This is a genomic window from Sandarakinorhabdus sp., from assembly GCF_987265915.1.
Genome location: NZ_OZ503948.1, coordinates 2,935,414 through 2,992,075, shown reverse-complemented (window position 1 = coordinate 2,992,075; position 56,662 = coordinate 2,935,414). Strand labels below are relative to the sequence as shown.

The 56,662-nt window shown below is 65.3% G+C and carries 52 protein-coding genes, 1 tRNA gene and 1 pseudogene (1 of these 54 cut by a window edge); 28 read left to right on the top strand and 26 right to left on the bottom strand.

Going from position 1 to position 56,662, the window contains the following annotated elements; genetic code table 11:
• From AC6UUM_RS14290 to AC6UUM_RS14275, 4 genes are all read right to left on the bottom strand, one after another.
• Positions 1-180 carry the 5' end (the start) of a F0F1 ATP synthase subunit gamma gene (locus tag AC6UUM_RS14290; RefSeq protein ID WP_500802932.1) on the bottom strand. It extends 702 nt beyond the left edge of the window, so the window shows 180 of its 882 coding nt (coding positions 1-180); its start codon is at positions 178-180; its stop codon lies beyond the left edge, outside the window.
• Positions 181-190: 10 nt separating this feature from the next.
• Complete coding sequence (gene atpA, locus AC6UUM_RS14285) at positions 191-1,720, bottom strand: F0F1 ATP synthase subunit alpha (protein ID WP_500802931.1); 1,530 nt, start codon at positions 1,718-1,720, stop codon at positions 191-193.
• Positions 1,721-1,732: 12 nt separating this feature from the next.
• Positions 1,733-2,293 carry a F0F1 ATP synthase subunit delta gene (locus AC6UUM_RS14280; protein WP_500802930.1) on the bottom strand — a complete coding sequence of 187 codons (561 nt, stop codon included), beginning with the start codon at positions 2,291-2,293 and terminating at the stop codon, positions 1,733-1,735.
• Between the two features lie 115 nt (positions 2,294-2,408).
• Positions 2,409-2,795 carry a hypothetical protein gene (locus AC6UUM_RS14275; RefSeq protein WP_500802929.1) on the bottom strand — a complete coding sequence of 129 codons (387 nt, stop codon included), beginning with the start codon at positions 2,793-2,795 and terminating at the stop codon, positions 2,409-2,411.
• Between the two features lie 56 nt (positions 2,796-2,851).
• Here AC6UUM_RS14275 and AC6UUM_RS14270 point away from each other — a divergent pair, with 56 nt between their 5' ends.
• Positions 2,852-3,592, top strand: a complete 741-nt coding sequence (locus AC6UUM_RS14270) for a hypothetical protein (protein ID WP_500802928.1) — start codon at positions 2,852-2,854, stop codon at positions 3,590-3,592.
• Here the strand turns inward: AC6UUM_RS14270 and AC6UUM_RS14265 are convergent, their stop codons facing one another.
• The 3 genes from AC6UUM_RS14265 to AC6UUM_RS14255 all read right to left on the bottom strand — a co-directional run bounded on the left by AC6UUM_RS14265 (position 3,593) and on the right by AC6UUM_RS14255 (position 7,813).
• On the bottom strand, positions 3,593-5,884 hold the full coding sequence (locus tag AC6UUM_RS14265) for a patatin-like protein (RefSeq protein ID WP_500802927.1): 2,292 nt from the start codon (positions 5,882-5,884) through the stop codon (positions 3,593-3,595). It abuts the gene before it with no gap.
• 126 nt (positions 5,885-6,010) lie between these two features.
• Positions 6,011-7,258, bottom strand: coding sequence for a M20/M25/M40 family metallo-hydrolase (locus tag AC6UUM_RS14260; RefSeq protein WP_500802926.1), 1,248 nt, complete (start codon positions 7,256-7,258; stop codon positions 6,011-6,013).
• A gap of 42 nt (positions 7,259-7,300) precedes the next feature.
• A complete protein-coding gene (locus AC6UUM_RS14255) occupies positions 7,301-7,813 on the bottom strand; it encodes a GNAT family N-acetyltransferase (protein ID WP_500802925.1) in 513 nt (170 codons plus the stop codon).
• 116 nt (positions 7,814-7,929) lie between these two features.
• Between AC6UUM_RS14255 and radA the strand changes: the two genes are divergently transcribed.
• The 9 genes from radA (at position 7,930) to AC6UUM_RS14210 (ending at position 16,546) form a co-directional block, all read left to right on the top strand.
• Positions 7,930-9,309, top strand: coding sequence for a DNA repair protein RadA (radA, locus tag AC6UUM_RS14250; protein ID WP_353199402.1), 1,380 nt, complete (start codon positions 7,930-7,932; stop codon positions 9,307-9,309).
• A gap of 39 nt (positions 9,310-9,348) precedes the next feature.
• Positions 9,349-10,041, top strand: a complete 693-nt coding sequence (locus AC6UUM_RS14245) for a CvpA family protein (protein WP_500802924.1) — start codon at positions 9,349-9,351, stop codon at positions 10,039-10,041.
• On the top strand, positions 10,038-11,399 hold the full coding sequence (gene cysS / locus AC6UUM_RS14240) for a cysteine--tRNA ligase (protein ID WP_500802923.1): 1,362 nt from the start codon (positions 10,038-10,040) through the stop codon (positions 11,397-11,399). Before AC6UUM_RS14245 ends, cysS begins: the two co-directional genes overlap by 4 nt.
• 39 nt (positions 11,400-11,438) lie before the next feature.
• Complete coding sequence (locus AC6UUM_RS14235) at positions 11,439-11,672, top strand: DUF433 domain-containing protein (RefSeq protein ID WP_500802922.1); 234 nt, start codon at positions 11,439-11,441, stop codon at positions 11,670-11,672.
• An 8-nt stretch (positions 11,673-11,680) separates the two neighbouring features.
• A complete protein-coding gene (locus AC6UUM_RS14230) occupies positions 11,681-12,055 on the top strand; it encodes a DUF5615 family PIN-like protein (RefSeq protein ID WP_500802921.1) in 375 nt (124 codons plus the stop codon).
• Positions 12,056-12,065: 10 nt separating this feature from the next.
• On the top strand, positions 12,066-12,497 hold the full coding sequence (locus AC6UUM_RS14225) for an iron-sulfur cluster assembly scaffold protein (RefSeq protein WP_500802920.1): 432 nt from the start codon (positions 12,066-12,068) through the stop codon (positions 12,495-12,497).
• Complete coding sequence (locus AC6UUM_RS14220; protein WP_500802919.1) at positions 12,494-14,284, top strand: monovalent cation:proton antiporter-2 (CPA2) family protein; 1,791 nt, start codon at positions 12,494-12,496, stop codon at positions 14,282-14,284. Before AC6UUM_RS14225 ends, AC6UUM_RS14220 begins: the two co-directional genes overlap by 4 nt.
• A gap of 137 nt (positions 14,285-14,421) precedes the next feature.
• Positions 14,422-15,471, top strand: a complete 1,050-nt coding sequence (locus tag AC6UUM_RS14215; protein ID WP_500802918.1) for a phosphotransferase family protein — start codon at positions 14,422-14,424, stop codon at positions 15,469-15,471.
• Between the two features lie 4 nt (positions 15,472-15,475).
• On the top strand, positions 15,476-16,546 hold the full coding sequence (locus tag AC6UUM_RS14210; RefSeq protein WP_500802917.1) for an Rv3169 family protein: 1,071 nt from the start codon (positions 15,476-15,478) through the stop codon (positions 16,544-16,546).
• 143 nt (positions 16,547-16,689) lie between these two features.
• Here the strand turns inward: AC6UUM_RS14210 and AC6UUM_RS14205 are convergent, their stop codons facing one another.
• Positions 16,690-17,460, bottom strand: a complete 771-nt coding sequence (locus AC6UUM_RS14205; RefSeq protein ID WP_500802916.1) for a PEPxxWA-CTERM sorting domain-containing protein — start codon at positions 17,458-17,460, stop codon at positions 16,690-16,692.
• A 504-nt stretch (positions 17,461-17,964) separates the two neighbouring features.
• Between AC6UUM_RS14205 and AC6UUM_RS14200 the strand changes: the two genes are divergently transcribed.
• On the top strand, positions 17,965-18,828 hold the full coding sequence (locus AC6UUM_RS14200) for a hypothetical protein (RefSeq protein WP_500802915.1): 864 nt from the start codon (positions 17,965-17,967) through the stop codon (positions 18,826-18,828).
• 60 nt (positions 18,829-18,888) lie between these two features.
• On the opposite strand, the gene AC6UUM_RS14195 is transcribed toward AC6UUM_RS14200, so the two are convergent.
• Positions 18,889-19,662, bottom strand: a complete 774-nt coding sequence (locus AC6UUM_RS14195; protein WP_500802914.1) for a molybdopterin-dependent oxidoreductase — start codon at positions 19,660-19,662, stop codon at positions 18,889-18,891.
• Complete coding sequence (locus AC6UUM_RS14190) at positions 19,659-20,504, bottom strand: cytochrome b/b6 domain-containing protein (protein ID WP_500802913.1); 846 nt, start codon at positions 20,502-20,504, stop codon at positions 19,659-19,661. The genes AC6UUM_RS14195 and AC6UUM_RS14190 overlap by 4 nt, the downstream gene beginning before the upstream one ends.
• Before the next feature lie 55 nt (positions 20,505-20,559).
• Between AC6UUM_RS14190 and AC6UUM_RS14185 the strand changes: the two genes are divergently transcribed.
• Positions 20,560-21,546, top strand: a complete 987-nt coding sequence (locus tag AC6UUM_RS14185) for a magnesium transporter CorA family protein (RefSeq protein ID WP_500802912.1) — start codon at positions 20,560-20,562, stop codon at positions 21,544-21,546.
• A gap of 3 nt (positions 21,547-21,549) precedes the next feature.
• On the opposite strand, the gene AC6UUM_RS14180 is transcribed toward AC6UUM_RS14185, so the two are convergent.
• On the bottom strand, positions 21,550-21,927 hold the full coding sequence (locus AC6UUM_RS14180; protein ID WP_500802911.1) for a hypothetical protein: 378 nt from the start codon (positions 21,925-21,927) through the stop codon (positions 21,550-21,552).
• Positions 21,928-21,953: 26 nt separating this feature from the next.
• Between AC6UUM_RS14180 and AC6UUM_RS14175 the strand changes: the two genes are divergently transcribed.
• From AC6UUM_RS14175 to AC6UUM_RS14140, 8 genes are read left to right on the top strand one after another with little or no spacing between them, the layout of a single operon-like run.
• On the top strand, positions 21,954-23,075 hold the full coding sequence (locus AC6UUM_RS14175; RefSeq protein ID WP_500802910.1) for a serine hydrolase domain-containing protein: 1,122 nt from the start codon (positions 21,954-21,956) through the stop codon (positions 23,073-23,075).
• Complete coding sequence (locus tag AC6UUM_RS14170; protein ID WP_500802909.1) at positions 23,072-23,560, top strand: UPF0262 family protein; 489 nt, start codon at positions 23,072-23,074, stop codon at positions 23,558-23,560. Before AC6UUM_RS14175 ends, AC6UUM_RS14170 begins: the two co-directional genes overlap by 4 nt.
• Entirely contained in the window at positions 23,560-24,114 is a 555-nt protein-coding gene (gene dcd, locus AC6UUM_RS14165) for a dCTP deaminase (protein ID WP_500802908.1), read from the top strand. The genes AC6UUM_RS14170 and dcd overlap by 1 nt, the downstream gene beginning before the upstream one ends.
• Before the next feature lie 34 nt (positions 24,115-24,148).
• Positions 24,149-24,421 carry a type II toxin-antitoxin system Phd/YefM family antitoxin gene (locus AC6UUM_RS14160; protein WP_500802907.1) on the top strand — a complete coding sequence of 91 codons (273 nt, stop codon included), beginning with the start codon at positions 24,149-24,151 and terminating at the stop codon, positions 24,419-24,421.
• The gene (locus tag AC6UUM_RS14155; protein WP_500802906.1) at positions 24,412-24,843 is read left to right on the top strand and encodes a type II toxin-antitoxin system VapC family toxin; all 432 of its coding nucleotides are present in this window, start codon (positions 24,412-24,414) and stop codon (positions 24,841-24,843) included. The genes AC6UUM_RS14160 and AC6UUM_RS14155 overlap by 10 nt, the downstream gene beginning before the upstream one ends.
• Before the next feature lie 42 nt (positions 24,844-24,885).
• Positions 24,886-25,782 (top strand): EamA family transporter RarD, encoded by an 897-nt coding sequence (gene rarD / locus AC6UUM_RS14150; protein ID WP_500802905.1) that lies wholly within the window; start codon positions 24,886-24,888, stop codon positions 25,780-25,782.
• Positions 25,783-25,792: 10 nt separating this feature from the next.
• A complete protein-coding gene (murA, locus tag AC6UUM_RS14145) occupies positions 25,793-27,076 on the top strand; it encodes a UDP-N-acetylglucosamine 1-carboxyvinyltransferase (protein WP_500802904.1) in 1,284 nt (427 codons plus the stop codon).
• Positions 27,069-27,470 carry a DUF2948 family protein gene (locus AC6UUM_RS14140; RefSeq protein ID WP_500802903.1) on the top strand — a complete coding sequence of 134 codons (402 nt, stop codon included), beginning with the start codon at positions 27,069-27,071 and terminating at the stop codon, positions 27,468-27,470. The genes murA and AC6UUM_RS14140 overlap by 8 nt, the downstream gene beginning before the upstream one ends.
• An 86-nt stretch (positions 27,471-27,556) precedes the next feature.
• On the opposite strand, the gene AC6UUM_RS14135 is transcribed toward AC6UUM_RS14140, so the two are convergent.
• The 8 genes from AC6UUM_RS14135 to AC6UUM_RS14100 all read right to left on the bottom strand — a co-directional run bounded on the left by AC6UUM_RS14135 (position 27,557) and on the right by AC6UUM_RS14100 (position 34,884).
• A complete protein-coding gene (locus AC6UUM_RS14135) occupies positions 27,557-28,075 on the bottom strand; it encodes a biotin transporter BioY (RefSeq protein WP_500802902.1) in 519 nt (172 codons plus the stop codon).
• Positions 28,075-28,509 carry a cytochrome c maturation protein CcmE gene (gene ccmE / locus AC6UUM_RS14130; protein ID WP_353199381.1) on the bottom strand — a complete coding sequence of 145 codons (435 nt, stop codon included), beginning with the start codon at positions 28,507-28,509 and terminating at the stop codon, positions 28,075-28,077. The genes AC6UUM_RS14135 and ccmE overlap by 1 nt, the downstream gene beginning before the upstream one ends.
• Positions 28,506-28,658, bottom strand: a complete 153-nt coding sequence (ccmD, locus tag AC6UUM_RS14125; RefSeq protein ID WP_500802901.1) for a heme exporter protein CcmD — start codon at positions 28,656-28,658, stop codon at positions 28,506-28,508. Before ccmD ends, ccmE begins: the two co-directional genes overlap by 4 nt.
• Position 28,659: 1 nt before the next feature.
• A complete protein-coding gene (locus tag AC6UUM_RS14120; RefSeq protein ID WP_500802900.1) occupies positions 28,660-29,388 on the bottom strand; it encodes a heme ABC transporter permease in 729 nt (242 codons plus the stop codon).
• Positions 29,389-29,441: 53 nt separating this feature from the next.
• Positions 29,442-30,881 carry a serine hydrolase domain-containing protein gene (locus tag AC6UUM_RS14115; protein WP_500802899.1) on the bottom strand — a complete coding sequence of 480 codons (1,440 nt, stop codon included), beginning with the start codon at positions 30,879-30,881 and terminating at the stop codon, positions 29,442-29,444.
• A gap of 167 nt (positions 30,882-31,048) precedes the next feature.
• Positions 31,049-33,856, bottom strand: a complete 2,808-nt coding sequence (locus AC6UUM_RS14110) for a valine--tRNA ligase (protein ID WP_500802898.1) — start codon at positions 33,854-33,856, stop codon at positions 31,049-31,051.
• A gap of 48 nt (positions 33,857-33,904) precedes the next feature.
• On the bottom strand, positions 33,905-34,192 hold the full coding sequence (locus tag AC6UUM_RS14105) for a DUF2497 domain-containing protein (protein ID WP_500802897.1): 288 nt from the start codon (positions 34,190-34,192) through the stop codon (positions 33,905-33,907).
• Positions 34,193-34,242: 50 nt separating this feature from the next.
• On the bottom strand, positions 34,243-34,884 hold the full coding sequence (locus tag AC6UUM_RS14100) for a protein-L-isoaspartate O-methyltransferase family protein (protein ID WP_500802896.1): 642 nt from the start codon (positions 34,882-34,884) through the stop codon (positions 34,243-34,245).
• A gap of 130 nt (positions 34,885-35,014) precedes the next feature.
• Between AC6UUM_RS14100 and AC6UUM_RS14095 the strand changes: the two genes are divergently transcribed.
• A tRNA-Cys gene (locus AC6UUM_RS14095) sits at positions 35,015-35,088 on the top strand.
• A 322-nt stretch (positions 35,089-35,410) separates the two neighbouring features.
• Positions 35,411-38,263 (top strand): TonB-dependent receptor plug domain-containing protein, encoded by a 2,853-nt coding sequence (locus AC6UUM_RS14090; RefSeq protein ID WP_500802895.1) that lies wholly within the window; start codon positions 35,411-35,413, stop codon positions 38,261-38,263.
• Positions 38,264-38,346: 83 nt separating this feature from the next.
• Here AC6UUM_RS14090 and AC6UUM_RS14085 read toward each other — a convergent pair whose 3' ends face one another.
• The 5 genes and pseudogenes from AC6UUM_RS14085 to AC6UUM_RS14065 form a co-directional block, all read right to left on the bottom strand.
• Positions 38,347-39,660: a M28 family peptidase gene (locus AC6UUM_RS14085; protein WP_500802894.1), complete on the bottom strand. Its 1,314-nt coding sequence runs from the start codon at positions 39,658-39,660 to the stop codon at positions 38,347-38,349.
• Positions 39,661-39,701: 41 nt separating this feature from the next.
• Positions 39,702-41,480 carry a hypothetical protein gene (locus AC6UUM_RS14080; RefSeq protein ID WP_500802893.1) on the bottom strand — a complete coding sequence of 593 codons (1,779 nt, stop codon included), beginning with the start codon at positions 41,478-41,480 and terminating at the stop codon, positions 39,702-39,704.
• 155 nt (positions 41,481-41,635) lie between these two features.
• Positions 41,636-41,746, bottom strand: a pseudogene (locus AC6UUM_RS14075) (PEPxxWA-CTERM sorting domain-containing protein); the annotation flags it as partial.
• A gap of 1,143 nt (positions 41,747-42,889) precedes the next feature.
• A complete protein-coding gene (locus tag AC6UUM_RS14070) occupies positions 42,890-44,746 on the bottom strand; it encodes a toll/interleukin-1 receptor domain-containing protein (RefSeq protein ID WP_500802892.1) in 1,857 nt (618 codons plus the stop codon).
• 4 nt (positions 44,747-44,750) lie between these two features.
• A complete protein-coding gene (locus AC6UUM_RS14065) occupies positions 44,751-45,059 on the bottom strand; it encodes a hypothetical protein (protein WP_500802891.1) in 309 nt (102 codons plus the stop codon).
• A 72-nt stretch (positions 45,060-45,131) separates the two neighbouring features.
• Between AC6UUM_RS14065 and dgcA the strand changes: the two genes are divergently transcribed.
• Both dgcA and AC6UUM_RS14055 read left to right on the top strand, forming a co-directional pair.
• Positions 45,132-46,121, top strand: coding sequence for an N-acetyl-D-Glu racemase DgcA (dgcA, locus tag AC6UUM_RS14060; RefSeq protein WP_500802890.1), 990 nt, complete (start codon positions 45,132-45,134; stop codon positions 46,119-46,121).
• A 42-nt stretch (positions 46,122-46,163) separates the two neighbouring features.
• Complete coding sequence (locus AC6UUM_RS14055; protein ID WP_500802889.1) at positions 46,164-48,944, top strand: [protein-PII] uridylyltransferase; 2,781 nt, start codon at positions 46,164-46,166, stop codon at positions 48,942-48,944.
• A gap of 6 nt (positions 48,945-48,950) precedes the next feature.
• Here the strand turns inward: AC6UUM_RS14055 and AC6UUM_RS14050 are convergent, their stop codons facing one another.
• Positions 48,951-49,154: a hypothetical protein gene (locus tag AC6UUM_RS14050; protein WP_500802888.1), complete on the bottom strand. Its 204-nt coding sequence runs from the start codon at positions 49,152-49,154 to the stop codon at positions 48,951-48,953.
• A 139-nt stretch (positions 49,155-49,293) separates the two neighbouring features.
• Here AC6UUM_RS14050 and AC6UUM_RS14045 point away from each other — a divergent pair, with 139 nt between their 5' ends.
• The 4 genes from AC6UUM_RS14045 (at position 49,294) to AC6UUM_RS14030 (ending at position 55,671) form a co-directional block, all read left to right on the top strand.
• Positions 49,294-49,920, top strand: coding sequence for a biliverdin-producing heme oxygenase (locus AC6UUM_RS14045; protein ID WP_500802887.1), 627 nt, complete (start codon positions 49,294-49,296; stop codon positions 49,918-49,920).
• On the top strand, positions 49,913-52,540 hold the full coding sequence (locus AC6UUM_RS14040; RefSeq protein WP_500802886.1) for an HWE histidine kinase domain-containing protein: 2,628 nt from the start codon (positions 49,913-49,915) through the stop codon (positions 52,538-52,540). The genes AC6UUM_RS14045 and AC6UUM_RS14040 overlap by 8 nt, the downstream gene beginning before the upstream one ends.
• Before the next feature lie 93 nt (positions 52,541-52,633).
• On the top strand, positions 52,634-54,784 hold the full coding sequence (scpA, locus tag AC6UUM_RS14035) for a methylmalonyl-CoA mutase (protein ID WP_500802885.1): 2,151 nt from the start codon (positions 52,634-52,636) through the stop codon (positions 54,782-54,784).
• A gap of 56 nt (positions 54,785-54,840) precedes the next feature.
• On the top strand, positions 54,841-55,671 hold the full coding sequence (locus AC6UUM_RS14030; RefSeq protein WP_500802884.1) for a TauD/TfdA dioxygenase family protein: 831 nt from the start codon (positions 54,841-54,843) through the stop codon (positions 55,669-55,671).
• A 50-nt stretch (positions 55,672-55,721) separates the two neighbouring features.
• Here AC6UUM_RS14030 and AC6UUM_RS14025 read toward each other — a convergent pair whose 3' ends face one another.
• Positions 55,722-56,582: an SDR family NAD(P)-dependent oxidoreductase gene (locus AC6UUM_RS14025; protein ID WP_500802883.1), complete on the bottom strand. Its 861-nt coding sequence runs from the start codon at positions 56,580-56,582 to the stop codon at positions 55,722-55,724.
• Positions 56,583-56,662: the final 80 nt, after the last annotated feature.

Below are 56,662 nucleotides of genomic sequence, written 5' to 3'. Positions count from 1 at the left end.
GACGCGGCTGGCCAACGAGGCCATCACCGCCGCCATCCGCTCCGAATAGGGGCGCGCGGCTTCGGCGGCTTCCTGGGCACGGCGCAGCTTGGCCGCGGCGACCATCTTCATCGCCTTGGTGATCTTCTGGGTCGACTTCACCGAAGTGATGCGGACCTTCAGGGCTTTCAAGCTGGGCATCGGGCGTCGTTCAGGCGAAGGTCTTGGCGAAGGCGCCGATGACGTCCTTCAGCTTGGCGACGGTGTCCGGGCTCAGATCCTTCTTCGTGCGGATGTCGGTCAGCACATCGGCGTGGGCCGACTTGATGTGGCTCAAGAGCGAGGCTTCGAAGCGCGTCACGGCATTGGCATCCACCGTGTCGAGGAAGCCGTTGACGCCGGCAAAGATGCTGACGACCTGCTCTTCGAACGGCATCGGCTTGAACTGGTCCTGCTTCAGCAGTTCGGTCAGGCGCTTGCCGCGGTTCAGCAGCTTTTGCGTGGAGGCATCGAGATCGGAGCCGAACTGCGCGAAGGCGGCCATTTCGCGATACTGGGCCAGCTCCAGCTTGATGCTGCCTGCCACCTTCTTCATCGCCTTGGTCTGCGCGGCGGAACCGACGCGCGACACCGAAAGGCCGACGTTGATGGCCGGGCGCACGCCCTGATAGAAGAGTTCGGTTTCCAGGAAGATCTGGCCGTCGGTGATCGAAATCACGTTGGTCGGGATGTACGCGGACACGTCACCGGCCTGCGTCTCGATGATCGGCAGCGCGGTCAGTGAGCCGGTACCCAGCGCATCGTTCATCTTGGCAGCGCGCTCCAGCAGGCGGCTGTGCAGGTAGAACACGTCACCCGGATAGGCTTCGCGGCCCGGCGGGCGGCGCAGCAGCAGCGACATCTGGCGATAGGCCACGGCCTGCTTGGACAGATCGTCATACACGATCACGGCGTGCATGCCGTTGTCGCGGAAATATTCGCCCATGGTGCAGCCGGTGTAGGGCGCCAGGAACTGCAGCGGGGCGGGTTCGGACGCGGTCGCGGCGACCACAATCGAATATTCCATTGCGCCATTTTCTTCCAGCGCGCGCACGATCTGCGCCACGGTCGAACGCTTCTGGCCGACGGCGACATAGATGCAATAGAGCTTCTTGGACTCATCGTCGCCGGCGTTCACTGTCTTCTGGTTGATGAACGTGTCGATGGCGACGGCGGTCTTGCCGGTCTGGCGATCGCCGATGATCAGTTCGCGCTGGCCACGGCCGACGGGGACGAGGGCGTCGAGCGCCTTCAGGCCGGTCTGCATCGGTTCGTGCACGCTCTTGCGCGGGATGATGCCCGGCGCCTTGACTTCCACGCGGCGGCGTTCGGCGGCCACGATTGGGCCCTTGCCATCGATCGGATTGCCCAGGCCATCAACGACGCGGCCGAGCAAACCCTTGCCGACCGGCACATCAACGATGGTGCCGGTGCGCTTGACGGTGTCGCCTTCCTTGATCTGGCTGTCCGACCCGAAGATCACGACGCCGACATTGTCGGTTTCCAGATTGAGCGCCATGCCCTGGATGCCGCCGGGAAATTCGACCATTTCACCGGCCTGGACGTTGTCCAGCCCATGCACGCGGGCGATGCCGTCGCCGACGCTCAGCACCTGGCCGACTTCCGAGACTTGCGCCTCGGTGCCGAAATTGGCGATCTGATCCTTGATGATCCGCGAGATTTCGGCGGCGTTGATGTCCATGTCAGGTCCCTTTTAAGCCTTCAGCGCCTGGCCGAGCATGTCGAGCCGGGTGCGAATCGAAGAATCAATCATGCGGCTGCCGACGCGGACGACCAGCCCGCCCAGGATTGCCGGATCGACGGTGATGTTGAGCGCCACGTTGCGGCCGATGCCGGCCTTCAGCTTGGCAGCCAGCGCGTCACGCTGCGTGCCGGTCAGCGTGTGCGCGGCCGTGACATCGGCAGTCACTTCGCCCTTGCGCGCGGCATTCAGCGCGGCAAAATCGCGGATGATCGCCGGCAGCAGGCCCAGCCGGCGATTGGCGGCGAGCACGCCGAGAAAATTCTTGGTCAGCCCATCGATGTTCAGCCCTTCGGCGACACCGGCCACCGCCGCACCGGCCGCGCCGCGCCCGACCACCGGGCTGCCGACCAACGCCGCCAGATCAGCCGATTCGGCCAAGGCCTCGGTGAGCGACGCCAGGCTGGCTTCGACCGCGCCCAGCGCTTTGCCTTCGATGGCAAGTGCAAAAAGCGCGCGCGCATAGCGCCCGGAAAGGCCGGTGGCCACGCTTGAGGAAATCTGTGCGTCCAAGGCTTTGGCCCCGCTTGTATCGGCATGTGACAAAGGGCACGGCAGGTGACCCCGCCGATGATGCGGCGCGGTTAGCATTGGCCTTGGCATGTTGCAAGGCAGCATATGGGCCGCGTCAGGTGGTTTGGCGCCTCACCAGCAACGGCATGGCGGCAAATGCCAGTTGACCGGCCAGCCCGAGCATCCCGGCCGGGGTAGCAAAGCTTGCCAGATACACCGCCGGCGCCCGCCCGAACGCCAGCGCCAGGCCGAACTCCGCCAGCATCAGCCACACAAAGGCGCTGCCCCCCATCACCGCCCGGCCGGCCAGCCCGAGCGGCTGCCGGGCGAGCAGCCGGCCACACCACCACCAACTGACCGCCAAAATGATCGGCGTTTCAATTGCCACCGCCGTGACCGCGCCCACCAACGGCGCCAACCACAAGGTGCGGACCGTGCCAAGCGCAAACGCGATGACAAACACGCCAGCGAAATAGCGCAGGCCGGTGATGAGCGCTGTCATGCCCGGCGTGTAGCACATATTGCCGCTGGGCCGGCACGGCATTACCGTTGTTACCAATGCCCTGGCTGTTCCATATCTTCCTCGCCATTCACGTCGGTGCCGGCGTGGTGGCGCTCACCAGTTTCTGGGGGGCGGTGGTGACGCGCAAGGGTGGCCCGGCGCATCGGCGTTGGGGCTTCGTGTTTTCGGCGGCGATCTATACGGCGGCGGCCCAGGCGCTGGGTATGGGCGCGCTGTCGTTGGTGTGGCCGCTGGCGATGCACCCGCAGCTGACCGACGCGGTGCTGTATCGCGGCATGTTCGGCACGATGATGGTCTATCTGGGGCTGCTGGCCGTCTCGATGACGCGCTATGGCCTGGTGATGGTGGCCAACCGGCGCGATCATGGGGCGAATCGGCATTGGTCCATGCTGATGGTGCAGGGTACCACGATGATCGCGGCCGGCATTTGCCTGGTGCACGGGGCGTACCTGTTGAACCGCAATGGCCCGGTGATGGAACCGATCCTGATGGTGATGGTGTCGCTGCTCGGTTTCGGCACTACCATCACCTATTTCCGCTACATCTTCTCAGCCTCCCCGGCGGCTCGCGCGTATATCCCCGAACATTTCAAGGCGATGGTCGCCACCGGCATCGCGGCCTACACGGCGTTCCTGTCGGTGGGCCTGATCGAGATGTTCCCCACCCACGCCTTCAACCCGGCGATCTGGGCGATCCCCAGCATGGGCGGCATGGCCATCATCATCCATTATCTGCGGGCGTATAAACCGGCCGCGAAGGCCCAGCCGGCGGAATGATCATTCCGGGCCCAGCGCGGCCTCCAGCGCCGCGAAGGTGTCGTCGATGCCGTGCAGGTGCGGGCGTTCGGTGGCGGTGATGGCGCGAAACGCGGCGCGGCGGATGCCGGCCAGCGTTTCGGGGGTGGGCCGCGCGGCTTCGGGCAGGCTGGAGACCACCAGATCGATCATGCGCTCGGCGCCGTGCAGGCGGCCCCAAAGATAATCATGTTCGCGGTAGGCGCGGCAGAAAAACGCCCCGAACGCCTTGAACTGCGCGCCTTTCAGCTGGCGGCCGCCGACGCTGGCCAGCGCCATGCAATCATCGGGAGACACGCGATCGACCTTGATTTCGTCGAGCTCATCGCCGCCGCCTTCGGCGATCAGCGGCAGGATGGCAATATCGAAGAAGGCAAAGCCCAGATAGGCCGCCAGCGCCTCGCGCCGCAGCTTGCGGGGCAGCCCGGTGCTGAGCAAGGCGACCAGCGCGGCATCGCTGCTGTCGTCCAGCGCCTTCAGATCGAGCGCCACCGCCATCGCCGCCAAGGCCGCTGCCGGATCATCGATCGCACCGGCACAGGCGGCGCGGGTGGCGGCATCGAGCCGGCTGACGCCGCCGCGGGTCACATGCGGGCCCAATATGGCGTAGATTCCGGCCTTCACCGTGCCCAGCGCGTCGGCGGTGCGCTCATCAGCGCCGGCCATCGCCATGTTGACCCGGCGGATCAGGAACCGCAGGCGGCGGATACGAAAATCCAGATCAAACTGGCGCAGGAACAGCACATGTGCCGATGCCGGCCCGGCCTTGCCCAACGTCTGTTCGGGTTCGACGATACCGGCGGCCCGCACATGGCGCCACAGCGCCCTGCGCACCCGCGCCTCGTCGATGTCGCCAGCCTTGGCGATCTGGTCGGCCAGCCGTTCCATCACGGTGGCGAATTTCAGCCGGCCATAGGCGCCATAGGCAAAGCCGGCAGCCCGTGCCGCTTCGCCGTTCATGCGGCTGCGCCAATCGGCCAGCCGGTTGATGGTGGGTGAAAACAGCAACAGGCGCATGCCGATGGCGGCATCGATGGCCAGATCGACCTGCGGGATCATGCCGATCACGATGTGGCGCAGGCGGCGGGCGCGCACCGATATGGCTTCGATGGCGCTCAGGCTGTCGCGAATGGGTTGCTGGCGCGGGATATCGGCCAGGCTGCGCAATATGGTGGCGAAAAATCCCGGCGGCTGATCACCGTCTGGACCGGGATCATGCATGCCCGGCTTGGGATCGAGATAGACAAAGCGGCGATCGACCTCGCGGTGTGCCGGGCGGCCGGGCAGCGCCGCCAGCGCCGGGCCGAACGGCCGATTGTCGAGCACGGCGCCATCGATGAGATCGACCAGCGCCGGATCGCGGCGGCCGGGGAAATTGCGGGCCAGAAATTCCGCGCGCCCCGGCCATTCCAGGCCGCGCGCCGCCAGCACCGCATCGATTTCGGCAACGCGCGCCGGCGGGAAGGCGCCGGGGAAGCTGGCGGTGGCGCGGGCGGCCAACACCAGCTCGCCGGTTTCGCCCAGATGCCGCTCCGCGCCGTCGCCGGGGCAGGACAAGCCGATCACCAGGCGATGTTCGGGCTCGATGACTTCCAGCGGGCTGTTCAGTCGCAGCCGCTGCGGCGCGCCATGATAATCGGTGACGGTGACGAACAGATCGAACGGATGCAGCCGTGGCAGCAACGGCGGCGTGCGGGTGCCGGCGGCCATGGCGGCGAAGGCATCGGCCAGCATCCCCGAAAATACCGCGCCCGAAAACGGCGGCTTGAACCAACGGCTGCGCATCAGGCGGGAGAGTTTGCGCTTCACCTCGGCATGGGCCTTTACTTCGGCCATGTCGTCGGCTGCCAGCCCGCGCCGGCGCACCCACCACACCAACGGGATCGCCCACAGCTTGGAAAAGCTGCGTGACGCCGCCGCCGGATCGAGCAGCACATCGGAGTCGGCACCGTCCAGCCACAGCGCGCGGATGGCATCCAGATCATGCCCCTCCACCAGCGCGCGCGCCAGCAGCACGCCATTGATGCCGCCGGCCGATGCGCCCGCGACGATGTCGCAGATTACCCTGAGATCAAGGCCGGGGATGGCATCCAGCAGCGCCTGATAGACAATTTCGCTGTCGCACGCGGGCGGCATGTCGGCATCATCCGGCGCGTGCCGGCGCATGGAGGCACGGGTGAGCTTCCACACCTCCTTGGTGAGGCCGTGCATATACACCGCCAGGCTGACCCCGCCGTAACAGACCAGTGCGAGGCGCAGTTCCTTGGTTTGCACGCATGCTCCTTTGCCTTGGCCAGCTTAGCGGGCAGGGAACAGCCGGCAAGTGCAGGCTTTTCGGGCAAGGCAAAGGGATGGTTACGCCCCGATCAGCGCTCCCCTTGGAGGAGAGGTGAAGCAGGCTCAGCGCTTGATGCTGGTTGCCGCTACCACGATGTCGAACGCGGTGGTGATGCCCTTCACGAAGGCGCCGCGTTCGACATTCACATATTCATCGAGCGCATGGGCGCGAAAGCCGCCGCCACCGGCCGAAAGCGTGATGGCCGGGATGCCCAGGCTGATCGGGATGTTGCTGTCGGTGGAACTGGCGCCCAGCTCGCTGCTGTAGCCGCCGGCGGTCAGGATGCGGGCGGCGGTGGTGATCAGGGGGTCATTGGCGGGCGTGGTGCCGGCGGGGCGGTCGCCGATCAGTTCGGGCACCGCGCTGATCTTGCCATAGCGCGTGTCGCGCGCGGCGTTTTCGGCGGCGACATTGTCGGCGATCAGTTTCAGGAACTGTGTTTCCACCGCCTTCAGATTGGCCGGCGAGGCGGAGCGCATGTCGAACTCCATGGTGATCTCGTTCGGAATCGAGTTGACTGACGTGCCGCCAGTGACGGTGGAGGCTGAATAGGTGGTCTTCACATCGGTGGGCGGCACGATCTTGTAGAGGCCGCTGACCGTGCCAGCCATCGCCACCATCGGGTTGACGATGCCGAATGCGCCATAGCTGTGTCCGCCCGGCCCCTTGAAGGCGACGCGATAGCGCCGCGAGCCGACGCCGGCATTGGTGATGCGGCCCACCGTGCTACCATCGAAGCTGATGAAATCGCCGATGCGCGGTTTCAGCGGGCTGGCGGAAAACAGGTGGCGCACACCGCGCAGATCGCCCTGGCCTTCCTCCCCCACATTGGCCACGAAGATGATGTCGCGCGGTGTCTGCAGCTTGGCCGTGTCCATGGCGCGCACGAACGCCAGCAGCGCGGCCAGCGTGACGGTGGTGTCGCCAATGCCCGGCGCATGCAGCGTGTCGCCTTCGCGGCGCACCTTGGTGTTGGTGCCTTCCGGGAACACCGTATCCAGATGCGCAGCGACCATCAGCGCCTTGGCGGTGCGATCCCTGCCGGGGCGGATGCCGATTACATTGCCGACCGCATCGACATGCACGTCGGACAGGCCCAGCGTCTTGAATTTCTCCGCCATGCGCGCGCCGCGCACAGTCTCCTTGAACGGCGGCGCCGGGATTTCGGTGAGCTCGATCAGTTCGGCGATCATGGTGTCATAATCGGCCGCCAGCTTGGCATGGGCGGCGGCCATAGCGGCGGGCTGGGCGATGGCCGGCGCGGCAAGGGTGGCGGCCAGCAGGAGCGACAGGGCGATGCGGTTTTTCATGATCACATCTGGCATGGCGAAGCGCCGCAATGCAACAGCCGGTCAGAGCCTCTGATACATCACATAGGCATCGACATCGCCGGCCTGCGGATGGGCAAAGGCGCCGGGCAGGCGGCCGACAATGGCAAAGCCCATCGCTTGCCACAGATGCACAGCCGGTTCGTTGGTGCTCACCACGAAGTTGAACTGCATGGCGCGATAGCCCTGGGCCCGGCCCTGATCCAGCGAATGGGCACACATGCGCCGCGCCACGCCTCGCCCGGCCGCGGCCGCAGCGGTAACATAGCCGCAATTGCAGACATGGCGGCCGCCGCCGGTCTGGTTGGGGCGGATATAATAGGTCCCCAGGATTTCGCCCCCGCCCCCGCCCCCGCCCTCGCCCCCGCCCCCGTCCTCGGCCACGAAGGTCGTCTTGTCCGGCGCCAGCCAATAGGCGAGCGCGTCGGCCTCCGACATGGCCGGGTCCTGCGTCAGGGTGGTGCCGGCGCGGATGGCCGGCAGGATGATGGCAGCGATGGCGGCGCGATCGGCCGGCGTGGCGGGGCGGATGTGCATGGCGGCGCTTTAGCTTGCCCTGCCTGGCATGCAAACATGGCACCGGCCGGCCAAACCTCTTGCGGTGGCGCTGGCCTGTGCTTATTGTTCCGTCTATGTTCTATATTTGAGGTGTCATGGCCAAAGGCAAATCCCGTTATGTCTGCCAGGCGTGCGGCGCGGTGTCATCGCGCTGGGCGGGGCAGTGCGGCGATTGCAAGGAATGGAACACGCTGGCCGAAGAAGCCGCACCGGTGTTCACGCCCTTTGCCGCCAAACAATCCTTGCAGGCCGGTGGCCGGCGCATCGCGCTGGAAAGCCTGGCCGACGATGTGGCGCTGCCGGCGCGGCTGTCCACCGGCATCACCGAACTTGATCGCGCGCTGGGCGGCGGGCTGGTGGCGGGCAGCGTCACGTTGATCGGCGGTGATCCCGGCATCGGCAAATCGACGTTGCTGTTGCAGGCGGCCGGGCGGATGGCGCGGGGCGGTACCGCCGTGGCCTATGTGTCGGGCGAGGAAGCCGCCGATCAGGTGCGGCTGCGCGCGCGCCGGCTGGGGCTGGCCAAGGCCGATGTGGCGCTGGCGGCCGAAACCAATGTGCGCGATATCCTGACCACGCTCACCGCGCTGCCGCAGCCGCCGGGCATGCTGGTGATTGATTCCATCCAGACCATGCACAGCGACACGCTGGAAGGCGCGCCGGGTACGGTGAGCCAGGTGCGGGCATCGGCGCAGGAACTGATCCGCTATGCCAAATTGTCGGGCACGGCGCTGATCCTGGTCGGCCATGTGACGAAGGACGGGCAGTTGGCCGGCCCGCGCGTGCTCGAACATATGGTCGATACCGTGCTCTATTTCGAAGGCGAGCGCAGCCACCAGTATCGCATCCTGCGCGCCGTCAAGAATCGCTTTGGCGGCACCGACGAGATCGGCGTGTTCGCCATGGGCGCCGATGGCCTGGAGGAAGTCGCCAACCCATCGAGCCTGTTCCTGACCGCGCGCGAAGGCCAGGACAGCGTGACCGGCGCCGTGGTGTTTGCCGGGCTGGAAGGCACGCGGCCGGTGCTGTGCGAAATCCAGGCGCTGGTGGTGCGGGTGCCAACGGGCGCCACGCCGCGCCGGGCGGTGGTCGGTTGGGATTCGGGCCGACTGGCGATGCTGCTGGCGGTGCTGGAGGCGCGCTGCGGCCTGGCGTTCGGCGGCCACGAAGTCTATCTCAATGTCGCCGGCGGCCTGCGCATTGCCGATCCCGCCGCCGATCTGGCGGTGGCATGCGCGCTGGTGTCGGCGCTCACCGATCGGCCGCTGCCGGTGGATGCGGTGGCGTTCGGCGAAGTGGCGCTGTCCGGCGAATTGCGTCCCGCAGGGCTGGCGTCGTTGCGGTTGAAGGAAGCGGCCAAGCTGGGCTTTGGCCGGGCGTTCGTGCCGGCCGGCACCGGCGGCGCCGGCACCATGCAGGTGGGCGGATTCGCCACGCTGAATGCGCTGGTCGATCACCTCGGTCGCCCGCAATGACATTTGCGTGGCCGTGTCATTCGGGTAAGGCACTTGGGCATGGAGACATTGTCCGCCCTCACTGGATTTGATTGGCTCGTGGTGCTGATTGTCGGCACCACCGCGGCCTTTGGCCTGATGCGCGGCTTCATTGCCGAAGTCGCCAGCCTGGCGGCATGGGTGGCGGGTTTCGTGGCGGTGCGCTTGGTCTATGCGCCGGCGCGCGCGGTGTTCGTGGAGGCCAGCGGCAGCGAGATCCTCGGCACGCTGACGGCCGTGCTGGGGCCGTTCCTGCTGGCGCTGCTGCTAGTGAAATTGCTCGGCAGCTTCCTGTCGAGCAGCGCAAAGGGCAGCCTGATCGGCCCGTTCGATCGCCTGCTGGGGCTGGGCTTTGGCCTGGTGAAGGGGTTTCTGGTGGCCAGCCTGGCCTTCCTGCTGCTCACCCTGGCGCTGACGATCCTGCCCGGCGAAGCGGATCGCCCGGTGTGGCTGGCCAAGGCGCGCACGGCGCCGACACTGGCGCTGGTGGCCAATGCCATGGTCGGTTATGTCGGCGATGCGTGGCGGCAGCAGCAAGAGCCGATCGACCCTGAAGGCAGCGACAATTTGCAATCCGGGCCGCACGCCGGCCTGCCGGGGTTCGGCCCTGATGGCAAACCCGATGCGGAACCCGGCTATGCCCCCGCTGATCGCCGTTCGCTCGACAGCCTGCTTGACCGGCAAGAGAAAACCACGCCATCCACCGCCATATGAGCCCCCGATTGACCCTGCGCCTCTACAACACCGCCATCCGCGCCAAGCAGGATTTCGTGCCGATCGATCCGGATCGGGTCACGCTCTATGTCTGCGGCCCGACCGTCTATGGCCGCGCGCATATCGGCAATTTCCGCCCGGCCGTGGTGTTCGACGTGCTGCAACGGCTGCTGCGCCACCGCTATGGCCCCGACAAATTGGTCTATGCCCGCAACATCACCGACATCGACGACAAGATCATGGACAAGGCACGCGCCGAAGGCGTCAGCATCGATGTGATCACCCAGCGTTATGAGGCGCTGTATCTGGAAGATGCCGCCACGCTGGGGGTGGAACGCCCCGATCTGCATCCGCACGCCACCAGCAGCATCCCGGCGATGGTGGCGATGATCGAGGTGCTGGTGGCCAAGGGCCATGCCTATGCTGCTGAAGGCCATGTGCTGTTCGATGTGGCGAGCCATGCCGATTATGGCCGCCTGTCGCGCCGCCCGCTGGAGGAGATGATCGCCGGCGCCCGCGTCGAAGTGGCGCCCTACAAGCGCAATGCGGCCGATTTCGTGCTGTGGAAGCCGTCAAACAAGGACCAAGCCGGCTGGCCCAGCCCCTGGGGCCGCGGGCGCCCCGGCTGGCACATCGAATGCTCGGCGATGATCGCCGAAAGCCTGGGGACGACCATCGACATCCATGGTGGCGGCATCGATCTGACCTTCCCGCACCACGAGAATGAATGCGCGCAAAGCGCCTGCGCCCATGATGGCGCTCCGCTGGCCAATATCTGGATGCACAATGGCTTCCTGAATTTCGGCGGCGGTGAGAAGATGTCGAAATCGCTCGGCAATGTGCAGAGCGTGGGCGAGCTGACGGCGGCCGGCTGGTCGGGTGACGAGCTGCGCCTGGCGCTGCTCAGCGCGCATTATCGCCAGCCTTTGCTGTGGGATGAGGCGCTGCTTGGCCAGATGCGCGGCCGGCTCGACAAATGGCTGCGCCGCCTGGGGGATGTGCCGCGCGGGGTGCGCCCGCCGCCGCCGCCGGCGCTGATCGAGGCGCTGTCCGATGATCTCAACACGCCCGCGGCGCTGGCAGCGATTGCAAGCGTGGAACAGGATCGTGAGGCGCTGTTGGGGGCGTTGGCCTTTTTGGGCCTGCCCGGCCTGGCCCCTGAACGCAGCCGCAGCGCGGCCGAGGCGAAAGGCCATGCCGATCCCGACGCGGCAAGGATCGATGCACTGGTGGCGCAGCGCACGGCGGCGCGCCAGGCCCGCGACTGGGCCGAATCGGATCGGTTGCGTGACGCCCTGGCAGCCGAAGGCGTCGCCCTGGAAGACAGCGCCGGCGGGACGACCTGGCGGCGGGGCTGACGGGTGCAAATGCCGGCCATTTCTGCTAAAGGCACGGCCATGGCCACCAAGCTCTCTGCCCCGCCTCCGCCGCGCTTTGTCGAGGTCGTATCCGATCCCGAAATCCTGGGCGGTTGGCCGGTGATCCACGGCACGCGCATTCCGGCTGAAACGATCCTGATCTACCTGAGAGAGGGCGCTGAGGACCGCGAGATCTACACCGATTACCCGAGTCTGCCGCTTGGCGGGATCGATGCCGTCCGCCGTTGGGCGGTGGGCCAGGGCCTCATCTGATCCGCTTTTTGATCGACGAATGCTTGTCGCCCGAACTGGCGACCGAAGCGCGCCTGCGCGGTTTCGAAGCCATGCCGGTCATTCACCTCGGCCTGGCCGGCACCTCCGATCGGATGCTCTCCGCCCAGATCATTGGCGGCGATTTCACCTTCGTCACCAACAACGGCCGCGATTTCCTGCGGCTGTACCGCGGGGTGGATGTGCACGCCGGCCTGCTGGTGATCCTGCCATCGGCGCGCAAGCCCGACCAGCTCCGTCTGTTCGCCGCCGCGCTGGATGCCATCATCGCCGCCGGCAGCGACATCACCGGCGAACTGGTTGAAGTCGACCGCGATGGCACGGTGCGATTTCGCCGCTATCCCGATCCGCTCGGCAACGATTAGAGTGGGGTCCATGGCCGACACGCTCTATTCCGCTGCGATCCTGCGCCTGAAGCTGGCGGGCGAAGCCGCGTGCCGGTTGCCGGTGGCCGATGGCAGCGCCACCCGCGTGTCGCCGGTGTGCGGCAGCAAGATCGTGGCCGATGTCACGCTGGATCGGCAGGGGCATGTCGGCACCCTGGGCCTGGATGCCAGCCGGGCCTGCACGCTGGGCCAGGCCTCCGCCGCGGTGGTGGCGGCAGTGGCGCCGGGGGCGGACGCTGCGCACCTGGCGGCGATTCGCGCTGGCCTTGCCGATTTCTTGGCCCAGCGCGCCGATGCAGCCCCCGATGGCTGGCAGATGTTCGCCCCGGCGCGGGCCCACCGCGCCCGCCACCCCTCCATCCTGTTGCCGCTGGATGCCGTGCTGGCGGCGCTGGCCGCAGCGGGCAAGGCGGCGGCATGACCGAGGCCGGGCCCAATCTGCTGCGCGATGTCGTCGTCTATCTGGCGGCGTCGGTGCTGCTGGTGCCGCTGTTCATCCGCTTCCGGCTTGGCGCCGTGCTGGGCTATCTGGCGGCCGGCATCCTGATCGGGCCGTCGCTGCTCGGCCTGGTGGGCAATGCCGAACAGACATTGCATTTTGCCGAATTTGGCATCGTGCTGCTGCTGTTCGTGATCGGGCTGGAACTGCAACTCGCCCGGCTGTGGGCGCTGCGCAGTGATATTTTCGGGCTGGGCCTGGCCCAGGTGCTGCTCTGTGGCGTTGGCCTCACCGCGCTGCTGCTGGCGACCACCAGCCTGACGTGGGAAGCCGCGCTGGTTGTCGGCCTGCCGCTGGGCCTGTCGTCCACCGCACTGGTCATGCAGCTGCTCAACGAACGCCAGTTGGCGGCCACGCCCTTCGGGGAGCGCAGCTTTGCCATGCTGCTGTTCCAGGATCTGGCCATCGTCCCGCTGCTCACCATCGTCGCCGCCCTGTCGCGGGCGCCGCGCATCGATCCCGAACCGGGCTGGCTGGTTGCGGCCAAAACCCTGGGCGCGCTGGCGTTTCTGGTGGCGGTGGGGCGCTGGGTGTTGCCGCGGCTGTTCCGCATCATTGGCACGCTCGGCGCGCGCGAGGCCTTCGTCGCCGCCGCCCTGCTCAGCGTATTGGGCAGCGCGCTGCTGATGGCCAGTTTTGGCCTGTCGATGGCGCTGGGGGCCTTCGTCGCCGGCGTCATGCTGGCTGAATTGCCGTATCGCCATGCGCTGGAGGCCGATATCGAGCCCTTCCGCGGCCTTATGCTCGGTCTGTTCTTCATCGCCATCGGCATGAGCCTCGATCTGGCGGTGGTGGCGGCCAACTGGGGCATGATCCTGGCGCTGGTGGTGGGCGTGCTGGCGGTGAAGACGGCGGTGATCGCCGGGCTGGCGCGCAGTTTCGGCACCGGATGGCGCCAGGCCATCAAGATGGGGCTGTTGCTGGCGCAGGGCGGTGAATTCGGCTTCGTGCTGTTTGCCGAAGCCGAACGCGGCCTGCTGATCAGCCATTCGGCAGCGCAATTGTTCGGCGCCGTGGTCACGCTGTCGATGGCGTTCACGCCGCTGCTGTTCCGGCTGGCTGGCAAATATCTTGAAGCCAGTGCCGATCCGGGCAGCCGCGACGGCCCCGAATCGGCCAGCGGCGACCAGCATGCCGGCCATGTCGTGCTGGTCGGCAGCGGCCGGGTCGGGCAGGTGATCGCCCAGATGCTGCGCGCGCGCGGCGTGGAGATCACCGCCATCGATCTGGATGCCGAACTGATCGATGTGTCGAGCCGCTTTGGCAACAAGGTGTTTTGGGGCGATGGCACGCGGCTGGATATCTTGCGCACCGCCGGCATCGAACGGGCCAGTGCGCTGGTGTTCGCCATGGATGGCGCTTGGGACCCGAAACAAGTGCTGGAACCGATCCGCGCCGAATGGCCGGAGCTGCCGATCATCGCGCGCGCCTTTGATCGCATGCACACCATCGCCCTGCGCCAGGCCGGCGTGGAGCATGTGACCCGCGAGACGCTGGAAAGCGCCGTCATCATGGGCCGCGACGTGCTGGAGGTGCTCGGCACGCCGGCCACGCAGATCGACACCATCGAAGCCGAATATCGCCGCCGCGATGCCGAACGGCTCGATCTGCAGGTGATCAGCGGCGACATGATGTCGGGCGCAGACAGCATCATCCGCGAACAGATTGATCTCGATCCGGCCGCCTTGGGCGAAATCCCGCCGGCCTGAACGGCGCTGCTCCTCCCGATGGTTGCCATGCCGCTGCCATTGCCCCTGATGCTTGTGGCAGTGATCGGCGCCGGCGCCCGCAAAGGCCATTGCCGCCATCCGCGGCGCTGCCTATCGCTGGCCGGGGAGACGGCAAGATGATCGGGTTTCCGGCGCATCCAGACGAGATCACACCGGATTGGTGGGCCGCGATCCTGGGCCGGGCGCCGGAACGCTGGCGGTGGGAGAAAATCGGCACCGGCCAGGTCGGTGACAGCGTGCGCTTCACCCTCGATTTTGCCGATGGCTGCGGGCCGACCACGCTGGCCGGCAAATTTGCTGCTGCCGATCCAACCAGCCGCGGCACGGCCGCCATGCTCGGCCTTTATGCCCGCGAAGTGCGCTTCTACCAGGAACTGGCGGCACAGCTGCCGATCCGCACGCCCAAACCCCTGTTCAGCCAAATCGCTGCGGACGAGACACGCTTTTTCCTGCTGTTCCAAGATCTGGGGCCGGCGCGCGGCGGCAACCAGATTGCCGGCTGTTCGTTGGCCGATGCCCGGGCGGTGGTGGAACAGGCGGCCTGCCTGCACGCGCCGAGTTGGCACAATCCGGCCATCCTCGATCTCGCCTGGCTGCAGCCCGATCCCGACGCGGCTGCGCAGGTCAGGGCGCTTTACCCCAAGGCGCAGGCGGTGTTTCGCGAACGCTATCGCGACCTGCTCGAACCCGAATATATGATTTTGTGCGAGGAACTGGCCGAGATCATGGCCACGAGCGAGCGGGTGCCGCCCAGAACCAGTCTGGTCCATGGCGATTTCCGGCTCGACAACATGATGTTCGATATCCAGGGCGGCGCCGAAGCGGTCGCCGTGCTCGATTGGCAGACGCTGGCGATCGGCACCGGCTTGACGGATGTTGCCTATTTTCTGGGCTGCGGGATCGGCGACCGCTTGCGCCGGGCCCATGAACGCGATCTGTTGGCGCTTTATTGTGCGCATATGACCGCGCGCGGCGTGCCGCTGGGCATCGACGCGATCTGGGACGATTATGTGCTGGGCGCCCTGCATGGGGTGTCCACTGCCGTGTTCAGCAGCGCCTTCGTCGTGCGCACCGATCGCGGCGATGCCAATTTCCTGTCCATGGCGCGCGGCGCCTGCGCACTGTGCCTGGAACATGGCAGCATCGCGCTGATGAAGAAGGGTTGATGTGATGGCACTGAGCCGCGGTGACGATTATCCGATCCACCAGACCCCCGATCCGGTCGCCTTCTCGGGCACGGACCGCAACTTCTATGACCGCTATTTTTTCAACGGCTATGCGCCCGACGGCAGCGGTTTCTTTGCGGTCGCCTTCGGCATCTATCCCCATCTGGATGTGGCAGACGCGCATTTCTGCGTGGTCAAGGATGGGGTGCAGCATTGCCTGCACGCCAGCCGCAAGCTGGGGATGGAGCGGATGGACCTGAGCTGTGGGCCGATCCGGATCGAAGTGGTCGAACCGCTGAAACGCCTGCGCGTGATCGTCGATGGCGAAGGCATGGCGGCCGACATCGTCTTTACCGGTCGGTCCTTTCCGATCGCCGAGCCGCGCTTCACCTGGCGCGTGGGCCCGCGCACGATCATGGATTACACCCGCCTCACCCAGAATGGCCATTACGAAGGCTGGATCGCGATCGATGGTGCGCGGGCGCCGCTGGCGGCCGGCAGCATGGGCACCCGCGATCGCAGCTGGGGCGTGCGCCCGATCGGCGCGCCCGACGCGCAGTTCGCCGGGGGCGTGCCGCAATTCTTCTGGCAGTGGACGCCGATCAACATGCCGCGGCGCAGCCTGTTCTTTCACCTGAACGCCCATGCCGATGGCCGGGCGTGGAATAGCCGTGCTGTCGTCGCGCCCGATGGCTGCGGCGCGGATGGCTTCATCGAGCATCACGAACCGCGCATGGAAACCGGGCTCGCACCCGGCACGCGCTGGCCGGCGCCCAGTGTGCTCACCATCGGCGGGGACGTTTTCCGGCTGGAACCGATCAGACGCTTCCAGATGCGGGGCCTTGGCTATACCTCGCCGCGCTGGGGCCACGGCCTCGATCATGGCGCGCTGGCGGTGGAGCGCGAGGCGATCGACCTGGCCGGCACCGATCCGGCACGGCCCGACAATCTGCATGTGCAGATGCTGTGCCGCGTGCACGGGCCGGATGGCGAGAGCGGCCTGGGCGTGTTCGAGCAACTGGCCATCGGCGATTATGCGCCGCTGGGCCTGTCAGGGCTGGCCGGCGCAAGCTGAGACGTCAGATCCCGGCGAACCGCTGATGAGCGCGATCGGGCCGGTAACCGCCACCCGCGACTTTGCCGCGACCGGTCACATCGGCGCGCGAAGCGACGATCACCTCATCGCCCGCGCCGCGCAGGCGGCCGGCGTCTTTGCGTTCAGGCCATGTGCTGCAAGGATCGGCGGCGGCGCGCCGCTGCGCCCACCAGGCCAAAGCCGGCAATCATCATGGCCCAGCTTGCCGGTTCGGGGACTGAATTGACGGGCGGTGGCGTAAAGCCGCCGGTTACGGAATAGGTTCCCTGACTGCTCGATGGGTCCTCGGCAAAAGAATTTGCCGCCAAAACTCCCCCCAGAACGATCCTTGCACCCTCAACGACATCATTCAGGCCGGTATCGAAATTGAATTGTGTCACCAAATTGTACGAGAACTCGCCAGAGAGGTTTGGAATTGGCGCCTCACCATTCTGATCAAGCAACGCTGATATGGCCCCGCCAGCCCCAACAAGGGTGATGGCACCGTTCATATCCCTTGTACCGTCGTTGAAGTTGAAACTTGCAAAATGGCTCACATATGGCGCATCCCAGTAACTTCCAATGTCCGTCACAAAACTGGCAGTACTGCCAAGATGTGACAGGGTTTTCGGCACTCCACCGATCGTTATTGTCAGGCCAAGCAGCGGAGAAGGCCCGCCAAGTACATTATACGCGATTTCCGCCCGTGCATCGGTAGTCAGCTGTGCAGCAAGATTTTTGTCAAATGCAAAATCAACAACAAAAGCCTTGCCGGTCAAATCTGCGTTCACAGCTCCGAAAAGCCCGTCAGTATCGAAGCCACTGATGACTGTTCCAGAATAACTTGCAACAACAACGGCCGCCGCTGGCGCAGCACCCAACAACCCACCTGCCAAGAAAATCATTCTCCACATGACTCAATCCCTTCTTGTCGAGGCGCCAACGTCCCCGGTGGGTCATTTAGTTAGCGTCATGTTGTCCATTGTCTCCGTCCATTTTTGACAAACGACCCGCTTGCTGATCGCGCGAACGCGGGCCGCAAGGATGGATTGCGGACATTCGACCAGCCAAGTTGCGTTTGAGCGCCGTCGCCCGACAGTTCGATCGTCGGATACCACCAACGCCAATTCCCAGCTTCACCACCTGCCGGAGACGCCTTCTGTCGATCCCAGATCGCCAGTTGGCAAGTAACCAGCCGCAGGCTGCCGCGATAGAAAAACCAGAGTGGTAGTTTGGGAGGGGCGATGTGAACACGTGTCCGATGTTGAAACGTGAGGAGACTTGCCTGAACGTCGGGTTTGTGAGTCCTGGCCATTTGCGTGGACGTTCGGTTTCTTTGCTGGTAATCCAGTGCCAACCACGACCTCGATTCACGTCGGCAGTGTTCGCTGCTTGCGTTGGCATTTTTGGGAAACGCCATGGATTCCAGTGCGGTCATCAACTTGAGCCGTTCGAAGGACTTCCCGTCGGCGGTCAAATTCCTGGCACGCGGCTTCATAGACATGCACGCTGCTTCGCCTCGGGATGCGGCATATTTTGCCACACAACAACGCTGGTTGTTATGCAATCTTGCCCTCGCCTTTTACTATCGCGCGGTCGGCGCTGGAAAGGGCGGTGCAAGTCGCCAGGGACTGCTCCAACTGGCGTTGGCGAACCGGATCTGCAGCAGAAATACCTTCAACGCGATATACAGCGAGACGTTGAAATATGATTTGATCCGTGTGGTCGATGCGCCGGTGAATGATTGGTTCGAACCATCGCCGAGTTCGGTTGCACTTGTCATCACCTATTACAATATTCATTTGCAGGCGATCGACAGCCTTGACCAGGGCGTTCGAGCAGCAACATTCATGGCGAATCCAGAACGCGCGCTCGCTCATCTCCACCCGCTGTACGTCGATAGGCTGTTGGCAGATTCGGTCGTCCGCGCACCCGAACCGCACTATGCCACCTTTGCCTCGATTGACGCAGGTGGACATCTGATGGACAGGCTGATTGGTGCCGTGGTCGACGACGTTCGGATCACCCCAGATCGGCTCCTCACCACGATCACCAGTATCGCAGGCCTTGCGAACGAGGTCGGCCTGTCGCGAGCGCACACAAGCCGGACGCTCGCCTTGGCGGAAAAGCAAGGCGGGCTCGGCTGGACCGGACGACGCGGATGGTCGCCAATCTGGATATCGCAGGCCTTTTTCGATGCGTATGCGCGCGCACAAGCGCGCAAGCTCGTCATCTTCGACCAGCTCAGCACATCGTTGCCCATTGGCCCGGCTTCGCGCTGAAATGACCAGGCCGTGAACTCATATTCCCGTCACGAAGGGTGGATTTGATGCGTTCACGGCTTAAATCCCCGCGTACCATTCATAGCCACGATCCGGCCAATAACCGCCCTTGCCGCCGCCGAACGGGGTGAGGCTGTCCACGGCCAGGATCTGCATCAGATATTTGGCCTGTTTATACCCCAATTGGCGTTCGACCCGCAGGCGGATGGGGGCGCCGTGGCCGGCGTCGAGGGGCTGGTTGTTGAGGTGGTGGGCCAATATTGTTTGCGGGTGGAAGGCGTCGACGAGATCCACGCTTTCATAATAGCGGCTCGATGATTGCAGGCCGCCCTTGCTGGCTTCGCCGCCATAATCATCGGCGCACAGGAACACGATGTAGCGGGCGCCGTCGCGCAGGCCGGCGGATTTCAGGATGGTGCCGAGCGGCACGCCGGTCCATTGGCCGACGGCGCTCCAGCCTTCCACGCAGTCGTGGCGGGTGATCTGGGTGCGTTGCGGAAGGCGGGCGAGGTCGGCAAGGCTGAGCGACAATTCCTTGTTCACCAGCCCGCCTACTTTCAGCCGCCAATCGGCAAAGCCGCCGGCTTCCAGCGCCTGCCATTCGGGATTGGTCGGCCGCTTCGTGCCGTTCATCTTGAAGACCGGGGAGATATCGGACGCGGCGAATTCGCGGGCCAGTCCATCGCGGCCGACGAGACGCTGCCAGCGATAGGTGGCTTGCTCGCCGGCGCCGACGATGGATTTCAGCGTGGGGTTGCTGGCCAGGGAATCACAGCCGGAGAGCAGGAGCCCGGCAGGCAGGGCGGCGAGCAGGTTGCGGCGACGCAGGATCATTTCGTACCCCCGATGGTCATGCGGCCGGTGATCATCGCACTGATGCCGCGGATCGGCCCGGCCAACACCACCAGCACCAGATGCAGGATCAAAAATCCGGCGATGCCGCTGGCCGCGATGAAATGCACCGATCGCGCCGATTGCCGGCCGCCCCACAGCGCATCCAGGAACGGGAAGGCGGCATTCAGCCCCGGCGACATCGCCATGCCGGTAAGGATCACCACCGGGATCAGCACGAGCGCCACCCCGGCATAGGCGAGTTTTTGCAGCACTTCGTAATGCAGTGCGGCTTCGCCCTTGGGAAAGTTGAGTTTCACATGCTGCACGATGTCGTGCCACAGATGCGCCGGCGCCAGTTCGCGCGCCTTTGGCAGGATTTCGCGCCACAGCCGGCCTGATACGATGCCATAGCCCAGCCAGAACAGGCCGTTGACGATCAGCAACCACGCGGCAGCAAAGTGCCAGCTGCGCGCCGTGGCCAGATTGCGCGTTGAGGGGAAGGTCGCCCAGTGCGGAAACGCCACCACGGTCCATTGATTGTCGTTTTTTGAAACGCCCAGCACGCCGGTGGTGTCGAAACGGCGATCACCGATCTCCACCCAGCCCTTGGGCGCATTCATCATGCCGCCCTGGCCGACTTCCAGCCATTGCCGCTCCACCTGATCCAGCGATCCGCCGCTGCCCCAATAGAGGCGCGGGTGGGCGCCGAAGATGTTCATCCCCGTCATCAACAGGAAGAAGATTGCCAGCGCATTGCCCCAATGGGTCAGCCGCACCAGCCAATGGTGGCGCAGCACGCGGCGTTCGGTGGCGGCAGGGGGGGAGGACGGGATGCTGGCCATGGAATGTCTTTCGTTGGAAATCGCCAAGGGGTTACATCCGATCGCGGCCTGCGCCATGAAGAACGCCATGTTGCGCATTTATTCGCCCACCGGCAACCGGACACTGGCCGATGGCGAGGCCTTGCCCGCCGATGCCGTGTGGATCGATCTGCACAATCCCACGCCGGCCGAAGAGGCGTTGCTGGAAACCGCACTGGGCATCGATATCCCCACGGTTGATGACATGGCGGAGATTGAAACCTCCAGCCGGCTCTATATCGACAATGGTGCCATCGTGCTGACGGTGACGCTGGCCACCGGCATCCTCGCCGAAAATCCGGAAACCTGCCAGGTCAGCTTCGTGCTGGGCCGCCATCATCTGGTGACGGTGCGGTATCACGCGGTGCGCAGCTTTGATAATTTTGCCGCCCAGGCGACGCGCAGCCCGGAATTATGCGCCGGGCCGGCGATGGCGCTGATGGCCTTGATCGATACCATCGTCGATCGGTTGGCCGATGGTTTTGAACATATCGGCCGCGCGGTGGATGCCATTTCCAGCGCGGCGTTTCGCCGGTCTGATCCGCGCGCCCGCGGACGCCAGGTGCGGCGATCGAATCTGGTGCTGCAATCCCTGCTCACCCGGCTGGGCGCCGCGCAGGACAGTTTGAACAAGGCACGCGAATCAGCGGTGTCGCTCAGCCGGGCGCTGTCGTTCCTGTTGTTTGCCGCGCCCAAGGATGCCAGCCTGGCGCCCCATATCAAGACACAGCTGCGCGATCTGGCCTCGCTGACCGATCAGGCCAATTTCATCGGCAACAATCTCACCTTCCTGCTCGATGCCACGCTGGGGCTGATCTCGATCGAGCAGAATGTCGTGTTGAAGATATTTTCGGTGGCGGCTGTGGTGTTCATGCCGCCGACGCTGGTGGCGGGTATTTACGGCATGAACTTTGCCTTCATGCCCGAATTGCAGTGGCATTTGGGCTATCCGCTGGCGTTGCTGATCATGCTCGCCTCGGCGGTGTTGCCTTATCTGATCTTCCGTTGGCGCGGCTGGATGTGACGGTTATGGCGCGTCCAGCGAGCAGCCATATTCGGGATCGAAGCGCGCCGTGCGGCTCGACAGCAGTGGTACCTTGGCGGTGATGGTGCGCGCCGCGCTGTCTTCGCTCACCTGCACGATGTCGGTGCCGGGTTCCCGGTCGGTCTCGCAACTGGCCATGTCGCGGCCGCCGACATAACGGCAGGCACAGACAACATGGGCGATATAGCCGGTGGCGAGCTGCGCCTGCTTGCCAGTGGTGGAATATCGCAGGCCCAGCCAGCCACCCGCAGCCGCGCACAACAGCAGCAGCGGCGCCCAGATCAGCCAGCGCCGGCGGGTTGGGGCAGGCGGTTGTGAAGGCGGGGGGGCAGATGGATCGAGCGTGTCACTTGCCAGCATGGGGGCAGGGCCTCTAGCGTGTAGGGATGACACGGTGCAGCATCCAGATCGCCCTCGCAAGCCTGTTGCTGGCTGGGCCGGCGGCTGCTCAGATGTCGGGGCAGGCGCCGGCCGCTGCGCCCGCGGCCATTCCCGCAGCACAGCCGGTGTCGGCGCTGCCGGCGGCAGATGCCTTTTTCACCGATCCGTCGCTGGGCGAAACCCGCGCGCTGATCGTGCTGCGCGATGGCAAGCGCATCTATGAACGCTATGGCACCGGCATCGGCCCCGGCACGCGGCTGATCAGCTGGTCGATGGCCAAATCCATCACCTCGACGCTGATCGGTTTTCTGGTGGCTGATGGCCGGTTGCAGCTCGATACCCCGGCGCCGGTGCCGGAATGGCGCGGTGATGCGCGGGCGAAGATCACCCTGCGGCAGTTGTTGCACATGGCGTCGGGCGTGAAGCATTTGGAATCCGGGCCAGCGCCGGAGCTGGCGGACACCAATCGGGCGCTGTTCGCCGATCTTTCGGGCGATATCTACAAGGCGGCCGTGGCCGAACCAGCCGAAGTGCCGCCGGGCACACGCTTTCAATACAACACGCTGACCACGCATATCCTGGCGCGGATCGTGGCCGATGCGGTGGCACCGGCGGCAAAGACGCCCGCCGAACGCCGCCGCGCGGTGCGGGATTTCATCAGCCAGCGATTGTCGGCTCCGGCCGGCATGAACAGCCTGCTGTGCGAATTTGATCCCCAGGGCAATCTTTATGGCGGATCACTCTGCCATGCCACGGCGCGCGATTGGGCGGCGTTCGGGCAGCTTTATCTCGATGGTGGCGTCGTGGCCGGCACCCAGGTGGTGCGGCCCGATTGGGTACGGTTCGTGACCACCCCATCGCCCAGCAACGGCGGCTATGGCGGGCAATTCTGGCTGAATCGCAAGCAATCCAGCGGCAAGGACAATGCACTGTTCTGGCAGAAGGGCCCGGCGGATGCCTTTGCCGCCATCGGCCATCTCGGCCAATATGTGATCATGGTGCCATCCAGGCGGCTGGTGATCGTGCGGCTGGGCAAGACGCAGGATGATGGGCTGCAACCGGTGCGCGATGGTCTGGCGCGGCTGGTGAACGGCTTTTCGCCAAACACTGGGCCGACGACGCCATGACGGCCGATTATCGCTGCATCGATATCAAGCTGGATGAACGCACGATCCTGTGGCGCAATGCCGATATCGAACAGGAACGCCGCGTCGCCATCTTCGATCTGCTGGAAGGCAATGAGTTCAAGCCGGTGGCCGCTGCCGAAGCCGGCCACCACGGCCCCTATAAATTGCTGCTCGGCGTGGAGGATGGCCGGCTGGACGTGACGGTGAACGACACGCTCGACCGGCCGGTCGATGCCTTCCAGGTGGCGCTCAGTCCGTTCCGGCGCACCATCCGCGAATATTTCGCCATCTGCGACAGCTATTACCAGGCCATCCGCCAATCCAGCCCCGGCCAGATCGAAACCATCGACATGGCGCGGCGTGGCATCCACAACGATGCTGCCGAACTGCTGAAGGAACGGCTGGAGGCCCGCGCCATCGTCGATTTCGATACAGCGCGGCGGCTGTTCACCCTGATCTGCGTGCTGCACATAAAGGGTCACTGATGTCCGTTCTGTCCGACCGCTGGATTCGCGAAGCCGCCCTGGCCACCGGCATGATCGAACCGTTCGTGGAACGGCAGACGCGCGGCGGCTGCATCTCCTATGGCCTGTCGAGCTATGGCTATGACGCGCGGGTGGCGGATGAATTCAAGATTTTCACCAATGTCGATTCCGCCGTGGTGGACCCCAAGGATTTCAACCCGAACAGCTTTGTCGATCGCAAAACCGATGTGTGCGTGATCCCGCCCAACAGTTTCGCCCTGGCCCGCACGGTGGAATATTTCCGCATCCCGCGCGACGTGCTGGTGATCTGCCTGGGCAAGAGCACCTATGCCCGCTGCGGCATTATCGTGAACGTCACCCCGCTGGAACCCGGCTGGGAAGGCCATGTCACGCTGGAATTCAGCAACACCACGCCGCTGCCGGCGCGCATCTATGCCAATGAAGGCGCCTGCCAGTTCCTGTTCCTGAAGGGCAATGAACCCTGCGAGGTCAGCTATGCCGACCGTGCCGGCAAATATATGGGGCAGAAGGGCGTGACATTGCCGAAGCTGTGAAATCTGGCTATATTGGGCATGAAGGGACGGCGAAATGGCCAGATATTCTGTAGTGCAAGCCAAAAACCAGTTCTCACGTCTCCTCAACGCTGCGCGAACTGGCGAAGCGGTGGAGATTACCAGCCATGGACAGGTCGTGGCCCGTATCGTCGGGCCCGAAACTGCGTCAACTGTGCTTGCTGATGACTGGCCTGCCCGGCGGGATGCGGCGCTCGAAAAATTGCGGCAACTGCGGGAGTCGATGCCGCCGTCCGACATTTCTTCCGTCGACCTGATCCGTCAGATGCGGGACGAAGATTGGCGCTGAGCCTTTATCTCGACGCCAGTGTCATCGTGCCCACGCTTTGGCCTGAGCCTACGTCCGAACTGATTATGGCGTGGCTGGGGACCCTGGATTCGATACCAGTCATCAGCAGCCTGGCAGCAGGAGAGGTCAGTTCTGCGATTGCGCGGCGGGTAAGGATGCGACAAATTACAGAGTCAGCCGCCCACCATATTCTCGCTGACTTCGACGCGTTTTGTGACGTTGCCGCCATCCGCTGTGATGTTGTGGACGACGATATTCGGTCGGGCAACCGACTTGTGCGCCAGTTTGGGCTGGGCCTGCGGTTGCCGGATGCAATTCATGTCGCACTTTGCCAGCGTCAGGGGTTTGTTCTTGCGACCCAAAACCGGGCACTGGCGCGGGCGGGAGAGGGCGTCGGCCTGTCTGTCTTCATGCCGGGTTGAATTTCGGTGGGCTTTTCCCCAACGCCCCGCTAACCGGCGACGGTGAGCTCCACTCCCGCCCCTTCGCAGGCCCGCATCGGCTTTTTCGCCGGCATGGGTGCCTATCTGATCTGGGGCGTGCTGCCCTTCTATCTGCGGTTGTTGCAGGGCGTGCCGGCCCAGGATGTGCTGGCGCATCGCATCATCTGGTCGGTGCTGGTGGTGGTGCTGCTGATCTCCGGGCTGCGGGGCTGGGGCAAGGTGGCTGCTGCGCTGCGCCAGCCGCGCCTGCTGCTGATGCTGTTCGCTTCGGCGGTGTGCATCACCATCAACTGGTTCGTCTACACCTGGGCGGTGCTGGCCGGGCACGTCATCGATACGTCGCTCGGCTATTTCATCAATCCGCTGGTTTCGGTGCTGTTCGGGGTTGCGCTGCTGGGGGAGCGATTGTCCCGCCTGCAATGGGTGGCGGTGGCGCTGGCAGCGCTGGGGGTGGCAGTGCTCGCCATCGAGCGCGGCGCGCTGCCGATGGTCAGCCTGGGGCTGGCGCTGTCGTTCGGCATCTATGGCCTGATCCGCAAGCAGGCGGCGGTGGATGCTGCCACCGGGCTGTTCGTGGAAACCCTGATGCTGGCGCCGTTTGCGGCCCTGTGGATCGCCGGCACGCCGCAGGGCTTCACCGGTTGGCCGGCCCCCACCTTGCTCATCCTGGCGCTGGGCGGGTTGGCGACGGCGGTGCCGCTGCTGCTGTTCGGCATCGCGGCGCGGCGGCTGCCGCTGTCCACCCTCGGCCTCATGCAATATGTGGCCCCCACCATGGTGTTGGTCGAGGCAGTGCTGATCTTCGGCGAAGTGCTCGATCCGGCGCGGCTGGCGGCCTTCTGCTGCATCTGGGCGGGGCTGGCGGTGTACACAGTTTCGCTCAGACGCCCAGTGGCGCCTGCGACAACAGCGCGCTAAGACAGCGTATATGGACCAGATCGTCATCCGCGGTGGCCGCCGCCTCCAAGGCCGCATCCAGATTTCCGGCGCCAAGAATGCCGCGCTCACGTTGATGCCGTGTGCGCTGCTCACCGACGAGCCGCTGACCTTGCGCAACCTGCCGCGGCTGGCCGATATCGACAGCTTTGGCCACCTGCTCAACAATCACGGGCTTTCGACCACCATCGAAGGCACCAGCCCGGATGAATTCGGCCGGGTGATGACCGTGCGTGCCAACCGCATCACCTCCACGGTCGCGCCCTATGATATCGTCCGCAAGATGCGCGCCTCGATCCTGGTACTGGGGCCGTTGCTGGCGCGCGCCGGCACTGCCACCGTGTCACTGCCGGGCGGCTGCGCCATCGGCAACCGCCCGATCGATCTGCACCTGAAGGCGCTCGAACATCTCGGCGCCGAGATCGAGCTCGCCGCCGGCTATGTGAAGGCCACCGCGCCCAAGGGCGGCCTGCCCGGTGGGCGTTATGTGTTTCCCGTGGTGTCGGTGGGGGCGACCGAAAACGCCGTGATGGCCGCCGTGTTGTGCAAGGGCGTTTCCATCCTGGAAAATGTCGCGCGCGAACCGGAAATTGTCGATCTGTGCAACTGCCTGGTGGCGATGGGCGCCAAGATCGCCGGCATCGGCACCGAAAAGCTCACCATCACCGGCGTGAAGGAACTGCACGGCGCCACCTATGCGGTGATGCCCGATCGCATCGAGGCCGGCAGCTATGCCTGCGCCGCCGCCATCACCGGCGGCGAGATTGAACTGGTCGGCGCATCGGCGCATGATCTGGGCGTGACCATCGACATGCTGCACGAAGCCGGCGTGACCACCCAGGCCACCGAGGACGGCATCATCGTGCGCCGCGATGGCCCTATGCACGGCATCAATGTTTCGACCGCGCCTTATCCCGGCTTTGCCACCGATATGCAGGCGCAGTTCATGGCGATGCTCGCGGTGGCCGATGGCGCGTCGCTGCTCACCGAAACCATTTTCGAAAACCGCTTCATGCACGTGCCCGAACTGGCGCGCATGGGGGCGGACATCACGGTGCGCGGCCGCAGCGCCGTGGTGCGCGGCGTGCCGCGGCTGACCGGTGCGCCGGTAATGGCCACCGATCTGCGCGCCTCGATGAGCCTGGTGCTGGCCGGGCTGGCGGCGGACGGCGAAACCACCGTGGCGCGCGTCTATCACCTCGATCGCGGTTACGAGCGCCTGGAAGAGAAGTTGCAGGCGGTGGGCGCGGATATCGAGCGCATCGGTGATGGCTGAGACGCGCCTCGCGTTGCTGGGTCAGGAACCCGGCGATATCGAGACATTTTCGGCACTGTTGCAGGATGCGACGCTGCGGTTGGCCGATGTCGGCCTTGATCGCAAGGCGCGGCGGCTGGTGTGCCTGGTCAACCGCTATCGCCGCGAATCGCCTGCGCCCAGCCGCATCCGCTGCGCCTTGCGCGTCGAAACCGTTGGCGCGGTGCAGCGCGCTGGCTGGTCCGACGATCCGGAGGCGGTGACGGTGATCCTCTCCCTCGCGCAGGATGGCGACTGGCTGGTGATCACCTGCGCCGCCGGCATTGCGCTCCGCGCCCGGGTGGAAGTGATCGATCTGGTGCTGGAGGATATTGGCGAGCCGTGGGCGACCACGCGGGTGCCCGATCACGGGTAAAGGACCCACCCCCGGCCCCTCCCGCAAGCGGGAGGGGAGCAGAAAGAGCAAAGACAAAACACTGGGGGTGGGGCTCGCCACCGGATTCAATCGGCCAGCTTGACCCGCCGCCCCGTCACCAGCAACACCGCCATCGCCACAATCGACTTCACCCCCGCCCCCGGCAACAATACCGCCAGCGCGGCCAGATCGCCACCACGCATGGCAATCACCGCCCCGCCCAGCAGCAGCAACAGGCCATGCCCGGCCAGCATCAGCAGCAAGGTCGGCCGCCAGCCCCAGCCCGGTGCCCAGCGCATCGCCAGCCGACTGGCCAGCGGCAGCGCAATCAGGAAGCCGGCGCTGAAGCCGCTCATCGCGCCGATGCCGCCCTTCAGGCCGGCCAGCACCGGCAGGCCCAGCGCTGCCAGCGCCAGCCAGGCGATCACCCCGGCCACACCCGCGCCGCCGGCCAGCGCACCAGCCAGCACGACGATCAGGGATTGCAGGGTGATCGGCACCGATCCCAATGGCAACGCCAGCGGCGCGACGGCGCACAGCGCGATGCACGTGCCGACCGCGCCGGGCAGGGCCGGGATCGGGCGGTCAACCTTCGCGCCGGTCATCAAGTGCCGGCGGATACCGCGCCGGTTTTCTTCATGGCGCCGGCGACTTCCGGCGGCATATATTTCTCGTCATGCTTGGCCAGGATGGTGTCGGCGGTGAATTGCCCGGTGGCCGCATCGATCTTGCCTTCGGCGATCACGCCCTGGCCTTCGCGGAACAGGTCGGGCAGGATACCAGTGTAGGTGACCGGCACGGTCTTCGCCATGTCCGTCACCACGAAATGCACGGTGGCGCCGTCGCGTTGCAGGCTGCCCTTTTCGACCATGCCGCCCAGCCGGATCGCCGCAGTGGGCGCAGGCCCCTTGGCGAGATCGGACGGCGCGTAGAAATAGGTCGCCTTTTCGCCCAGCGTCGAGAAGGCCAGCGCGCCAGCCCCGCCCAGCGCGGTGAGCGCGCCGACGACCAGCCACAGGCGTTGGTGCTTTGCCTTCATCGGCGTTTGCTTTCCTCGGCCTTTTTTTCGGCGCTGCGCATGGAAACAAAGGCCCACACAAGCAGGCCGATCAGGCCGACCAGCGTCAAGCCATAGGCCGGCCAGATGAAATTGGCCCACAGATCGGGGCGGGTGACGACGCCATCCATATCAGGCAACCGCCTCCGCCAGCCGCCGGCTGCGCGCATCGATGCGCTGCTGCGCCAGCATGGCCCGCATCCGCATCAACACGATGGCGGCAAACAGGAAGCTGAAGCCGCCCACCGACAGCAATAAGGGCGTCAGCAATTCCGGCGCGATCGAGGATTTGGCGTTGATCACCGAAATGCTGCTGCCCTGGTGCAGCGTGTTCCACCATTCCACCGAATATTTGATGATCGGCAGGTTGATCACGCCCACCAGCGCCAAAATGGCCGCGGCGCGGCTTTCGCCGCCCTTTTCGGCCTCGCTGGCCGACAGCGCCAGATAGCCGAGATAAAGGAACAGCAGCACCAGCATCGACGTCAGCCGCGCATCCCACACCCAATAGGTGCCCCAGGTCGGCTTGCCCCACAAAGCGCCCGAAACCAGGCAGATGGCCGTGAACGCCGCGCCGGCCGGCGCAATGGCGCGCGCCGCGATGGTGGCCAGCGGGTGACGCCAGATCAGCGCGGTGGCCGATGCAATGGCCAGGCTCAGGTAACCGCCGGCCCCCAACCAGGCGGCGGGCACATGCACATACATGATGCGCACGCTTTCGCCCTGCTGGTAATCCGGCGGGCTGGCGAATAGGCCGATCCAAAGGCCAGCCGCGGTCAACGCCAAGCCAAGCAATGCGACGATCGGGGTCGCAACACGGGCGATCTTCAGGAATCGCGCGGGGTTCGCAAAACGGTGCACGCCGGCCTTCTAGCAGAAGGCGTGCGGCAGGGAAGGGGGCGTGGTAGCGCGCCTCACCTACCGTCGATGCGCGTGCTCCAGCCATCGCCCAGGAACATGCGGGTGATGCGGCCGCCCTGTTCCTCGAATCGCACCACTTCGCCGATGGAACTGCCGCCGGTGGGCGCCATCAACTTGAACTGGCCGCCCCCCAGGGGTTCCAGCACACTGCGGGTTTCGGCGGCGGCGGCGGTCGCGCCCAGCAGCACCAGTTGCTGATTGAGCAGCACCACCTGCGTCACACCATCATCGCCGCCGCGATAACGCCCGGCAAAGCGCGCCCAGGCCGGGTCCCACGCGGTCGCAGCTTTGGGCTTGGCGGCCTTGGCGACGGCCTCGCCCACGGTGATCATCAACTGGCGGGCGATGTCGGACGGATTCGAATCATTGGTGTTGGTCAGAACGATCACGCCAACCTTGTCGTCGATCTGCGCCAGCGTCTGGGTGGTGTTGCCGGGATAGCCGCCGCCGTGGCCCACATATGTCCGATCCTTGAAGCGGCTGTGATCGAAACCCAGGCCTGACCCCGATTGCCAGTTTTCATCGACCGACCGCACGCGCAGCGCCTCGCGCCACGATCCAGCCGACAGGATATTGTTGCCGCCGGCCTTCGGCGCACGGCGGAACTGGGCGGCGATGAACTTGGCGAGATCGTTGACGTTGGACGACAGGCCGGTCGCCGCCGCCATGCCGCGCGCATCGACAAACCCCATCACGCGCCGCGTGCCGTCCGGCGTGCGCACCGCATAGGGCGTGGCGAGGCCGGGATCGGGCTTGTCGATGCTGGTGGCGCTCATCTCCAGCGGTTTCAATATGTTGGCGGTCACATAATCCGCCCAGCGCTGGCCGGTGACTTTCTCCACCAGCAGGCCGGCGACGGCAAAGGCCAGATTGGAATATTTCCAGCGCGTCTGCGGCGGGAAGGCGGCCTGGCGGGCGGGCATCAGCTTGATCAGCTCCGCCTCGGTCGGGAAGTTGTAGCTCGACCAGTGATCGCTGGCCTCACGCTGCAGGCCGCTGCTGTGCGACAAGAGCTGTTCGATGGTGATCGGGCCATCGTCCGGCCCGGCCGGCTTGGGCGTGAACCACGGCAGATACTTCACCACCGGATCATCGAGCCGCAATTTGCCGGCCTCGCGCAGTTGCAGCACGGCGATGGCGGCAAACAGCTTGGAGTTGGACGCGATGCGAAAGCGCGTGTCGGCGGTCATCGGCTTCTTCGCGGCGACATCGGCGTAGCCGAAGCCCTGGCTCCACACGAGTTGCTGATCCTGCACGACGCCCACCGCCACGCCGGGCAGGCCGCGATAGGCGATCTGGCCTTCCAGCCAGGCGCTGAACAGCCGCTCTGCGGCCTGGACGTCGGGATTGGCAGCGATTTCGGTGGCGGGCGGCGGGGCTTGCGCGAGGGCAGGTGTGGTGGCGAGCAGAAGGGCGATGGCGATGTGTTTCATGTTTGGTCCCCCGGTTGTGGGGACAGGCTAGCAGGTTGGTGCGGGCCGCCAAGCCCCACCCCCAACCCCTCTTGGCTGCGGGAGGGGAGCCGTTTCGGTTTGTGGTGCGCGCTTCTTTCACGCCCAATCTGCTCCCCTCCTGCTTGCGGGAGGGGCTGGGGGTGGGCTTACCCCAACCGCGCCAACGCCGCCGCCAGCCGCTCGGCTTCGGCGCTGCGCGCCTCATGATCTTCACGCGCCTTCTCCACCGCTTCCGGCTTGGCCTTTTCGGTGAAGCCGGGGTTGCTTAAGCGCCCGGCCAGCGCGTCGCGTTCCTTGATCGCGGCGGCCAGCGCCTTTTCCAGCCGGGCCTTTTCCGCGGCGAGATCGATCACGTCGCCGATGGGGATCAGGAAGGTGGCTTCGCCATGCACCAGTTGCAGCCGGCCGCCCTCTGGTGCCGAACCGGCGGTCACGCGCGCCAGCCGCTCGATGGCCGGTGCATTGGCGGCCAGGCGCGCTTGCGTTTCCGGCGACGCGCCTTCCACGGCAAAGGGCAGCTTGGCCGATGGCGGCACATTCACTTCGGTACGCGCCGAGCGGATTTCGCTGATCAACCCGATCAACCAGTCGATATCGGCACTCGCCGCCGCGTCTTCCGGCAGCGCATCCGTGGCGACCCACTGCGCCAAAATCAGATCGTCGCGCGAGCCGAGCTGGTGCCACAATTCCTCGGTGAGGAACGGCATCACCGGATGCAGCATCACCAGGATCTGATCGAGCGCCCAGCCGGCCACGGCGCGGGTTTCGGCCGCCACCGCTTCATCGGCGCCGTCCGCCAGCAACGGCTTGATCAGTTCCAGATACCAGTCGCAGAAGCGGCTCCAGACAAGCTTGTAGATGGCGTCGGCATAGGCATCGAAACGGAAATCGGCGATGGCCTGTTCCAACGCGCCAGCGCAAGCCTTCACTTCGCCGATGATCCAGCGGTTGACCGGCTGGGTGGCGGCCGGCGGCAGGATATCCGGGTGGCCGGCGATGCCGTTCATCTGGGCGAAGCGCGCGGCGTTCCACAGCTTGGTGGCGAAGTTGCGATAGCCTTCGATACGGCTCTCGTTCAGCTTGATGTCGCGCCCCTGCGTTTCCATCGCGGTCAGCGTGAAGCGCAGCGCATCGGCACCGAACTTGTCGATCAGCACCAGCGGATCGACAGTGTTGCCTTTGGATTTGCTCATCTTCTGGCCCTTGGCGTCGCGCACCAGGCCATGGCAATAAACCGTGCGGAACGGGACATCGTGCATGAAATGCAAGCCCTGCATCATCATGCGGGCCACCCAGAAGAAGATGATGTCGAAGCCGGTGACGAGCACGTCGCCGGGGTAATGGCGCGCGAGGTCGGCCGTTTGTTTCGGCCAGCCCAGCGTGCCGAACGGCCACAGCGCGGAGGAGAACCAGGTGTCGAGGACGTCCTCGTCGCGCCATAGAGCGACTGTGCTGCCGTTGTTGAGACTGTTCGCTTCGTCACGGCTTGACGCAAAAACGATAGTAGGCGCGGGCAATTTGTCCGATTTGTAAAATTCGTATGCCTTAGTGGCGGCATCCTCTTCCGTTTCCGCAACAAAGAACTGGCTATCCTGAGGTCTATTTTGCTTCTGTTCGAACATGTGTTCGTTGAGGGAGACGTGGAAGCGAGTTCCCTCAACTTCCCAAATAGGAGGCCCATACCACGCCGGAATCCGGTGCCCCCACCACAGTTGGCGGGACACGCACCACGGCTGGATATTCTCCATCCAGTTGAAATAGGTCTTTTCCCAGGTCGCCGGCACAAAGCGCGTGCGGCCATCATGCACGGCGGCCAGTGCGTCCTTGGCGAGTTCGGCGGCGTTCACATACCATTGGTCGGTCAGCCACGGTTCGATCACTACGCCGGACCGGTCACCATAGGGCATCTGGATGGTCTTGTTTTCGATGCGCTCGATCCGGTCGAGGGCTTCGAGATCGGCCACCACCTGCTTGCGCGCCGCCTCGCGGGTCAGGCCCACATATTCCGCCGGCACGCCGTCGCCCAAGCAGATATTGGCCTCGGCATCGAGGATGTTGATCCAGCCGATGGCCTTATTGCGTTCATACACCGCCCAATCGTTGAAATCATGCGCGGGCGTGATCTTCACCGCGCCGGAGCCGAGTTCGGGATCGGCATGTTCATCGGCGATGATCGGGATACGCCGGCCGGTGATTGGCAGTTCCACATACTTGCCGATGACGGAGGCATAGCGCGCATCGTCCGGATGCACCGCCACTGCGGTATCGCCCAGCATGGTTTCCGGGCGCGTCGTCGCCACAATGATATGGTCGGCGCCGCTGTCAAGCACCGCGCCATCGGCGAGCGGATAGCGGATGTGGGTGAAGGTGCCGGCGACTTCGCGCGTCTCCACCTCCAGGTCGGAAATCGCGGTCTTCAGCTTCGGGTCCCAGTTCACCAGGCGCTTGTCGCGATAGAGCAAGCCCTGATTATGGAGTTCCACGAACACTTTGATCACGGCCGCATTGAAGCCGTCGTCCATGGTGAAGCGTTCATTGGCCCAATCGCAGGACGCACCCAGCCGGCGCAATTGCCCGGTGATGGTGCCGCCGGATTCGGCCTTCCATTCCCACACCTTGGCTTCGAACGCGGCGCGGCCCATGGCGGTGCGGCCCGGCTGCTGGGCTTCGGCCAGGCGGCGTTCCACCACCATCTGGGTGGCGATGCCGGCATGATCGGTGCCGACGATCCAGCGCGCATCGCGGCCATTCAGCCGGTGCCAGCGGATGAGGATATCCTGCAGCGTGTTGTCGAGCGCATGGCCGATGTGCAGACTGCCGGTCACGTTCGGCGGCGGGATGACGATGGTGAAGGGCTGCGCATCGGGCCGCGCCGGGCGGAAGCGGCCTTCGCCTTCCCAATGCGCATACCAGCGCTGTTCAAAACTGGCGGGGTCAAAAATGCGGTCAATCATGCGACGGCGATAGCCGCTGGCTGGCGGCGGGGAAAGCCCGAAGGCGGCTTACATCTTGCCCGTCAGCCGCCGGATTTCCGCACGGGCGACCTTCTCGACGATTTCCGGCATGTTGGCATCCAGCCACGCCTTGATGTGCGGCGCCAGCATGTCGCGGATCAGCGCATCCAGGGTGATGGTGGCCGTGTCCGGCGGCAGGGTGACGCTGGCCAGCGGCACGATGTCGGGTTCGGGCTCTGCGGGCGGTGGCGGCGGTTCTGGCTCAGCCTCCGGCCCGGTGACGCGGGCGCGGATGGAGGCCAGAATGGCATCGATGGAGGCCGGCGGTTCAGACATGAGCAATCGTTACGCCAACGCGGCAGAAACTGCCAGAGCGGCCCGGCCGGTCAGAAGGCAAACACCGCTGCGCGGGCAAAACCGGGCAGCAGCGGCGCGGCCATTTCGATGAAGGCGAGGCCAGCGGGCTCGCCGCCCGGCGTCAACGGCCCGACATAGGCGCGGCCGACGCCCGCCTGCCGCAACACGGCCGCGATGCGGCCACCGGGCGCCAATTGCGCCGCGATGGCTGGCGGCACGGTTTCGATGCTGCCTTCGAACAGGATCAGATCATAGGGCGCCGCCGCCGCCCAGCCTTCGGGGAGCGGGCCGGTCACGCTGGCCACGCCGGCCGCGGCCGCCATGGCGACCAGGCCGGCATCGCTTTCCAGCGCGGTCACTGCCGCGCCGATCCGCGCCAGGATTGCGGCGGAATAACCACTGGCACTGCCCACCACCAGCACGCGCTGCCCCGGTTGCACCGCGGCGTGCTGCAACAGCAGTGCCAGCGCCAGCGGCGCGAGCAGGTGGCGGCCACGCGCCACTTCCTGGGCGGCGTCGGCATAGGCGAGGTCAGCCAGCCCGGCCGGCAGGAAGGGTTCGCGCGGGATCTCGGCGAAGGCGGCGAGTACCGCGGCGTCGGTGACCGCCACGGTCTTCAACTGCGTGTCCACCATGGTCTGGCGCTGAGCAGCGGAGCCGATTGTTGTCATGGCGCTGTCTTTGCCTCGCGGCGACGCGGTGCGCAATGCTGATGTTGCGGGCAGGTGGCATCGCAGCGTGCGCCAGCGAATCCTGATTGCCCATCAGGGCCCGGCTTGCTAGGGACGGCGTCCACTTAGAGGCCCGATGGCGGAGTGGTGACGTAACGGACTGCAAATCCGTGCACCCGGGTTCGATTCCCGGTCGGGCCTCCAAATCATGCCGGCTGGCGCAGACCGCCGGGCACTGTGCGATCAAGCTTCAACCGCGACAGGGCGTTGCGACACGCAGGCGAAAGGCCGGCCGATGCGGGCCTGCGACGCCATGTCCAGCCGGAATAGGCCGGCAAAACGCCATTTTTTGGCCTTTTATCGCAATCGCTTGGATCAATACGTCATTTCCCCCGCAGCGTTGCGGCGCATCTTCGTCTTTCCGGGCCCGTCTGATCGCGCTGGCATTGGCGCCAGCACAATGGGGGTTGCAGATATGCGTGATGTTCGTCGCTTTGCCCGGCGTGGGGCAAGTTCATTCGCCGTGATGGCTGCGGCGTTGGCGGCAACGCCGGCGCTTGCCCAGGCGGCGCCTGCCCGTCCGGCCACGCTGGCCGCTGCATCGGCCACCAACGCCGCGGAAACGGAGATGCCGGCGGAAATGGTCGTCACCGGATCGCGCATCGTGCGCGACGGCTCCAGCGCCGCGGTGCCGACCACGGTGGTGACCGCCGAAGACATTGCCCAGCGCAATCCCATCAACATTGCCGATTATGTCAACCAGCTGCCGGCCATCGGCCAAGGCCAGTCGCCGCGCGCAACCACCTTGTTTGTCAATGCCAACGGTGGTGCCAACCAGATCAACGCGCGCGGCCTGGGCATCAACCGCACGCTGGTGCTGCTCGATGGCCGCCGCGTGGTCGGTTCGGGCCTGCTGCCAGCGGTGGACATCAACATGCTGCCGCAGAACCTCGTCAAGCGCGTCGATGTGGTGACTGGCGGTGCATCGGCCGCCTATGGTTCGGATGCGGTGGCCGGCGTGGTCAACTTCATCCTCGATACTGGTTTCACAGGGGTGAAAGGCCAGATCAACTATGGCATCACCGATCGCAGCGATGGCGCTGTCATCAGCGGTGATCTGGCCTTTGGCAGCGCCTTTGCCGGCGGCCGCGGCCATATCCTGATCAGCGGCAACTATGCCAAGAGCGACAGCATCCAGATGTCGGACAAGCCGCGCAGCTGGTTCCAGCCGGGCCTGGGCATCCTGCAGAATCCGGACTGGACGGCGACCAATGGCCAACCCGGCCGCATCGTGCGCAACGATATCGGCTTTACCAGCACGCCGGGTGGCGTGATTGTCGGCGGCCCGTTGGCCGGCACCACATTCCTGCCCGGCGGCACCACGGGTCAGTTCCTGTTCGGCCCGACGGCGTTGACCCAGGGTTCGATTCAGGCGGGCGGCACGGTCCAGGGGCAGAATATCCGCGGCGCCTTGCTGCCTGATCTGGAATATTGGAGCCTTTATGGCCGCGTCAGCTATGAGGTGACGGACAATGTCACCGCCATCGTGGAGGCCAGCTATGGCGGCAACGACACGGTGAACTGGTCGGCCATCTACAACCGCCAGGGCACCGGCGCCACCGGTGCGCTGACCATTCAGCGCGACAACCCGTTCCTGCCGACGGCCGTGCGCAATTCGATGACGATGCAGGGCATCACCTCGTTCCGCATGAATCGCCTGTTCTATGACATGGTGAATCGCCCGGACGAAGAAATCGGTCTGGCCGGCTACAACCGCCGTCAGGGCCGGCTGCTGGTGGCGCTGGAAGGCAAGTTTGCCGACAGTGGCAAATGGCGCGCCTATTATCAGGGTGGCCGCAGCCAGGTGTGGTACACGCGCGACAACAATGTGATCATCGATCGCTTCAACCAGGCGGTGGATGTGATCGGCAACCCTGCGGTTGGCGGCGTGCCCGGGGTTGCCACTGGCGCGCCGGTGTGCCGCTCCACGGTCACGGCCAACAGCAATGGCTGTCTGCCGATGAACGTGTTCGGCGAGGGTTCGCTCGGCTCGGCGTCGATCGCCTGGCTGACCGGCGAATCCGATGGCTTCCGCACGCGGCAGGATCTGGACATCGCCCTCGATGTCTATGCGATCGACGCGCAATACAGCCCGTTTTCAACCTGGGCCGGCCCGGTGTCGTTCGCGGCCGGCTTTGAATATCGGGATGAATCCTTCAATGCCACGTCTGACGCGGTTTCGCAGGCGCGGCGCTGGAACGTCGGCAACTTCCAGCCCGGCGGTGCCGGTTACAATGTGAAGGAATTTTTTGGCGAAGTGCTGTTGCCGCTGCTGAAGGATTCGGCCGTTGGCGACCTGGAACTGAACGGCGCCGTGCGCCGCACCGATTATTCGACCAGCGGCGCCGTGACGACCTGGAAGGTGGGCGGTGCCTATCGCTTTGGCGATCTGCGGCTGCGCGCCACCCGTTCGCGTGACATCCGGGCGCCCAACCTGAATGATCTGTTTGCGCCGCAAAGCCAGTTCGTGAACCAGTTCCTCGATCGCAGCCTGCCGAACAGCCCGCAGGTGCAGTTCATCACGCTTTCGGGCGGCAACCCGCAGCTGACGCCGGAAATCGCCGACACCTGGACGGTGGGCGGCGCCTATCAGCCGGGCTGGCTGCCTGGCCTGACCGCCACGATCGATTGGTACAAGATCGACATCAAGGATGCGATCTTCGGGGTCGGCGGCCAGCTGCTGCTCGATCTCTGCTATGGCTTCAACCGCCCGGCCAGCCCGGCGGCCTGCCAGTCGATCGTGCCCGTGGCGGGCAGCACCGGCCTGACCGGCGCCACCCTGCTCACCGGCGGCATCAACGCCCAGAATGTGGCGGTGGAAGGCATTGATTACGAGATCAGCTATCGCGCCCAGCTCAGCAACATCTCGGAAAAGCTGCCCGGCTCGATCAGCCTGCGGATGCTGGCATCGCAGCGCTTGAAGGATCAGACCCGTTTGCCGGGTGATAACACCCCGCCTGATCTGGGCACGCCGGGCAGCCTGAAGTGGCGCGGCTTTGGTTCGGCCACCTATTCGGTTGGCGCCAGCCGCACGACGGTGACCGCGCGTTATCTCGCCCCGGCCGTGGTTACCAACGTGCCGGCGCTGGAACGCAACGGCCTGGCCGCAGACGTCAACCGCATCCCGGCGGTGTGGTATTGGGAATTGTCGCAGAATTTCGACGTGAAGATCGCCGGCAAGCCGGTGACATTCTTTGCCGTCGTGGAAAATCTGTTCGACAAGGATCCGCCACCGGTGCCGGGTGTCGGCTTCGGCTCGTCGCCGGTCTATGATCTGCTGGGCCGCAGCTATCGTCTGGGTCTGCGCTTCAAGATGTAAGTGCTTGGCGAGCTGTGCCAAATAAAAGCCCCGCGTCGGAACGTCCGGCGCGGGGCTTTTTGCGGGTTCAGGCCGGCTGGTGGCTATTGCGCAGGGCGCACCGCGCGGCCGCCGAAGCTGACGATGCTTTCGGCGCCGCCGGCCGACAGCGAAGACACGCCGACGAAATGATCATCGACATTGATGTCCTTCAGCACGGTTTGTGTGGTCCCGGCCGGCACATCGCGCTGTTCGGTCCAATCCTGCGTGTCGTTCCGGCGCCAATGCACGCGATAGCCGGCGGCGCCGGGCACCGCCGCCCACAGCACCTTGGTGTCGCTGCCCACCGCGCCCTGCAAGGCCACATCGGCCGGGGCTGCCGGGGCGGATGCCAGCCGCGCGATGGCGGCCACGTTGATCGCGGTTACCGCGGCCAGATAGGGGAAATCCATCTTGTCCACGGTATCGCCATATTCGATGCCATTGGCGGTGCGCAGATCCTGGTGCTGCTGGTTGTAATTCTCGATCCCCACCGTGAAGCGCACCGCCGGGAAGCCCAGCCGCAGGAAGGGTTCATGATCGCCGCCGCGCCCGAAACGATCCGGCCGGCGATCGACAAACACATCGATGCCGCCCTTGATGCCGGTTGCCACATGGTCGATCGCCTTGGCCAGCGCGCGGCTGGGGCCGTCATCCTCGCCGCCATTGCCGCGGCGCAGCGCCTGTTCCGCCTGGGTTTCCGAAATGCGGATGCCTTCGGAAAATACCCGCACGCGATCGGCGACGCGGCTGCCATTCTGGCCGACCGTGTTGCCGACGATATCGTTGTTGAGCACGGCGCTCACCACCCAGCCGCGCGCCTTGGCGGTTTCGGCCAGCAACGTGCCGCCGAGCAGGCCCTGTTCCTCGCCCGACAGCGCGGCATAGATGATGGTGGCGTCGAATGTCTGTTTCGAAAGCAGCCGCGCTGCTTCGATCACCAGCGCCACACCGGACGCATCGTCGTTGGCGCCCGGCGCATCGCTGGTGGCGTTCATCGGATCGGAAACCCGGCTGTCGATATGGCCCTGCACAATCACCACGCGGTTCGGATCGCGGCCCGGCTGAATGCCCAGCACATCGACCACCCTGGCGCCATTTGGCGACCGATCATTGGTGAACAGGCGTTCCAGCGTCGAAACCGTGATGCAGCCGCCGCAGCCGGCGCCGATCTTCGTTATCTCGGCGGCATACCAGCGCCGCGCGGCGCCAATGCCGCGAGTCGGGTGGTCCGCGTCTGAAAGGGTGTGGCGGGTGCCGAAACTCACCAGTTTTTCGACATCGGCCTTCAAACGGGTCGCGTCGGGGGCGGTTTGCGCCAGAGCAGCGGCAGGCAACAGGCTGGCCAGCAGGCCAATTCGGATCAGGCGGGCAATCATTCGGTATCTTTCGTGTTGGTGTGGTGGGGATTGGTGTTTGTTCATGACGGCACCGCCAGCTTGCGATCGGCATAGCTGGAGCGCCATTCGGCCAGATCGGCCAGCATGATGGCTGCGGCTTCTTCAAGTGCGCGGGCGGCAAGACTGGGGGCAAGGCCGTCGCGGCGCAGCAGTTCGGCCACGCGCGCCAGCCGTTCGGCCGTGGCCTGTGACCGCCGCGCCACGCCGGCAAAATCGCCGGCACCGCGCAGGCCGAACAGGGCACTGCCCAACGTGGGCAGGGCGGCGCCGAGCAGGCTGAGTTCCAAGCTGAACGGTTTGACCGCCGCATAAGCGAACAACAGTCCGGCCAGCGTGCCAACACCCACCAGTCCGGTGAGGATCAGCAGGGTCTCACCGCTGGTGTGCAGCCGGTGATCCAGTCGGTGCATGCGGTGATGCACGATATGGTGATAGGCGATCTGGCCATCCAGTTCATGTGCGACGATATGGCGGGTCAGGGCGGTGAAGGCAGCACTGTCGGCCGGCGCGGGCGGCCGCGGCAGGCCCTGCCAGATCGCCAGCGCATACCAGTCGGTCCAACGGCGTGGGCCGACAAGATCATGCCCCGGCGGGCTGGCGGCGCCCAACAGGCGCAGGCTGCGCTGCAGCCGCAGGGTTTCCGCGAGATAACGGTAATCCAGCCAGCGCCGGTGCCATTCCTGCCGGTTGCCGATGCTGGTGTTCAGCACCACCAAGCCCACCACCAGCAATTCGAGGATCAGCAGCGGAATCTTGTACCCCGGCAGCAACCCGGCGAGCAGAGCCAGGATCACCGCCACGGCAGCCCCCATGAAGTTGAAGACCATGCCGCTGCGGAAAATATGGGCATAATGGGTCGCAAGGCCATCGGCCCAGGCAAAGGCGGCCTCCAACCGATCATGCCCGGTGGCTGGCACCCCGGCATCGACACAGCCTTGCGCGTGGCCGGCCCAATCTTCGCGGTTGGCATGCAGATACGGCGCCGCCTTCAGGAAGCCGCGCTTCAACGCCTGCACGCCGGTTGCCGCCAGCAGCAGCGGCCATTCCGCCCGCCAGCGCCGCACATGTTCGGTTTCGGCCAGATAGGCATCCAGTTCACTGGCCGGCAGCGGCGGGGTGAGCAGCACCGCCAGCACCCGTGCCAGCGCCCGATCATCCAGCATCGCCGCCGGCACAGTATCCAACCGCAGCCGTTCGGGCGGCACGGCATCCAGCCCGGCCCACAACAGTTCCGGCACGCCGCCATCGCTGGGCACATGCACCACCGGCACGCCGCGCCGCACCGCTTCGGCCACCACCGCCGCCGTGCCGCCGGGCCCGCGTTCCGGTTCGCCATCCCACACGGCGATCAGCAGATCGCAGCCGGCAACCGTGACGTCGCTGGCCAGCACATAGGCCTTATCGCCCTGTGCCGTGTCGGCTGGAACCTGCCAGACATGATCGGCCCGATCCAGCAGGGCCGACAGGCTGGCCTGATCAGCAGGCGCCATGGTCTGGGCATAGACGCCGCGCGGGAATGGCAACACCACTTGCAGGGCATAGCCTTGGGCCAGCGCGGCCCGCGCGGCGATCTGGTCAGCCCCGGCGGCCAGGCCGGAGATCAGCGACAGGCGCGGTGGATCATCGGCAAAATGATTCCGATGCAGGGCGGCAATCGCGGTCACATCGGCCCGCACGCGCGCCAGTAGCGCCCCGATGGCCGCCGCCAATGCCGGTTCCACCACCGGATCCAGCACGCGGTGCCCGGTGATGGCCACGGTGAGCGCCAATTGCGGGCGCGGCGGGTGCGCGTCGGTCATGCCCTGCCCCTGCGGCGCTGCTGCCGGCCGTTACCGGTCAGCCTCTGGCTGTAACATCGCATGCCGCCCACCCCGATTGCCGCAGCCGGATTGCGCCGGCATACGGCAATTTGGGTAAAGACCGGGCCAGCAAGTTGCAACCAGGCAGCAGCGAATCAGGCCGCGGGCACGCCGGTGCGGGGCCGCTGCCGGCGCTGCATGGCGCCAATCAGGCCAAAGCCGGTGATCAGCATCAGCCAGCTTGCCGGTTCGGGAACGGCAGCCACCAAATCCACCGGTGGCAGCCAATCAAAGGTGGCGGGCGGGGCCGGATCGGGCAGGGCCGGCGCCGGATCTGCGTCAATGTCCACCACGTCCGCCATGGAATAGGTCGTGGCGTCGAAGCGGCGGCCGATCAGCAACTGGTCGTTCGTGGCCGGCACATTGAAGGCCCCGCCATCGAAAAAGGCCGCCGCGTTGAACGGTGAGGAACTGCCATCGTTGCGCGGATCGCCAAAGGCCACCTGCACGCCTTCGCAACCCAGAAGGGTAGCGCAGAAGCCATTGACGATGTTGATCCGGGTGAAGTTGTAATAATGGACATAATGGGTGTCGCCCGCGGCGATCGGCGCCAGCTCAAGGCTGAGCGGCGTGGCACCCCATTCAAAGGCGACGCGATCCCCCAGGGACGAGACGTAGGAGGAGAAGCCGGTGAACGGCCGGCTGTCCGATGTCACGATGCTGTTGGGTTGCGGACCGGTGTGATCCAGGGTGCCGCTGGCCTGATAAAGATCGGTGCGGGTGCCAAGGGTGGGATGGTTGGCGAACTGCCGCACGTGAAACAGAAACTTCACTTCGGAATCGGTGTTCTGGCCCTGGAACCCGATGAAGCCGGGCGTGATCAGCGAATCAAGCCGCAACAAGGCGGTGGAAGCGCTGTTGTTGGTGATCGCGATCGTCAGGTCGGTCGCCATTTCGACAAAGCCTTGGCCCTGCGTGTAGATATTGTGCAGGAAGAAGAAGCTGCCGCCCGCGCCGAGCCTTGTATCAAGCTGTGCGCCCAGCCGCCGATTGCCGCCTTCGAAGCTCAGTTCCTTGGTGTTCACATTGTCGAAGGTTTCGCCTTCCACCGGGGAATCATAGGTGAAGTAACTGACAGTGCTCGACATTGTCAGCACTTCGCTGATGTCTGGCGCCGCCGCCGCAGGCAGGGCAGCCAGCCCTGAAACCATGGCAAAGCCGATGATCGTCCGTGTCATGCGCATTCATCATTCCCCCGAATTTGCTCACATGCCTGCATTGGCCCGGCTGCCCTGCCACTTGGTTACGCAAGAAAACCATCACTGGCCATATGGTTAATTGGCGTATCGAACGAAATTTCTGCCGCCGGCGCCCGGGTGCCGCCCCTGGCAGCGCCACTGCGGGCTGGATCAGCCTGTCGGCAGGGCGTCGCACTGGCGCTGCGCATCCGTCACCACGGCCGGTGCGGCCTTGATGCGGCGATCGAGGGCGATTGCGGCCTGGCAATTGGCCTTTGCCTCGGCGCCGCGCCCGCCGCGCGCCAGCACGCGGGCCTTCAGCAACAGCAGTTCCGCCTGATCGGGATCATCCGGGCCATATTCGGCGTCATAGATGCGCTTGGCCTCGGCCACACGGGCAAGTGCGTCCGCCATGCGGCCGCGCTGGTTTTCGGCTTCGGCCATGTAGAACAAGGCATCGCCAACCGCAGCATTGCCTGGCCCGTACAGGCGGGAATAGATCCCCTTTGCCCGGTCAAGAGCAGCAAGCGCCGCTTCGCCGGCGCCGGCAGCGGTTTCGATCCGCCCCTGAAGGATCAACGTGTCGGCCAGGAACGGATGATCCCCCTCAAGCACGCGGGCATAGATGCGGTTTGCCACAGCGATGCGCTGCTGCGCTTCGGGCAGGTCACCGGCTTCGAAGGCAGCATAGGCGCGGTTCTTGGTGGCAGTGGCGGTCTTCTGGTGATTGCGGCCATAAAGGCTGATGTTGAGCGCTTCGGCAGCGGCAAAATCCCTGGCCGCGCCGGCGGAATCGCGCATTTTCATGCGGGCGCGAGCGGTGTCGGTGAAGGCATCGGCACGATCAGCGCGGTGGTCGCCGGGCAGCGCCTGGTAGGCCGCCGCCGCCGAACCCAGTTCGCGCACGGCCAGGGCATAATCGCCGGCCTGATGCGCCAGCAGGCCGCGGTGCTCCAACAGCATGGCATCGAGCAGCGGGCCATCGGCACTGTCCCGATCAAACGCGGCCGATGCTGCTGCAATCAGGCGCGCCGCCTTGTCAGTGTCTGCCGCGCGTATGGCGGCACTTGCCAGTTTCAGCAGCACCTTGGCGCGTTCCGGGCTCCTTGCCGGCAGGCGGGTGAGCGCCCGTTCCAGATCGGCGACCGCCTCCTTGGGCAGGCCGAGATTGTAGTAAATCGCCCCGGTGGTGGCCAGCAGGCGCGCGCTGACCAGCGGTTCTTCGGGCAGTTCCACCGCCGCGCGTTTGCTGGCACGTTCGAGGATGGTCAGCGCGGTGATGGAGCGCGGATTTTCGGTGGCCGGGTTGGCGATTTCGAAGGTGCCGATCAGGAAATCCAGGCTGCGCGTGGCGACCAGTTGCTGGCGCACGGCTTCGGCGCGCTGGAGATTGGCATAGATAGCCAGCCCAATGGTGACCAACGCGATGCCGAGCGAACCGGCGGTGATGGCCAGCAACTGGCGCTGGCGGCGGGCAGCGTCGCGCTGCGCCAACTGGTCCAGTTTCAACCCGGTAATGCCGGCAATCAACTTGAGCAGCGCCAGCCGCTTGCCATCCTTGCCGTCGCGCAGATCGGCGGCGATCGGTTCGGCCGGCACATCCGACAGGCTGCCGTCGACGGCCAGCTTGAAGCGGAGCGCAGGCGGGAAACATTCGCGCTCGTCGCCGGCATAGGGCTCGCCGCCGATGATCAGCGGCAGCACCCGGGCTTCGCCATGGGCGCGCTTGAAGGCGAGGATTTCCTCGTTCACCCAGACCGACCTGGCCGAACGCGGGCTGCACAGCACGATCTGGAAACGCGCGGCGGCCAGCGCAGCGCGCAATTCGCCGCCCAGATCGGCGCTGGCCGGCAACTCGTCGCGGTCGCGGAATACCGGCGGCAACCGCGCCGGCACCGGCCCGAACGGCGAAGCCTGGCCGATCAGCCCGCGCGGCAGGCGATAGGATTCCAGCGCCTTGTGCAACCAGCGCGCCACTGGCGTATCGGCGTGGCTGTAACTGATGAAGGCGCTGTAGCGTTCGGCCATGATCTCAGTTCGGATTGTCCCGCACGTGCCGCTCCAGGTCGTCGAAAAACCGCTCCAGATTGTGCAGCACCATCATCTTGAATTCGTAGTTCACGTCCGGCGAGGTGCTTTCGATGATCGGGCTTTCATCGACCTTTTCGGTGTAGGCCTTGGCGATGGTCTGCACATAGTCGCCGGTCAGGCTGATCTCGCCCATCTTGTCGAGGATGCGCAGCTGCACGATCATGATCTGACGCACCAGCATTTCCAGCGCCGTGATGCGCGACACGGTGGCGACCGCATCCAGCTCGACCGAGTCGTCCTCTTCCATCATCGCAACATGCCCGGCTTTTGCGGCAGCGCAAAGTCTGTTGCCGACCCGCTCGCCTTGCGGCAGTGCAGCAACATGGCTCGCACGCTTCACGCCGCAATCGAAACCTTCCCCGTGCGCGGCAGCTTCACCATCGCGCGCGGCGCCAAGACGCACGTTGATGTCGTGGTGGCCACGGTGCGCGACGGCGCCCATGTCGGCCGCGGCGAGGGCACCGCCATCTATTACACCGGCGACAGTGCCGAAGCCGCGCTGGCGGCGCTGAACGGCATCGGCGCTGCCATTGGCGATCTCGCCCGCGCCGATCTGCTGGCGCTGCTGCCGGCCGGCGCGGCGCGCAATGCGCTCGATTGCGCGCTGTGGGATCTGGAAGCCAAGCAGGCCGGCCAGCGGGTCTGGCAGATGCTGGGCTTGCCCAGCCCGCGGCCGATGCTGACGGCCTATACGATCAGCCTGGCCGATGCCGCCACCATGGCAGCGGCGGCCACGACGGCGCGCGGGCGTGAATTGCTCAAGGTCAAGCTGGGCGGCAGCGACGGCCCCGATGGCGATATCGAACGCCTGACCGCCGTGCGCCGCGCCGCGCCCGATGCCCGGTTGATCGTGGATGCCAACGAAGCCTGGGGCGGCACCGATATCGAACGCACCTGCGCGCGACTGGCCAAGCTGGATGTGGAGCTGGTCGAACAACCAGTGCCGGCCGGGCGCGATGCCGATCTGGATGGCGTGCGCGCTGCCGTGCCGCTGGCCGCCGACGAAAGCTGCCACACCCGCGCCAGCCTGGATGCCATCGTCGGCCGTTACCGCTTCATCAACATCAAGCTCGACAAAGCCGGCGGCCTGACCGAGGCGCTGGCGCTGCGCCATGCCGCAGCCACGCGCGGGCTGGGCGTGATGACCGGCTGCATGCTGTGCACGTCGCTGGCCATTGCGCCGGCTTTCCATGTCGCCATGCAGGGCGCCTATGCCGATCTTGATGGGCCGCTGCTGATTCACGACCGCCCGCATGGCCTGCGCTTTGAAGGCAGCGATGTGTGGCCACCCGACGCAGCACTGTGGGGCTGAACCGATGGTCATTTCCCCCATCCGCGCCTATTGTCAGCGCGCATGATCCGTCCTGATGCCATTGCCAACCGCCGCGCGGTGATCGATCGCCGCGCGCTGGCCGATAGCCTGAACCAGGGGCTGGCGCGGTGTGCGGATTTTGCGGCGCGGCGGCAGTTGCTGGCCGATACGCTGCGCGGCGCGTTGCTGGCTGGCCGCGCCGAAATCGCCGAGCGGCTGGAGGCCCATCCGGGGCGCGGCCTCGAACTGGCGGCGGCGCAAAGTTTCCTTACCGATCAGCTGTTGCGCCTGGCGTGCGACACGGTGGTCGGCAGCCTGTATCCGCTGGCCAATCCCACCCAATCCGAACGGCTGGCGATCGCTGCGGTGGGCGGCTATGGCCGCGGCCAGATGGCGCCGTTTTCCGATGTGGACATCGTGCTCATCACCCCCTGGAAACAGACGCCGTGGGGGGAACAGGTCATCGAAACCCTGCTCTATCTGTTGTGGGATCTGGGCCTGAAAGTCGGCAACGCCACGCGCAGCCTGGATGATGTGGTGCGCATGGCACGCGCCGACATGACCATCCGCACCGCCTTTCTGGAAGCGCGCTTCGTGTGGGGCGATCAGGCGCTGTTCACCGAGGCGACCACGCGCTTCCGCCGCGAGGTCGTCGCCGGCACGGCGCGGGCGTTCGTGGCCGAAAAGCTCGCCGAGCGCGAAGCCCGCCACAAGCGCATGGGTGACAGCCGCTATGTCGTCGAACCCAATCTGAAGGAAGGCAAGGGCGGCCTGCGCGATCTGCACGCGCTGTTCTGGATTGGCCGTTACCTGCACGAGGTGGATGGCGTCATCGAACTGGTGGACAAAGGGCTGCTGACGGCGGCCGAATTCCGCCAGTTCCGCCGCGCCGAAAGCTTCCTGTGGTCGGTGCGCTTCATGCTGCACCATGTGACCGGCCGCGCCGAAGAACGCCTCGCCTTTGATGTGCAGCGCGAACTGGCCGGGCGGCTGCGCTATGCCTCGCGCGAACGCATGAGCGCGGTCGAACGCTTCATGCGCCATTATTTCCTGATGGCCAAAACCGTCGGCGATCTGACCGGCCTGTTCCTTGCCCACCTTGATGAATCGACGGCGCGCCTGGCCTGGCTGCCGTCGCTGACCCGCCGGCCGGGCCGTTTGAAGGGCTTCACCCTGCGGCGCGGCCAGATCGGGCTGCCGGCCGATGATTTCTTCCGCGCCGATCCGGTGCGCCTGCTGGAGATGTTCGCGCTGGCCGACAGTGAGGGCCTGCCCATCCACCCGGTGGCCATGCGCACCGCGGCGCGCGATGCCGGGCTGATCGATGATCGCGTGCGCCGCGACAAGACCGCCAATGCGCTGTTCCTTGGGGTGCTCACCAGTCCGCGCGATCCCGAAACCGTGCTGCGGTGGATGAACGAAGCCGGCGTGTTTGGCCGTTTCGTGCCGGATTTCGGCCGGGTCGTGGCCCAGATGCAGTATGACATGTACCATCATTATACGGTGGACGAACACACGATCCGCGCCATCGGGCTGGTGGCGAAAATCGAACGTGGCGAGCTGAAGGACGATCACAGCCTTTCGAGCGCCATCATCCACCAGTTGAACGATCGCCGGGTGCTGCATGTCGCGGTGCTGCTGCATGATATCGCCAAGGGCCGCAGTGGGGATCACAGCATCCTGGGCGCCGAAGTGGCGCGGCGCCTGTGCCCGCGCTTTGGCCTGACCCCGGCTGAAACCGAAACCGTTGCCTGGCTGGTGGAATTTCACCTGTTGATGAGCCGCACCGCCTTCAAGCGCGACCTGAGTGATTTCAAGACCATCCTGGATTTTGCCGCGGCTGTCGCCAGCCCGGAACGGCTGCGGTTGCTGCTGCTGCTGACGGTCGTTGATATCCGCGCCGTGGGCCCGGGCGTGTGGAACGGTTGGAAGGCGCAATTGCTGCGCGATCTGTATGAAAGCGCCGAGGAAGTGCTGCGCCTGGGCCACAAACAATCCGGCCGCGCCGAGCGCATTGCGGCGCGGCAGGGCGGGCTGAAGGCGGCGCTGGATTGGCCGGAAGCGCGCTTTGCCGCCCATGCCCGTCGCCTGCCAGACAGTTACTGGATCGCCGAAGCCCACGATGTGCTGGTCGCCAATGCCGCACTGGTGGCCGGGGCCGATGACGGGGGTGCGGAGAATGCGGCCCCACTGGAAATCGCCTGCGCGCCCGACGCGGCGACTGGCACCACGCTGGTTTCGGTTTATGCCACCGATCACCCCGGCCTGTTCTATCGCATTGCCGGCGCGATTTCCTTGGCCGGCGGCAATATCTTCGACGCGCGCATCCACACCACCCGCGATGGCATGGCGATCGACAATTTCGTCGTGCTCGACCCGCTGGGCCAGCCCTTTGCCGAAGCCTCGCAGCTGGCGCGGCTGAAACGCTGCATCGAGGATGTGCTCACCGGCCGCATCCGCCTGGCCGACCGGCTGGCGGCGCGGCCGCTGGCCCGGCGCAAGGCGGAATTGTTCGGCGTGGAACCGCGCGTGCTGATCGATAACAAGGCGAGCAATCGCTATACGGTGATCGAGGTCAACGCTGCCGATCGCCCGGCATTGTTGTTCAGCCTGACCAACGGCCTGTTCCAGAACCGCCTGACCATCCACAGCGCCCACATCGCCACCTATGGCGAAAAGGCGACGGATACGTTCTATGTCACCGATCTGACCGGCGCGAAGATCGACAGCCCCGCCCGCCTGAAACAACTCGAAAAGCGTCTGCTCGCCCTGGCCGGCGGCGCCCCGCCGCGCGTCGAGGCGCTGGCCGAGGCGGCGGAATAGGCGGTTTCAGTCCAGCTTGGGCGCCTCGGCACTGTTCGGCGCATCCTGCAGCCCGCCCGACCAGGCAAAATACACCGACACCATCGCCGCCACCGCCAGCAGCAGCGAGATCGCCAGCACATAACGCACATTGTGCCCAACCACCCCGCCGCGCGCCTTCACGGTGGAGATGACTTCGGGTTTTTCGGGGGTAGGCTGGGTTTCAGTCATATCAGGCACAACGGGCAGCGGTCGCACTGGTTCCGTTCAGCTGTTTTGCGCGCCCGATTGCCCATGACATCAGCAGAAGCTGCTGTTACGCTGGTTGGTGGATCGGGAACAAAAACGATAGCGGGGTTCTCATATCCGAATGGAAATCCAAAAATCCGAACCAGTCGGTGAAGGCAGAATCGTGCAATCGCCGTCGATAGCGGCGGATTTGCGAGAGGCGTTACGGGCGGCAACGTCTGTCGTTCATCAACGGCTCCATGGCCATGACGGCTTTGCCGCGGTCCAGGCCGGAACCATTGACCGCAAGGCCTACCGACAATTGTTGAGCCGGCTTTATGGCTTTTACCGCCCGTTCGAGGCCGCGGCACGGTTGGCGCCGGAGCGGACGCGGTGGTTGGAACATGATCTCGATGCTTTGGGAGTTTGCGCAGCGTCACGCGATACGCTGCCGCGCTGCGCTGCGTTCCCGCCGCGCTTGTCTGCGGATCATGTTCTGGGCGCGCGTTATGTCGTCGAAGGTTCGGCCCTTGGCGGGCGCGGCATGGCGCGTCAGCTCGATGCCCTGCTCGGCCCAGGGGTGACGGCCGGGCGTCAATTTTTCAGCGGACATGGCGCCGAGACCGGTTCGGCGTGGCGTGACTATCTCGCACTGCTGGCGCTGGTGCCAAGGCCGGTGCCGCAGTGCGGCGCCATCATCGATGGCGCGAATGCGACCTTCGCGACATTTGAACATTGGCTTGCTGGATGGAACATTGATCATGACTGATGCCATCCTTGATCGTGACCAGATCGATCTGACGAACTGCGACCGCGAACCCATCCATATTCCGGGCGCAATCCTGCCGCATGGCGCGATGCTGGTGCTCGAATGCGGTACGCTGCGGGTCCTCCAAGCCGCGGGCAACACGGCGGAACTGCTCGGGCGGCCGCTGGACGAGTTGCTCGACCGGTCGGTCAGCGGCCTGTTTTCTGTTACCCAGATGAATCTGCTGCAGGCGTTGAGCCAGGAGGTCAACCTTGCCAAGCCGCGTCATTTCCTCGACCCTGTTCTGCGCGTTGCCAGCGATCATCCGCTCGATGCCAGCGTCCACCGGATCGACAATGTCCTGGTCGTCGAGTTCGAAGCGGCCGAAATGACCGATGCGTTCGTCACTGACCCGCTGGCGGCCGTGCAGCACATGGTCGAGAACTTCAGTTCCGCCGCCTCGCTGAACGATCTGTGCCAGATGGCGACGGCGAGCGTGCGCCGCGTCGCGCAATATGATCGGGTGATGATCTACCGCTTCATGGCCGATGGTTCGGGCTGGGTGATTGCCGAAAGCCGATTGCCCGAACTCGCGCCGTTCCTCGATCTCCATTATCCCGCCGCCGATATCCCGCAGCAGGCGCGCGCGCTGTATCTCAGAAGCTGGCTGCGGCTCATCACGCAGGTCGATTACGATCCCGCGCCGCTGAAGCCGACGCTGAACCCGCGCACCGGCAAGCCGCTCGACATGAGCCATGCCATCCTGCGGGACGTCTCGCCGATCCACCGCGAATATCTGCGCAACATGGGCATCGACGCATCGATGTCGATCTCGATCATCGTTGGCGGCAAGCTGTGGGGCCTGATCGCCTGCCACCACAACAGCCCGCGCATCTTGCCGCGCCATCTGCGCGCGGTTTGTGAATTGTTCGGGTCGATTTTCTCGCTGCAGCTCGAGGCGCGCGAAAACAGCGAGCAGTTCCAGGCCCGGCTTGCCAGTCGCAAGATCCTGCAGGAATTGATGCTCAATCTCGCCGGGATCGAGGATTATGCCCATGGCCTGACGCAGCAGACGCCGAACCTGCTCGATTTCATCCATGGCGGCGACGTTGCGCTCGATGGCTCGCGCCGGGGCGGCGTTGCCGTGAGTGTCGAGGGCGAAGTGACCTTTCTCGGCACGACGCCGACCCGCCCGCAGATCCTCGCGCTGACCGCGTGGCTGACATCGTACATGATCGAGACCGAGGGCGTATTTTCCACCGATCGGTTGAGCGAAATCTACGCGCCGGCCAAGGCCTTCACCGAATTCGCATCGGGATTGCTGGTGATCGCCGTCTCGCGCGATCCATCCGATTTCATCCTCTGGTTCCGCCCTGAACTGGTCGAAACGGCGTTGTGGGCCGGCGATCCGGCCAAACCGGTGACGGTCAGTGCCGATGGCAGCGACAAGCTGTCACCGCGCAAATCGTTCGAGGTGTGGAAGCATACGGTGCGCAACCGGGCGCTGCCGTGGTCGACGGCGGAACTCGATTCCGCGTTCGATCTGCGGGTTTCGCTGCTGCAGGTTGTGCTGCGCCGGATCGAGGCCGCGTCCCGCGAACGCGCGAAGGCCCACGAGCGCGACAAGCTGCTGATGGCGGAACTCGACCACCGGGTGAAGAATACCCTGGCGAATATCCAGGCGCTGGTCACCCAATCCAGCCGCAGCGCCGAATCGGTGACGGCATTCGTGGACGGGCTCGACAAGCGCATCCAATCGATGGCGAAAGCCCACAGCCTGTTGACCCAAAGCCGGTGGGAGGGCGTTTCGGTTGACGAAATGCTGCGCGAGGAGCTGGAAGCCTACGGACCGGCATCAGGTGTCGTTTCCCTGGCCGGGGATGATGCCGTCCTCACGCCGAAATCGGCGTTGGCGCTGTCGCTCGCGGTGCATGAACTTGCCACCAATGCTGCGAAATACGGCGCCTTCTCGGTTGCGACCGGCCATGTTGTGGTCAAATGGCAGATCCGCGCCGATGGCGGGCTTGGTCTGTCGTGGACGGAAACCGGGGGGCCACCGGTCACGCCGCCGACCCATCGCGGCTTTGGATCAACCCTGATCGAACGGGCGCTGACGCTGGAAACCGGCGGGCGCGCCACGATCGACTACCGGCCGGGTGGCGTCGTTTGCGAGATCGTCCTGCCACAGGCGTCGCTTGTCACGCTCAGCGTCAAGCCGGTTGCCAGGTCCGAGCCCTTGGAAATCATCATCCCGCAAGAAACGATGCCGGCATTGCCCCGGCTGCTGGTCGTTGAGGATAGCTATCTGCTGCTGCTGCCGCTCGAGCTCATGTGCGAAACCCTTGGGTGGCAGATCGTCGGGCCTGCCGTGCGGCTCGACCAGGCCTTGGAGATGGCGCGGACAGAGACGTTCGATGCTGCCTTGCTCGACGTCAATCTCAATGGGGAAATGGCATGGGACGTTGCTGATGTGCTCAAGGCCCGGGGCATCCCGTTCGCCTTCAGCACAGGCTATGATCAGACCGACATGCTGCCGGCTCACCTTGTCGGCACCCCGGTGTTCGCCAAGCCGTATCGGATCGCCTATATCGAGAAACAGCTTCGCCAGATGATGACAGCAGGGGCCAAGCCAGCGGTTTAAGGCACGCTCACCGCCCGGCCCGCACCTGCGCAAATCCGTCCGCTTGCCAGCCCGCCCGCGCACCGCCTATGCGGATGGGCGACGGAGGATGCGATGACCAAGACGCCAAAAAATCCTGGGGTGAATGATTGGGCCACGATGGCCGCCAAGGAAGTGAAAGGCGCCAATCTCGATTGGCCGACGCCGGAAGGCTTCACCGTCAAGCCGCTCTATACCGCTGCCGATACCGAAGGCTGGGACCCGGGCCTGCCGGGGTTCGCGCCGTTCACCCGCGGGGTGCGCGCATCCATGTACGCCGGGCGGCCGTGGACGGTCAGGCAATATGCCGGCTTCTCGACTGCCGAGGAGAGCAACGCCTTCTATCGCCGCAACCTCGCCGCCGGGCAAAAGGGGCTTTCGGTCGCCTTCGATCTGGCCACCCACCGCGGTTATGATTCGGATCACCCGCGCGTGTCGGGCGATGTCGGCAAGGCCGGCGTGGCGATCGACACGGTGGAGGACATGAAGATATTGTTCGACGGTATCCCGCTCGATCAGATGTCGGTTTCGATGACGATGAACGGCGCGGTGATCCCCTGCCTGGCCTTTTTCATCGTGGCGGCGGAAGAAGCCGGCGTGCCCCAGGCCAAGCTGGACGGCACCATCCAGAACGACATCCTCAAGGAGTTCATGGTCCGCAACACCTATATCTATCCGCCGGAACCATCGATGCGGATCGTGGCCGACATCATCAGCTACACCGCGCGCAACATGCCGAAATTCAACAGCATTTCGATTTCCGGCTATCATATGCACGAGGCCGGAGCGACCGCGTTGCAGGAACTGGCCTTCACCCTGGCCGATGGCATGGAATATGTCCGCGCCGCACAGAAACAGGGCCTGGATGTCGATGAATTTGCCGGGCGGCTGAGCTTCTTTTTCGCCATCGGCATGAATTTCTTCATGGAAGTCGCCAAGCTGCGGGCCGCCCGCACGCTGTGGGCGCGCATCATGACGAATTTCGGCGCCAAGGACCCACGCAGCCTGATGCTGCGCACGCATTGCCAGACCAGTGGTGTGTCCTTGCAGGAGCAGGACCCGTACAACAATGTGATCCGCACCACGATCGAGGCGCTGGCCGCCGCGCTGGGTGGCACGCAAAGCCTGCACACCAATGCGCTGGATGAAGCCATTGCGCTGCCCACCGATTTTTCGGCGCGCATCGCCCGCAATACCCAGATCGTGCTGCAGGAAGAAACCGGCATCACCAAGGTCGTCGATCCGCTGGGCGGCAGTTACTATGTCGAGGCGCTGACCAAGCAGCTGGTGGATGAGGCACAGGCAATCATCGACAAGATCGAAGGCCTGGGCGGCATGACGCAAGCCGTCGCCACCGGCCTGCCCAAGCTCGAGATCGAAGCCGCCGCCGCTGCCAAGCAGGCCGGCATCGACATGGGCGAGACGGTGATCGTTGGCGTCAACAAATACAAGCCAGCGACCACCGACGAATTCCCGGTGCTGGATGTGGACAATGTCGCGGTGCGCGCCAGCCAGATCACCCGCATCGAAGCGGTAAAGGCGGCGCGCGATCCGGCCCGCGTGGATGCGGCCTTGAAGGCCTTGCGTGATGGCGCGGCCGGCAGTGGCAATGTGTTGGCGCTGGCCATCGAATGTGCCCGCGCTCGCGCCACGCTGGGTGAAATCAGCGCCGCCATGGAGGACGTGTTCGGCCGCCACGTCGCGGTGGTGAAGATGGTGAAGGGCGTCTATGCCGACGCCTACAAGGCCGATCCCGCCTATGCGCGCGTGGCCGAAGGCGTGGAATCGTTCGAACGCCGCACGGGGCGCAAACCGCGCGTGCTGATCGTGAAGATGGGACAGGACGGCCATGATCGCGGCGCCAAGGTGGTCGGCACCGCGCTTGCCGATCTCGGCTTTGATGCCACGGTGGGCCCACTGTTCCAGACGCCGCAGGAAGCCCGCGAACTGGCGCTGAAGCTTGATGTCGATCTCGTCGCTGCCTCCAGCCTCGCCGCCGGCCACAAGACTCTGGTGCCGGCGCTGATCGACGAGCTGAAATCGGTGGGCCGCGGCGATATCAAGGTGATCGCCGGCGGCGTGATCCCGGCGCAGGATTATGATTTCCTGAAAAACGTTGGCACCGTGGCCATCTTCGGCCCCGGCACCAACATCGTCGAGGCGGCCGCCGAACTGCTGCGCCTGCTGGGCCACAATCTGCCGCCGCTGAACGAAGCAGCGGAATAAGCTCGGCTTGCCGCAACGCGTACACCCTGCCACCATCTGGCAAGGAGGGCGCAGCCATGAATGTCGAACCAACCGGGCAGGCCTGCGGCGCCCATGTGACCGGCCTCGATCTGTCGGCGCCACTGGACGCCGGCACGGTCGCGGCCATCCGTGCCGCGTGGCTCGCCCATCATGTGCTGGTCTTCCCCGATCAGCGCCTGACGGATGATGATCTGGAACGCTTCACCCTGGCCATGGGCGGATTCGGCGAAGATCCGTTCATCGCGCCGATCCCGGGCCGCCGGCATATCATCGCGGTGGCCCGCACCGCCGATGAGACTGCGCCGATCTTTGCGGAAAACTGGCATACCGATTGGAGCTTTCAGGCCCGCCCGCCGGCTGGCACCTGCCTTTATGGCATCACCATTCCGCCAATCGGCGGCGACACGCTGTTTGCCAACCAGCATCTGGCGCTGGACGCGATGCCAGCCGATCTGCGCGCGCGCATCGACGGGCTGGTGGCCATCCACAGCGCGCAGAAGGCCTATGCCCCCGATGGCTTCTATGGCGCTGGTGATAAGGGCCGCTCCATGGACATCCGCCCATCGGAAACCGCGCGCGCGACCCAAGCGCATCCGTTCATCCGCAATCACCCGGAAACCGGCCGCCCCGGCCTGTTCAGCTGCCTGGGCTATATCATCGGCTTCGAAGGCATGGCTGATGCCGACGCGCTGCCGCTGCTGGCCGAACTCTATCACTGGCAGGGGCAGGAACGATTCCAGTATCGCCACAAATGGCAGCCGAACATGCTGGTGATGTGGGACAATCGCAGCGTGCTGCACGCCGCCACCGGCGGTTACCAGGGTCATGCCCGCCGCCTGCACCGCACCACCATCGCGGCGGCGTAATCACCGGCACTGCTTGAGACCGCCGTCACCGGCACTGCTTGAGACCGCCGTCACCGGCGGGGCACCCGCCCCCTGATCTGGTCAAACCCGGCCTTGATCGCCGCGAACCGCGCGTCCACGCCCATTTCGAAATCATTGTCGGTGAAGATATAGGCCCAATCCTTCTGGATGGCTTCCACCACCAGTTCGCCGACATAGAGCGGATCGACGCCGTTGGTGATGGCGTGGGCGAACATCGCCGCCATGTCAGCCGGCACGGCGGCCGGATCGGGCAGGGCGACTTGCCCGGCCAGCCGCTCGGGGATGGCGCGGGCGCTTTCCATGATGCGGGTGCGCACGAAACCGGGGCACAGCACCGACACGCCGATGCCGCGCGCCGCCAGTTTCGGCCGCAACCCTTCCGACAGCGCGACAACACCATATTTGGTGACATTATATCCGGGCGCCACCGCCGCCACCAGGCCGGCCATCGATGCGGTGGAAACGATATGGCCGCCCTCACCCCCCGCCTTGATGCTCGATTCGATCAGCGGCCCGAAGATTTCAAAGCCCCACACCACGCTCATCAGGTTGACGCCGATCACCCAATCCCAGCCGGCATCGTTCCAGCCGCCATAATCGCCGCCGCCGCCCACCCCAGCATTGTTGATCACGATATGCACCTGGCCAAAGCGTTGGATGCAGGCATCCGCCGCGGCCTGGATTTCGGCCTTCAACGACACATCGGCGCGGATGCCCGCCACATCGGCATTGGTTGCCGCCAGCCGGGCCACTTCGCGGGCCAGCGCCTCGCCATCGATGTCGGCCATCATCACCTTCACGCCCGATTGTGCCAGCGCCTCGGCAATGCCGAGCCCGATGCCCGAAGCGGCGCCCGTGACGAAGGCCACTTTGCCGGCCAGCTGCTGCATGTTCATTCCTCCTGAAAGCCGGGCGATCCTGACGCACGCGCGGCCGGCTGCAAACTGTCAGAAGCAGGCGGCTTGGCGGC

Coding starts and splice junctions, on each gene's coding strand:
- atpA (WP_500802931.1), bottom strand. CDS start 1,720: ATGGACATCAACGCCGCCGAAATCTCGCGGATCATCAAGGATCAGATC.
- AC6UUM_RS14275 (WP_500802929.1), bottom strand. CDS start 2,795: ATGACAGCGCTCATCACCGGCCTGCGCTATTTCGCTGGCGTGTTTGTC.
- AC6UUM_RS14270 (WP_500802928.1), top strand. CDS start 2,852: ATGCCCTGGCTGTTCCATATCTTCCTCGCCATTCACGTCGGTGCCGGC.
- AC6UUM_RS14260 (WP_500802926.1), bottom strand. CDS start 7,258: ATGAAAAACCGCATCGCCCTGTCGCTCCTGCTGGCCGCCACCCTTGCC.
- AC6UUM_RS14255 (WP_500802925.1), bottom strand. CDS start 7,813: ATGCACATCCGCCCCGCCACGCCGGCCGATCGCGCCGCCATCGCTGCC.
- radA (WP_353199402.1), top strand. CDS start 7,930: ATGGCCAAAGGCAAATCCCGTTATGTCTGCCAGGCGTGCGGCGCGGTG.
- AC6UUM_RS14245 (WP_500802924.1), top strand. CDS start 9,349: ATGGAGACATTGTCCGCCCTCACTGGATTTGATTGGCTCGTGGTGCTG.
- cysS (WP_500802923.1), top strand. CDS start 10,038: ATGAGCCCCCGATTGACCCTGCGCCTCTACAACACCGCCATCCGCGCC.
- AC6UUM_RS14235 (WP_500802922.1), top strand. CDS start 11,439: ATGGCCACCAAGCTCTCTGCCCCGCCTCCGCCGCGCTTTGTCGAGGTC.
- AC6UUM_RS14225 (WP_500802920.1), top strand. CDS start 12,066: ATGGCCGACACGCTCTATTCCGCTGCGATCCTGCGCCTGAAGCTGGCG.
- AC6UUM_RS14220 (WP_500802919.1), top strand. CDS start 12,494: ATGACCGAGGCCGGGCCCAATCTGCTGCGCGATGTCGTCGTCTATCTG.
- AC6UUM_RS14215 (WP_500802918.1), top strand. CDS start 14,422: ATGATCGGGTTTCCGGCGCATCCAGACGAGATCACACCGGATTGGTGG.
- AC6UUM_RS14210 (WP_500802917.1), top strand. CDS start 15,476: ATGGCACTGAGCCGCGGTGACGATTATCCGATCCACCAGACCCCCGAT.
- AC6UUM_RS14205 (WP_500802916.1), bottom strand. CDS start 17,460: ATGTGGAGAATGATTTTCTTGGCAGGTGGGTTGTTGGGTGCTGCGCCA.
- AC6UUM_RS14200 (WP_500802915.1), top strand. CDS start 17,965: ATGGATTCCAGTGCGGTCATCAACTTGAGCCGTTCGAAGGACTTCCCG.
- AC6UUM_RS14195 (WP_500802914.1), bottom strand. CDS start 19,662: ATGATCCTGCGTCGCCGCAACCTGCTCGCCGCCCTGCCTGCCGGGCTC.
- AC6UUM_RS14190 (WP_500802913.1), bottom strand. CDS start 20,504: ATGGCCAGCATCCCGTCCTCCCCCCCTGCCGCCACCGAACGCCGCGTG.
- AC6UUM_RS14185 (WP_500802912.1), top strand. CDS start 20,560: ATGAAGAACGCCATGTTGCGCATTTATTCGCCCACCGGCAACCGGACA.
- AC6UUM_RS14180 (WP_500802911.1), bottom strand. CDS start 21,927: ATGCTGGCAAGTGACACGCTCGATCCATCTGCCCCCCCGCCTTCACAA.
- AC6UUM_RS14175 (WP_500802910.1), top strand. CDS start 21,954: ATGACACGGTGCAGCATCCAGATCGCCCTCGCAAGCCTGTTGCTGGCT.
- AC6UUM_RS14170 (WP_500802909.1), top strand. CDS start 23,072: ATGACGGCCGATTATCGCTGCATCGATATCAAGCTGGATGAACGCACG.
- dcd (WP_500802908.1), top strand. CDS start 23,560: ATGTCCGTTCTGTCCGACCGCTGGATTCGCGAAGCCGCCCTGGCCACC.
- AC6UUM_RS14160 (WP_500802907.1), top strand. CDS start 24,149: ATGGCCAGATATTCTGTAGTGCAAGCCAAAAACCAGTTCTCACGTCTC.
- murA (WP_500802904.1), top strand. CDS start 25,793: ATGGACCAGATCGTCATCCGCGGTGGCCGCCGCCTCCAAGGCCGCATC.
- AC6UUM_RS14140 (WP_500802903.1), top strand. CDS start 27,069: ATGGCTGAGACGCGCCTCGCGTTGCTGGGTCAGGAACCCGGCGATATC.
- AC6UUM_RS14135 (WP_500802902.1), bottom strand. CDS start 28,075: ATGACCGGCGCGAAGGTTGACCGCCCGATCCCGGCCCTGCCCGGCGCG.
- ccmE (WP_353199381.1), bottom strand. CDS start 28,509: ATGAAGGCAAAGCACCAACGCCTGTGGCTGGTCGTCGGCGCGCTCACC.
- ccmD (WP_500802901.1), bottom strand. CDS start 28,658: ATGGATGGCGTCGTCACCCGCCCCGATCTGTGGGCCAATTTCATCTGG.
- AC6UUM_RS14115 (WP_500802899.1), bottom strand. CDS start 30,881: ATGAAACACATCGCCATCGCCCTTCTGCTCGCCACCACACCTGCCCTC.
- AC6UUM_RS14110 (WP_500802898.1), bottom strand. CDS start 33,856: ATGATTGACCGCATTTTTGACCCCGCCAGTTTTGAACAGCGCTGGTAT.
- AC6UUM_RS14105 (WP_500802897.1), bottom strand. CDS start 34,192: ATGTCTGAACCGCCGGCCTCCATCGATGCCATTCTGGCCTCCATCCGC.
- AC6UUM_RS14100 (WP_500802896.1), bottom strand. CDS start 34,884: ATGACAACAATCGGCTCCGCTGCTCAGCGCCAGACCATGGTGGACACG.
- AC6UUM_RS14090 (WP_500802895.1), top strand. CDS start 35,411: ATGGCTGCGGCGTTGGCGGCAACGCCGGCGCTTGCCCAGGCGGCGCCT.
- AC6UUM_RS14085 (WP_500802894.1), bottom strand. CDS start 39,660: ATGATTGCCCGCCTGATCCGAATTGGCCTGCTGGCCAGCCTGTTGCCT.
- AC6UUM_RS14080 (WP_500802893.1), bottom strand. CDS start 41,480: ATGACCGACGCGCACCCGCCGCGCCCGCAATTGGCGCTCACCGTGGCC.
- AC6UUM_RS14070 (WP_500802892.1), bottom strand. CDS start 44,746: ATGGCCGAACGCTACAGCGCCTTCATCAGTTACAGCCACGCCGATACG.
- AC6UUM_RS14065 (WP_500802891.1), bottom strand. CDS start 45,059: ATGATGGAAGAGGACGACTCGGTCGAGCTGGATGCGGTCGCCACCGTG.
- dgcA (WP_500802890.1), top strand. CDS start 45,132: ATGGCTCGCACGCTTCACGCCGCAATCGAAACCTTCCCCGTGCGCGGC.
- AC6UUM_RS14055 (WP_500802889.1), top strand. CDS start 46,164: ATGATCCGTCCTGATGCCATTGCCAACCGCCGCGCGGTGATCGATCGC.
- AC6UUM_RS14050 (WP_500802888.1), bottom strand. CDS start 49,154: ATGACTGAAACCCAGCCTACCCCCGAAAAACCCGAAGTCATCTCCACC.
- AC6UUM_RS14045 (WP_500802887.1), top strand. CDS start 49,294: ATGGAAATCCAAAAATCCGAACCAGTCGGTGAAGGCAGAATCGTGCAA.
- AC6UUM_RS14040 (WP_500802886.1), top strand. CDS start 49,913: ATGACTGATGCCATCCTTGATCGTGACCAGATCGATCTGACGAACTGC.
- scpA (WP_500802885.1), top strand. CDS start 52,634: ATGACCAAGACGCCAAAAAATCCTGGGGTGAATGATTGGGCCACGATG.
- AC6UUM_RS14030 (WP_500802884.1), top strand. CDS start 54,841: ATGAATGTCGAACCAACCGGGCAGGCCTGCGGCGCCCATGTGACCGGC.
- AC6UUM_RS14025 (WP_500802883.1), bottom strand. CDS start 56,582: ATGCAGCAGCTGGCCGGCAAAGTGGCCTTCGTCACGGGCGCCGCTTCG.